General features: G+C 62.5%; 56 protein-coding genes and 2 pseudogenes. 34 read left to right on the forward strand and 24 right to left on the reverse strand.

Annotated elements, in window-relative coordinates; all coding sequences use genetic code 11:
- Together RBA41_RS29915 and RBA41_RS29920 are read left to right on the forward strand one after the other, a co-directional pair.
- Window positions 1-532 (forward strand): annotated as a pseudogene (locus RBA41_RS29915) (DNA adenine methylase); the annotation flags it as partial.
- A 127-nt stretch (window positions 533-659) separates the two neighbouring features.
- Window positions 660-824: pseudogene (locus RBA41_RS29920) on the forward strand (DNA adenine methylase); the annotation flags it as partial.
- Between the two features lie 237 nt (window positions 825-1061).
- Here RBA41_RS29920 and RBA41_RS29925 read toward each other — a convergent pair.
- Window positions 1062-1760: a helix-turn-helix transcriptional regulator gene (locus RBA41_RS29925; protein ID WP_306628015.1), complete on the reverse strand. Its 699-nt coding sequence runs from the start codon at window positions 1758-1760 to the stop codon at window positions 1062-1064.
- 124 nt (window positions 1761-1884) lie between these two features.
- On the opposite strand from RBA41_RS29925, the gene RBA41_RS33525 reads away from it, so the two are divergent.
- Window positions 1885-2487, forward strand: a complete 603-nt coding sequence (locus RBA41_RS33525; protein WP_374709620.1) for an acyl-homoserine-lactone synthase — start codon at window positions 1885-1887, stop codon at window positions 2485-2487.
- A 223-nt stretch (window positions 2488-2710) separates the two neighbouring features.
- Window positions 2711-3313 carry a sigma-70 family RNA polymerase sigma factor gene (locus RBA41_RS29930; RefSeq protein WP_306628016.1) on the forward strand — a complete coding sequence of 201 codons (603 nt, stop codon included), beginning with the start codon at window positions 2711-2713 and terminating at the stop codon, window positions 3311-3313.
- A 446-nt stretch (window positions 3314-3759) separates the two neighbouring features.
- Here RBA41_RS29930 and RBA41_RS29940 read toward each other — a convergent pair whose 3' ends face one another.
- Together RBA41_RS29940 and RBA41_RS29945 are read right to left on the reverse strand one after the other, a co-directional pair.
- On the reverse strand, window positions 3760-4665 hold the full coding sequence (locus tag RBA41_RS29940; RefSeq protein ID WP_306628017.1) for a CPBP family intramembrane glutamic endopeptidase: 906 nt from the start codon (window positions 4663-4665) through the stop codon (window positions 3760-3762).
- Between the two features lie 180 nt (window positions 4666-4845).
- Entirely contained in the window at window positions 4846-4968 is a 123-nt protein-coding gene (locus tag RBA41_RS29945; RefSeq protein ID WP_306628018.1) for a hypothetical protein, read from the reverse strand.
- Window positions 4969-5217: 249 nt separating this feature from the next.
- Here RBA41_RS29945 and ugpQ point away from each other — a divergent pair, with 249 nt between their 5' ends.
- The 6 genes from ugpQ to RBA41_RS29975 all read left to right on the forward strand — a co-directional run bounded on the left by ugpQ (window position 5218) and on the right by RBA41_RS29975 (window position 13053).
- On the forward strand, window positions 5218-5970 hold the full coding sequence (gene ugpQ, locus RBA41_RS29950; RefSeq protein ID WP_306628019.1) for a glycerophosphodiester phosphodiesterase: 753 nt from the start codon (window positions 5218-5220) through the stop codon (window positions 5968-5970).
- A 95-nt stretch (window positions 5971-6065) separates the two neighbouring features.
- Window positions 6066-8675 (forward strand): alanine--tRNA ligase, encoded by a 2610-nt coding sequence (gene alaS, locus RBA41_RS29955; RefSeq protein ID WP_306628020.1) that lies wholly within the window; start codon window positions 6066-6068, stop codon window positions 8673-8675.
- A 308-nt stretch (window positions 8676-8983) separates the two neighbouring features.
- Window positions 8984-9211, forward strand: a complete 228-nt coding sequence (locus RBA41_RS29960; protein WP_054268154.1) for a sulfurtransferase TusA family protein — start codon at window positions 8984-8986, stop codon at window positions 9209-9211.
- Between the two features lie 204 nt (window positions 9212-9415).
- Entirely contained in the window at window positions 9416-10165 is a 750-nt protein-coding gene (locus RBA41_RS29965) for an electron transfer flavoprotein subunit beta/FixA family protein (RefSeq protein ID WP_099874742.1), read from the forward strand.
- 40 nt (window positions 10166-10205) lie between these two features.
- Window positions 10206-11138, forward strand: a complete 933-nt coding sequence (locus RBA41_RS29970) for an electron transfer flavoprotein subunit alpha/FixB family protein (RefSeq protein WP_306628021.1) — start codon at window positions 10206-10208, stop codon at window positions 11136-11138.
- Between the two features lie 124 nt (window positions 11139-11262).
- Window positions 11263-13053, forward strand: coding sequence for an acyl-CoA dehydrogenase (locus RBA41_RS29975; RefSeq protein WP_306628022.1), 1791 nt, complete (start codon window positions 11263-11265; stop codon window positions 13051-13053).
- Window positions 13054-13139: 86 nt separating this feature from the next.
- Here the strand turns inward: RBA41_RS29975 and RBA41_RS29980 are convergent, their stop codons facing one another.
- A complete protein-coding gene (locus tag RBA41_RS29980; RefSeq protein WP_306628023.1) occupies window positions 13140-13727 on the reverse strand; it encodes a glycine zipper 2TM domain-containing protein in 588 nt (195 codons plus the stop codon).
- 171 nt (window positions 13728-13898) lie between these two features.
- On the opposite strand from RBA41_RS29980, the gene RBA41_RS29985 reads away from it, so the two are divergent.
- The gene (locus RBA41_RS29985; protein ID WP_306628024.1) at window positions 13899-15908 is read left to right on the forward strand and encodes a hypothetical protein; all 2010 of its coding nucleotides are present in this window, start codon (window positions 13899-13901) and stop codon (window positions 15906-15908) included.
- Here RBA41_RS29985 and RBA41_RS29990 read toward each other — a convergent pair.
- Window positions 15899-16315, reverse strand: coding sequence for a TM2 domain-containing protein (locus RBA41_RS29990; protein ID WP_306628025.1), 417 nt, complete (start codon window positions 16313-16315; stop codon window positions 15899-15901). The genes RBA41_RS29985 and RBA41_RS29990 overlap by 10 nt on opposite strands.
- A 245-nt stretch (window positions 16316-16560) precedes the next feature.
- Here RBA41_RS29990 and rpsP point away from each other — a divergent pair, with 245 nt between their 5' ends.
- The 10 genes from rpsP to RBA41_RS30040 all read left to right on the forward strand — a co-directional run bounded on the left by rpsP (window position 16561) and on the right by RBA41_RS30040 (window position 25311).
- Window positions 16561-16818: a 30S ribosomal protein S16 gene (rpsP, locus tag RBA41_RS29995; protein ID WP_099874747.1), complete on the forward strand. Its 258-nt coding sequence runs from the start codon at window positions 16561-16563 to the stop codon at window positions 16816-16818.
- Between the two features lie 36 nt (window positions 16819-16854).
- Window positions 16855-17385, forward strand: a complete 531-nt coding sequence (gene rimM / locus RBA41_RS30000; RefSeq protein ID WP_306628026.1) for a ribosome maturation factor RimM — start codon at window positions 16855-16857, stop codon at window positions 17383-17385.
- A 23-nt stretch (window positions 17386-17408) separates the two neighbouring features.
- Window positions 17409-18155, forward strand: a complete 747-nt coding sequence (trmD, locus tag RBA41_RS30005; RefSeq protein ID WP_306628027.1) for a tRNA (guanosine(37)-N1)-methyltransferase TrmD — start codon at window positions 17409-17411, stop codon at window positions 18153-18155.
- A 106-nt stretch (window positions 18156-18261) separates the two neighbouring features.
- Window positions 18262-18648, forward strand: coding sequence for a 50S ribosomal protein L19 (rplS, locus tag RBA41_RS30010; protein WP_054266855.1), 387 nt, complete (start codon window positions 18262-18264; stop codon window positions 18646-18648).
- Window positions 18649-18714: 66 nt separating this feature from the next.
- Window positions 18715-19380, forward strand: a complete 666-nt coding sequence (locus RBA41_RS30015; RefSeq protein WP_306628028.1) for a CoA pyrophosphatase — start codon at window positions 18715-18717, stop codon at window positions 19378-19380.
- Window positions 19381-19502: 122 nt separating this feature from the next.
- Entirely contained in the window at window positions 19503-20480 is a 978-nt protein-coding gene (locus RBA41_RS30020; RefSeq protein ID WP_306628029.1) for a CobD/CbiB family protein, read from the forward strand.
- Between the two features lie 234 nt (window positions 20481-20714).
- Window positions 20715-21059, forward strand: coding sequence for a DUF3579 domain-containing protein (locus RBA41_RS30025; RefSeq protein ID WP_306628030.1), 345 nt, complete (start codon window positions 20715-20717; stop codon window positions 21057-21059).
- 125 nt (window positions 21060-21184) lie between these two features.
- On the forward strand, window positions 21185-21634 hold the full coding sequence (locus RBA41_RS30030) for a CBS domain-containing protein (RefSeq protein ID WP_306628031.1): 450 nt from the start codon (window positions 21185-21187) through the stop codon (window positions 21632-21634).
- A gap of 92 nt (window positions 21635-21726) precedes the next feature.
- Complete coding sequence (locus tag RBA41_RS30035) at window positions 21727-24432, forward strand: M16 family metallopeptidase (RefSeq protein ID WP_306628032.1); 2706 nt, start codon at window positions 21727-21729, stop codon at window positions 24430-24432.
- A gap of 99 nt (window positions 24433-24531) precedes the next feature.
- Window positions 24532-25311 carry an SDR family oxidoreductase gene (locus RBA41_RS30040; protein ID WP_306628033.1) on the forward strand — a complete coding sequence of 260 codons (780 nt, stop codon included), beginning with the start codon at window positions 24532-24534 and terminating at the stop codon, window positions 25309-25311.
- Between the two features lie 59 nt (window positions 25312-25370).
- Here the strand turns inward: RBA41_RS30040 and RBA41_RS30045 are convergent, their stop codons facing one another.
- A complete protein-coding gene (locus RBA41_RS30045; protein WP_099874756.1) occupies window positions 25371-26111 on the reverse strand; it encodes a GntR family transcriptional regulator in 741 nt (246 codons plus the stop codon).
- A gap of 389 nt (window positions 26112-26500) precedes the next feature.
- Between RBA41_RS30045 and RBA41_RS30050 the strand changes: the two genes are divergently transcribed.
- Complete coding sequence (locus RBA41_RS30050) at window positions 26501-29275, forward strand: TonB-dependent receptor (protein ID WP_306628034.1); 2775 nt, start codon at window positions 26501-26503, stop codon at window positions 29273-29275.
- 126 nt (window positions 29276-29401) lie between these two features.
- On the opposite strand, the gene RBA41_RS30055 is transcribed toward RBA41_RS30050, so the two are convergent.
- From RBA41_RS30055 to RBA41_RS30125, 15 genes are all read right to left on the reverse strand, one after another.
- Window positions 29402-29692, reverse strand: coding sequence for a type II toxin-antitoxin system RelE/ParE family toxin (locus RBA41_RS30055; protein WP_306628035.1), 291 nt, complete (start codon window positions 29690-29692; stop codon window positions 29402-29404).
- A complete protein-coding gene (locus RBA41_RS30060) occupies window positions 29680-29964 on the reverse strand; it encodes a hypothetical protein (RefSeq protein WP_306628036.1) in 285 nt (94 codons plus the stop codon). Before RBA41_RS30060 ends, RBA41_RS30055 begins: the two co-directional genes overlap by 13 nt.
- Window positions 29965-30204: 240 nt before the next feature.
- A complete protein-coding gene (locus RBA41_RS30065; protein ID WP_306628037.1) occupies window positions 30205-31545 on the reverse strand; it encodes a tetratricopeptide repeat protein in 1341 nt (446 codons plus the stop codon).
- Window positions 31546-31717: 172 nt separating this feature from the next.
- Window positions 31718-32824, reverse strand: coding sequence for an ABC transporter ATP-binding protein (locus tag RBA41_RS30070; protein ID WP_306628038.1), 1107 nt, complete (start codon window positions 32822-32824; stop codon window positions 31718-31720).
- Between the two features lie 2 nt (window positions 32825-32826).
- Entirely contained in the window at window positions 32827-34143 is a 1317-nt protein-coding gene (locus RBA41_RS30075; protein WP_306628039.1) for an MFS transporter, read from the reverse strand.
- Between the two features lie 31 nt (window positions 34144-34174).
- Window positions 34175-34993, reverse strand: coding sequence for a carbohydrate ABC transporter permease (locus RBA41_RS30080; RefSeq protein WP_306628040.1), 819 nt, complete (start codon window positions 34991-34993; stop codon window positions 34175-34177).
- Complete coding sequence (locus RBA41_RS30085; protein ID WP_306628041.1) at window positions 34993-35859, reverse strand: carbohydrate ABC transporter permease; 867 nt, start codon at window positions 35857-35859, stop codon at window positions 34993-34995. The genes RBA41_RS30080 and RBA41_RS30085 overlap by 1 nt, the downstream gene beginning before the upstream one ends.
- Window positions 35859-37115, reverse strand: a complete 1257-nt coding sequence (locus RBA41_RS30090; protein WP_306628042.1) for an ABC transporter substrate-binding protein — start codon at window positions 37113-37115, stop codon at window positions 35859-35861. Before RBA41_RS30090 ends, RBA41_RS30085 begins: the two co-directional genes overlap by 1 nt.
- 16 nt (window positions 37116-37131) lie before the next feature.
- Window positions 37132-38142, reverse strand: coding sequence for an SIS domain-containing protein (locus RBA41_RS30095; protein ID WP_306628068.1), 1011 nt, complete (start codon window positions 38140-38142; stop codon window positions 37132-37134).
- Entirely contained in the window at window positions 38135-39247 is a 1113-nt protein-coding gene (nagA, locus tag RBA41_RS30100; RefSeq protein WP_306628043.1) for an N-acetylglucosamine-6-phosphate deacetylase, read from the reverse strand. Before nagA ends, RBA41_RS30095 begins: the two co-directional genes overlap by 8 nt.
- Window positions 39244-39978 (reverse strand): GntR family transcriptional regulator, encoded by a 735-nt coding sequence (locus tag RBA41_RS30105; protein WP_054266873.1) that lies wholly within the window; start codon window positions 39976-39978, stop codon window positions 39244-39246. The genes nagA and RBA41_RS30105 overlap by 4 nt, the downstream gene beginning before the upstream one ends.
- Before the next feature lie 2 nt (window positions 39979-39980).
- Complete coding sequence (locus RBA41_RS30110) at window positions 39981-40853, reverse strand: glucosamine kinase nucleotide-binding domain-containing protein (RefSeq protein ID WP_306628045.1); 873 nt, start codon at window positions 40851-40853, stop codon at window positions 39981-39983.
- A gap of 292 nt (window positions 40854-41145) precedes the next feature.
- Window positions 41146-42048 (reverse strand): head GIN domain-containing protein, encoded by a 903-nt coding sequence (locus RBA41_RS30115; protein WP_306628046.1) that lies wholly within the window; start codon window positions 42046-42048, stop codon window positions 41146-41148.
- Window positions 42049-42310: 262 nt separating this feature from the next.
- Complete coding sequence (locus tag RBA41_RS30120) at window positions 42311-42550, reverse strand: hypothetical protein (protein ID WP_306628047.1); 240 nt, start codon at window positions 42548-42550, stop codon at window positions 42311-42313.
- A 147-nt stretch (window positions 42551-42697) separates the two neighbouring features.
- The gene (locus RBA41_RS30125; protein ID WP_306628048.1) at window positions 42698-42946 is read right to left on the reverse strand and encodes a hypothetical protein; all 249 of its coding nucleotides are present in this window, start codon (window positions 42944-42946) and stop codon (window positions 42698-42700) included.
- A gap of 172 nt (window positions 42947-43118) precedes the next feature.
- Here RBA41_RS30125 and RBA41_RS30130 point away from each other — a divergent pair, with 172 nt between their 5' ends.
- From RBA41_RS30130 to RBA41_RS30180, 11 genes are all read left to right on the forward strand, one after another.
- Window positions 43119-44036 carry a LysR family transcriptional regulator gene (locus RBA41_RS30130; RefSeq protein WP_306628049.1) on the forward strand — a complete coding sequence of 306 codons (918 nt, stop codon included), beginning with the start codon at window positions 43119-43121 and terminating at the stop codon, window positions 44034-44036.
- A gap of 313 nt (window positions 44037-44349) precedes the next feature.
- A complete protein-coding gene (locus RBA41_RS30135; protein ID WP_306628050.1) occupies window positions 44350-44535 on the forward strand; it encodes a hypothetical protein in 186 nt (61 codons plus the stop codon).
- A gap of 155 nt (window positions 44536-44690) precedes the next feature.
- Entirely contained in the window at window positions 44691-45212 is a 522-nt protein-coding gene (locus RBA41_RS30140; protein ID WP_306628051.1) for a hypothetical protein, read from the forward strand.
- Window positions 45213-45230: 18 nt separating this feature from the next.
- Window positions 45231-46862 carry an ExeA family protein gene (locus RBA41_RS30145; RefSeq protein WP_306628052.1) on the forward strand — a complete coding sequence of 544 codons (1632 nt, stop codon included), beginning with the start codon at window positions 45231-45233 and terminating at the stop codon, window positions 46860-46862.
- A 1-nt stretch (window position 46863) separates the two neighbouring features.
- Window positions 46864-47580 (forward strand): general secretion pathway protein GspB, encoded by a 717-nt coding sequence (locus RBA41_RS30150; RefSeq protein WP_306628053.1) that lies wholly within the window; start codon window positions 46864-46866, stop codon window positions 47578-47580.
- Window positions 47581-47642: 62 nt separating this feature from the next.
- Window positions 47643-48158: a molybdopterin-guanine dinucleotide biosynthesis protein B gene (mobB, locus tag RBA41_RS30155; RefSeq protein WP_306628054.1), complete on the forward strand. Its 516-nt coding sequence runs from the start codon at window positions 47643-47645 to the stop codon at window positions 48156-48158.
- Between the two features lie 58 nt (window positions 48159-48216).
- Window positions 48217-48408, forward strand: coding sequence for a YjfB family protein (locus tag RBA41_RS30160; protein WP_306628055.1), 192 nt, complete (start codon window positions 48217-48219; stop codon window positions 48406-48408).
- Window positions 48409-48667: 259 nt separating this feature from the next.
- Entirely contained in the window at window positions 48668-48946 is a 279-nt protein-coding gene (locus tag RBA41_RS30165; protein ID WP_099874775.1) for a BufA1 family periplasmic bufferin-type metallophore, read from the forward strand.
- Window positions 48947-48989: 43 nt separating this feature from the next.
- Window positions 48990-50654, forward strand: a complete 1665-nt coding sequence (gene bufB / locus RBA41_RS30170) for an MNIO family bufferin maturase (protein WP_306628056.1) — start codon at window positions 48990-48992, stop codon at window positions 50652-50654.
- A gap of 127 nt (window positions 50655-50781) precedes the next feature.
- Window positions 50782-51303 (forward strand): hypothetical protein, encoded by a 522-nt coding sequence (locus tag RBA41_RS30175; RefSeq protein WP_306628057.1) that lies wholly within the window; start codon window positions 50782-50784, stop codon window positions 51301-51303.
- Between the two features lie 7 nt (window positions 51304-51310).
- Window positions 51311-52255, forward strand: a complete 945-nt coding sequence (locus tag RBA41_RS30180; protein ID WP_306628058.1) for an NTF2 fold immunity protein — start codon at window positions 51311-51313, stop codon at window positions 52253-52255.
- A gap of 63 nt (window positions 52256-52318) precedes the next feature.
- On the opposite strand, the gene RBA41_RS30185 is transcribed toward RBA41_RS30180, so the two are convergent.
- The 3 genes from RBA41_RS30185 to fumC form a co-directional block, all read right to left on the reverse strand.
- Window positions 52319-52603 (reverse strand): DUF883 family protein, encoded by a 285-nt coding sequence (locus RBA41_RS30185; RefSeq protein WP_099882157.1) that lies wholly within the window; start codon window positions 52601-52603, stop codon window positions 52319-52321.
- Window positions 52604-52762: 159 nt separating this feature from the next.
- Window positions 52763-52996: an RNA-binding S4 domain-containing protein gene (locus RBA41_RS30190; RefSeq protein WP_166874095.1), complete on the reverse strand. Its 234-nt coding sequence runs from the start codon at window positions 52994-52996 to the stop codon at window positions 52763-52765.
- Window positions 52997-53095: 99 nt separating this feature from the next.
- Window positions 53096-54487, reverse strand: a complete 1392-nt coding sequence (gene fumC, locus RBA41_RS30195) for a class II fumarate hydratase (RefSeq protein WP_306628059.1) — start codon at window positions 54485-54487, stop codon at window positions 53096-53098.
- A 118-nt stretch (window positions 54488-54605) separates the two neighbouring features.
- On the opposite strand from fumC, the gene RBA41_RS30200 reads away from it, so the two are divergent.
- Window positions 54606-55655, forward strand: a complete 1050-nt coding sequence (locus tag RBA41_RS30200; RefSeq protein ID WP_306628060.1) for a FimV/HubP-related protein — start codon at window positions 54606-54608, stop codon at window positions 55653-55655.
- Window positions 55656-55809 lie beyond the last annotated feature (154 nt).

Below are 55809 nucleotides of genomic sequence, written 5' to 3' on the forward strand. Positions count from 1 at the left end.
TACTTTATGCGGCCTCCGGCCGACGTGGAAGTCATCAACGATATCAACGGCGAACTGGTCCGTCTCTACCGGGTCATGCAAAATCATTTGGAAGAGTTCGTCCGTCATTTCAAGTACGCGTTGGCGAGTAGGGAAGTGTTCACGTGGCATCAGGCGACACCGCCCGACACGCTCACGGACATTCAGCGCGCAGTGCGGTTCTTTTATTTGCAGCAGCACGCCTTTGGCGGAAAGGTGGACGGGCAAAGCTGGGGCACCGCAACTACCACGCCTCCAGTCAACCTCTTGCGCATCGAAGAAAGAAAACCTTTCTGCCGCCCACTTGAGGCTTTCTGGCGCCTTCATCGAGAACATGGATTGGTGCAAGCTCATGGAGCGATATGACCGGCCGCACACGCTTTTCTATCTTGATCCGCCGTATTGGCAGACAGCCGGGTACGGGGTCGAGTTCGGAATCCAAGAGTACGAGAAGATGGCCAGCATGATGGCTAAGCTGCAAGGGAAAGCAATTCTCAGCGTAACTGTTCAGCCTCTATGACAGCTAGCGAAAAAGTCAAAATTTTTGCTGGGAAATTGAGAAAATGGGGGCATTTCTGCACATTTTTTAAGCAAAAATTGCTGGTTTTTGGTAGCCCTTCATAGAGGCTGAATAGTTACTTCTCAGCCTTAACGATCATCCCGACATCCGGCGTGTTTTTGCCGCGTTCGACATGGACACGGTGCCAATTTCGTACACGGTGGGCGGGGGCGGCAAGGCCGTGGATCGAAACGAGGTCGTTATTTACAGTTGGGACCGCAAACTCGATCCGGTAGGACTTTTCTGACCCGTAAGCTGTGAGGCTGGCGATGACGACGAAGGCGAATAGCCTGGTCGGGTCCGGCGCTAATACCGTCCGGCCTCCGCCGCCCCGCTAGGTCTGCGGATACCTAACGTCAACACTGGATGCGAGCGAGTCGTTGTTCCGTGACTCGGAATACCCACGCTCGCCCGGAAAGCCAGGGATGAGGGTGGTGATATTTGAAGCTTGGATATGCCGCGCTCCGGTGTATTCCCGACTCAACTATATGATGCCCCAGCGGATAGCTTTGACCACTGCGTCCACTTTATTCTCAGCACAAAGTTTTGATCGGACGGCCTCCATGTGCTTGTCGACCGTGGCTTTTGTTACACGAAGTCTATCTGCGATTTGCTGAGAGGTTAGACCGGTGCTCACCCATTGCAGTATCTCAGACTCGCGCCTGGTAAGCGCGGTAGGTGTTTCTATAATCTTGTCAGAATTTATGTGCGTGATCATTCCAGCATGGGCAATTGGAGCCAGCCATGCAAGTTGCGGTAGTTTTAGCGCCAATTCGGATTGTGAAAATTCCGTGCGGTCACGACTAAAGGAAAGCATTGAGCAGTTCCCATGACGATCCCATTGGCTTTGTGCGAATCCAACGCGCAGCCCATAAGAATCGGCATCCTCCCAAAACTCGGGTGCCAGTGCCTTTGTCTGAGACCAAAGAAATGGCCCCATAGAAGTCAAGCCGTGCTTGATAGTCGGGTCGCACGCGAGGTAGTTGTTTTCGGCGTAGCGCGCCATCCATTCTGGGGCGTAACTATCGAACGTAGCGATCCCATCCAACGCCACGGGAGGCTTCAATCCCCATGAGACGTTCTGCATGCCGAGGCGAAGCGCCTCTTCCTTCAAGACGTTGAATGCAGCCTCACTGCTGGAAGATGTAGAGATTTCATACATCACATCGTCACGTATTTGCATAATTTTTCTAACGTGTGTTCATTAACAACAACGTAAATGATGGTAGCCAGACTTCGCATTAATGCGAATTCTTAGGCAATTAAAAAAAAGGTTCAATGATGCTTCCTACATAAATGGAGGCGCTATGAATACCTTGTACGCTAGAGCATCACAACTAAGTCTAGTTGACCTAAATCAAATTTTCTCTTATAGATACGCAGTTTTTGTTGAACGATTGAAATGGACTCTGCCCGACGCCGGCGCCGGGCTTGAGGTTGACCAATTCGATAGCGACCGGACCTACCATGTATGTCTACGCGATGCTGGCACCACGGTTGGCTATGCGCGCCTGCTTCCTACCACGGAGCCATATTTGCTCAGCGAGGTGTTTCCTCAGCTTATGGATGGGGCCGTAATTCCTCGCTCACCTGCTGTATGGGAACTCTCCCGTTTGTGCTCTGTTGATCTTCGCAGTCCAGGCGAACATCGGCGCCAAGCCGATTTTTGGGCGGGCCGGGCAGTCTTGCGTGCTGCTGTGCAATGCGCACTCGAACACGATGTGAAGCGCTTCATCGCGGTCTCTGCGGTCGCTATGGAGCGAATCTTGTTCCGGCTCGGGGTAAACGCGTCCCGTGCTAGTCCCACGATGCAGTTGCATGGGCACTCCGTTTGTGCATTCTGGATTGAGCTTGACGATATAACAAAGAATGCTTTGGGGATTACTTTCCCCGGAGCAGTGGCGGCTTGATTTGCTGCATCATCTGATACTGATCAGTAGTCTACGTATTTGTGCGAGTGGCCTCTTTTTTCTGTATTAAGATATTTATAACACATCGCAAAGAAAAGAGGCCACCCCTACACAACTTGCCATTCATAACTACCTTGAAAACTACGGGATATATTTACCGGTGGATTTTTCGGGCAAACATTTAGGTGATCGATCTGTCCGAACTCATCAGAGAGGGGACTTCGTGACTACGGAACGTGAATGTGATCAACTGCTCGTGGATCGGGCTAAGACTGGTTGTCGGAAAAGTTTCGACATGCTTGTAGTTAAATATCAGCGTCGGCTGATGCGATTAATATCGCAACTCGTTTATGACAGAATCCAAGCTGAGGACTTGGTGCAGGAGTCATTCATAAAGGCTTACCGAGGTTTAGCAGATTTCAGGGGCGAGTGCGCCTTCTACACGTGGCTTTACACAATCGGGGTCAACACTGCGAAACAATATCTTATTACACAGGCCAAGCGGAATCGAACCTTCATTCAAACCCATGTAGAGCAGGGTCCAACGTTCGCCGATGCGGAGAATATAGCTGATATGCATACGCCAGAGTCGGCGCTTGAAAACAAGCAACTTGCTTTGGCAATCTATTCGGCTTTGAACTCGCTGACACTGGACGAGCGGACCTCGATCGTTCTTCGGGAACTTGAAGGTCTCAGTTACGAGGAAATCTCAAAAATCATGCAGTGCCCCGTCGGGACCGTACGAAGCCGGATTTTTCGAGCGAGGCAGGAAATTGTTAAACAGATAACCCCCTTGCTTGACTCATCTAGACCTAGCCGCTTTTAGCCGGGAGGTGCGGTGTTCCGAGGCGTTTCCAAATGCCGAAAAAAAGCCGGGTTTCCCCGGCTCTACTTTCGCAGCGCACGAATGCTCAGCCCAATATTTTGCCAGCGCAAAAATCTGCCCACGTCTGCATAAGCATGGTGCGTTTGACGAGCAAGTCCCCGCGCCGGTAAGCGGCTTCTACTTTGTCGGGGAGACTGTGGGCAAGCGCATGCTCGCATACCTCGCGGGGGAATGAGTTCGCCACAGACTCGGCACACCAATCGCGGAAGGTGGATCGAAAGCCGTGCACAGTCATATCGGGCCGGCTCATGCGCCGCAGCACAGCCGTCAAGCTCATATCCGACAGCGCTGTACCTTGCCTTCGCCCAGGAAACACAAGATCATCCACATGCGGCATGCGCTTGAGAATGTTGTGGCTTATGTGGCTGAAACTTTATATGGTGTGACTACGACGAATGTAGATGTGCCGACTCGCTACCTTCGTGTATCTCGGTTCGCCGCTGTTTTTCGTCCGCATGCTGTACAGGCGGCAGGGCAGGAAGGGACGCGTGTCTGATTGCATCCCTCGATATAAAGATAATCCATCCAAATGCAATCAATGCTACGCCGAGCATGGCGAGCTCGGGTATCCACTGATGCCATTCGTTTAATTCGTTCATGCTGCGGATGCGGTGAAAGTCGAAATAATGCTGGCTTATGAAGGCAAGCAGGTTGAACGTGGCATGCGCTATCATGCAGGTTTGCAGCGAACGTGTGGTGGCGTAAAGGTAAGACAGTACAAGGGAGAATAAGAACGTCCCGACGTAAATAGTCTTCGAGAAATGTATTGCCGTGAAGATAACCGAAGTTAAGACAGCGCTCAGGAAAAAAGACTTGTGTTCGTTGATGGAGCGAAATATCAGTCCACGAAAAAAAACTTCTTCAAATACGGCGGGAAAAACGACGCTGAAAGTAATGAACGTCAAGACATGGAGCGAAAAGAAGGGGTGGGAAATGTATGCTTCAGCATGATACTTGCCTAAGCCATACGCTGCTTCGACGTCGTAGTACGCCGCGATTTTCGTGAAAATGGCGCTTTCACCGTAGGTAAGCATTAGCAGTAAAATTCCGACAGTCACAGACAGCGCGATCTGGCGTTTCGTTATTGTGCCGCCCACAATCAAAGAAAATCTTTTGCGGCTGATTTGAAACTGATGAGCGCTCGCTGCGGCCATTGCCACGAACATGATTGATGCGCACAGATGGTCTGTATAATACGCGGCGTTTGGCCAATATGTTGTTACGGAAATAAATAATACGGCTCGCAAGACCATGCCGAAAACTAATATGAGCAATAAAATTTTCAGCGTCATTTGGTATGCCTGCTTATGATATGGTGTATTTGACTGATTCGCAGTTCAGGAATACTGAATGTGAAAATATCGCGTCAGCGGTATGCGACGCGATATTTTCAGAAATTCAGACGTTGAATGCTGGGCTCAATGAAACAGGTCGTATAGAGCGGTACCTATTGACGAGCCCAGCTCGCCTAGTCAGTTAGAAATATCGTTAGTGCGGTGGCCCCAATCCGACTGCGCGTTCTGGACGAGGTCAAACCTGCGGCGTTCGCAGCCGCCCGACACCATCGCGATTTCTTCAAGATTTAAGTCCTGCATGGGTACTTCTCCTTGTGGCAGCCGCTATTGGCTGGGGCAACTCTATAATGGGAAAATATTTTTGCGCTGAGTTTCCTCAAGTATTGTTTTAGAAGTACTGCGAATACACATCGGTTCATGTCGTTAAACGTGCGCTTTTCAGGGATCAAGCGCGTCGAGTAGATTTATGGCGTCGAACGCGCGCCTACGATCCGGACTCTGCGATGAGTGAGCCCATTTTGGACCTTGGAACATGATAAGCTCGCGCCTATGTGGAACTATCCTAACTTCCTGGCGCACCGCGGCGGCGGCAAGCTTGCGCCCGAAAACACCATCGCCGGCCTGCGCTGCGGCCTCGCGCACGGCTTTCACGCGGTCGAATTCGATGTCATGCTGGCGCGTGACGGCGTGCCGGTCGTCATGCACGACCCGTATCTCGGGCGCACCATCGCCGGTTCGGGCAATGTGTACGACTACGACGCCGCCGAACTGGTCACCATGGACGCCGGCAACTGGTTCAGCGCGCAGTACAAGGGCGAAACGGTGCCCCTGTTCACCCAGTTCGTCCAGTTCTGCAAGGACCACGGCATCTGGATGAATATCGAGATCAAGCCCGCCCCCGGATTCGAGGAGGAAACGGGCAAGGCGGTCGCCAGCCTCACGCGCGCCCTGTTCGGGCTGGCAATCGCGCAGGACGACCCGCGCCAGATACCGCTGCTGTCGTCCTTCAGCCCCGTCGCACTGGCCGCTGCCCTGAAGGCGGCGCCCGACCTGCCGCGCGCCTTGCTGCTCGACCGCATGGACGAGGGTTGGCAAACCCAGGCCCGCGAACTTGAGGCGGTGGCGATCCACACCAACCACAAACACCTGAACGAAGCGCTGGCGCACCAGATCAAGCAGGCCGGTTATGGCCTGTTTTGCTACACCGTCAACGATCCGCTGCGCGCGCGCGAAATCCTGGCCTGGGGCGTGGATGCCTTCTGCACCGACCGCATCGACCTGATCGGGCCGGATTTCGCTTAGGACGCGGCTGACGCTGCCTGGCCCCGCTGTTTACTCCAGTCGCATACGCTATAATCGTTTTTTTATAGCATGCTGCCCTCTCACGCCCATACGACATGAAATCATCCGAAATCCGCGACAAATTCCTGAAATTCTTTGAATCCAAAGGCCATACGATTGTCCGCTCCAGTCCGCTGGTTCCGGGTAACGATCCGACCATGTTGTTGACCAACAGCGGCATGGTGCAGTTCAAGGACGTGTTTATCGGCACCGACACGCGTCCGTACTCGCGCGCCACCTCCGTGCAGCGCTGCGTGCGCGCCGGCGGCAAGCACAACGACCTGGAAAATGTCGGCTACACCGCGCGTCACCACACCTTCTTCGAAATGCTGGGTAACTTCAGCTTCGGCGACTACTTCAAGCGCGACGCCATCAACTACGCCTGGGAGCTGCTGACCAAGATCTACGCGCTGCCGGCCGACAAACTGACCGTCACCGTCTACCACGAAGACGACGAAGCCTACGACATCTGGGCCAACGAGATCGGCGTGCCGAAAGAGCGCATCATCCGCATCGGCGACAACAAGGGCGCGCGCTACGCGTCGGATAACTTCTGGCAGATGGCCGACACCGGCCCGTGCGGCCCGTGCACCGAGATATTCTACGACCACGGCGCCGACATTCCGGGCGGCCCGCCAGGCTCGCCCGACGAAGACGGCGACCGCTTCATCGAAATCTGGAACCTGGTGTTCATGCAGTTCAACCGCGACGAAGCGGGCGTCATGCACAAGCTGCCCAAGCCGTGCGTCGACACCGGCATGGGCATGGAGCGCCTCGCCGCCGTGCTGCAGCACGTGCACTCGAACTACGAGATCGACCTGTTCCAGGCACTGATCAAGGCCGCCGCGCGCGAAACCGGCGCCACCGACCTCGAAAGCAAATCGCTGCGCGTGATCGCGGACCACATCCGCGCCGCCTCGTTCCTGATCGTCGACGGCATCATCCCCGGCCCTGAAGGCCACGGCTACGTCCTGCGCCGCATCATCCGCCGCGCGCTGCGCCACGGCCACAAGCTGGGCCAGACCAAGCCATTCTTCTTCAAGCTGGTGGACGACCTGAACGCCGAAATGGGTACCGCCTATCCGGAACTGGCCGACGCCAAGGACCGCGTCGCCGCGATGATCAAGGCCGAGGAAGAGCGTTTCGGCGAGACGCTGGAAAACGGCATGAAGATCCTCGAAGCGCGCCTGGCCAAGGACAGCAAGAACCTGGACGGCGCCACCGCCTTCACGCTGTACGACACCTACGGCTTCCCGCTCGACCTGACGGCCGATATCTGCCGCGAGCGCAACATCTCGCTCGACGAGGCAGGCTTTCACGCCGCCATGGCGGAAGCCAAGGCCCTGGCGCGCAAGAACGGCAAGTTCAAAATGGCTGCCGGGGTTGAATACACGGGCGAGAAGAACAAGTTCGTCGGCTACGATAGCCTGACCCACGGCAGCAAGATCGTCGCGCTGTATGCGGACGGGGTCTCGGTGCAGGAACTGAAAAACGGCCAGACCGGCGTCGTGGTGCTCGACACCACCCCGTTCTACGCCGAATCCGGCGGCCAGGTTGGCGACCAGGGTGTCATCAAATCGGCTGGCGCGCAGTTCAAGGTCGAAGATACCCTCAAGGTCCAGGCGGACGTGTTCGGCCATCACGGCGATGTGGTGTCCGGTTCCCTGAAGGTGGGCGACACGGTCGACGCGCTGGTCGATGAAACCACGCGCGCGCGCACCATCCGCAATCACTCCGCAACGCACCTGATGCACAAGGCGCTGCGCGAAGTGCTGGGCGGCCATGTGGCGCAAAAAGGTTCGGTGGTCGATCCGGACCGCACCCGTTTCGACTTCTCGCACAACGCACCGCTGACGGCCGACCAGATCGCCCAGGTCGAAGTGATCGTCAACCGCGAAATCCTGGAAAATCACGCCACCGCCGCACATAACATGACGTTCGATGACGCCGTCAAGCATGGCGCCATGGCGCTGTTCGGCGAGAAGTACGGCGACGAAGTGCGCGTGCTCGATATCGGTTCGTCCAAAGAGCTGTGCGGTGGCGTCCACGTGGGCCGCACCGGCGACATTGGCCTGTTCAAGATCATCGGCGAAGGCGGCGTCGCAGCGGGTGTCCGCCGCGTCGAAGCCGTCACCGGCGAAGGCGCGCTGGCGCTGGTGCAGTCGCTCAACCGCCGCGTGCAGGAAGCTGCCGGCGCGCTGAAAACCACGCCGGACGAACTGACCAACCGCATCGCGCAGGTGCAGGATCACGTCAAGTCGCTGGAAAAGGAATTGGCCGCACTGAAGTCGAAACTGGCGGCAGGGCAGGGCGATGAACTGGTAACGCAAGCCGTTGACGTGAACGGCATCAAGGTCGTTGCAGCGATCCTGGAAGGCGCCGATTCGGCGCGCCTGGGCGAGACCATGGACAAGCTCAAGGACAAGCTGAAAACGGCCGCCATCGTGCTCGCCAGCGTGGCTGACGGCAAGGTGAGCCTGATCGCCGGCGTCACCGCGGACGCCACGTCCAAGGTCAAGGCGGGCGAGCTGGTCAACTTCGTGGCCCAGCAAGTCGGCGGCAAGGGCGGCGGACGCCCGGACATGGCGCGTGCCGGCGGCACCGATCCGAGCGGCCTGAATGCGGCGCTGGCCGGTGTGGCAGCCTGGGTGGCTGAGCGCGCGTAAGCAAGCCGCACCTTGCGCCAATGCCTTTGGCGCCGTCTCCCCCGCGTTTTAGCGCGCGGGAGACGGCGCCAGGCTAACCATGCGTCACAGTATTGCGTCGACCGACTCGATATCCACTTCAGACATTTCTTACGCGCAGCTTACAACTTCCGTTGCAAGGCCGTTATTGTCGTTGTGACCATGCAACAAGCAATTTATATATTGGTGCGGTGCGTCAAATTTGCGGATTTGGAGTATATTTGTTGGGTGAGTAATCCAATCCACCCTAAGAGCAAGCGATGAGCGATACAACTTTCGACAGCGAGATCATGGAATACCAAAAGGAACTCGATGCACGGGGACTCAACTGCCCACTGCCGATCCTCAAGGCAAAGAAGGCGCTCGCAGAGATGGAAACCGGAGAAGTGCTGCGCATCGTCGCCACCGATACCGGCTCCGTGCGCGACTTCCAGGCTTTTGCCAAGCAGACCGGCAACGCCCTCGTTTCCCACACCCAAAACGGCCGCGAATTCATCTTTTTGATGCGCCGCAAATAAGATTCCGGACGGGGCAGGCACCGGCACGCCCCGCCGATCTGGTCCGACATTTTCCCGACATCATGACAAAGCCCGACGATTAGGGGTTTTCCTCTAGCTAAAAATCGCACGATCGTGCTTTAATTTAGCGTGAAAACGGTTTATCTCTTATAATCTAGGCCACTTTAGTCAAGTCACCTTATTTATTCTTCCAAAGGCACCCCTATGAAAGTCCTGGTTCCCGTCAAACGCGTGGTCGACTACAACGTCAAAGTGCGTGTGAAATCCGACGGCAGCGGCGTCGATATCGCCAATGTCAAAATGTCGATGAATCCTTTCGACGAGATCGCGCTGGAAGAAGCGATGCGTCTGAAGGAAGCCGGCAAGGTCACCGAAGTGGTGGCTGTGTCCTGCGGCGTGACCCAGTGCCAGGAAACCCTGCGCACCGGCATGGCCATTGGCGCCGACCGCGGCATCCTGGTCGAAACGAGCGCCGACCTCGAACCGCTGGCCGTGGCCAAGCTGCTCAAGGCGCTGGCCGACAAGGAGCAGCCGCAGCTGATCATCCTGGGCAAGCAAGCCATCGATGACGACTCGAACCAGACCGGCCAGATGCTCGCCGCCCTGCTGGGCTGGCCGCAAGCCACGTTCGCCTCGAAAGTCGTGCTGGAAGACGGCAAAGTGACCGTCACCCGTGAAGTCGACGGCGGCCTGGAAACCCTGGCGCTCACGCTGCCGGCCATCGTCACGACCGACCTGCGCCTGAACGAGCCGCGCTACGTGACCCTGCCGAACATCATGAAGGCCAAGAAAAAGCCGCTGGACGTGGTCAAGCCGGAAGAACTGGGCGTCGATGTCGCGCCGCGCCTGAAGACCTTGAAGGTCGTCGAGCCAGCCAAGCGTTCGGCCGGCATCAAGGTGCCGGATGCGGCGACCCTGGTCGCCAAGCTGCGCACCGAAGCCAAAGTTATCTGATCGCGGCCTGGCCGTCTCACCTAAAAATACAGGAAAAATCATGGTCGCATTAGTTATTGCTGAACACGACAACGCCTCCCTCAAGGGAAGCACCCACCACACCGTCACCGCTGCGATCGCCTGCGGCGGCGAAGTGCATATCCTCGTTGCTGGCAGCAACTGCGGCGCCGCCGCGGCGCAAGCAGCCGCCATCGCCGGCGTGACCAAGGTCCTCGTGGCCGACGCGCCTCACCACGCCGACGGCCTGGCCGAAAACGTGGCCGAGCAGATCCTGGGCCTGGCTGCGTCGTACTCGCACATCCTCGCTCCCGCAACCGCCTACGGCAAGAACATCCTGCCGCGCGTGGCCGCCAAGCTGGACGTGGCGCAGATCTCCGAGATCACCAAGGTCGATTCGCCGGATACCTTCGAGCGTCCCATCTACGCCGGTAACGCCATCGCCACCGTGCAGTCGTCGGACAAGATCAAGGTCATCACCGTGCGCACCACCGGTTTCGATTCGGCCGCGGCCGAAGGCGGCTCGGCTGCCACCGAAGCCATTGGCGCGGTTGCCGATTCGGGCAAGTCGAGCTTCGTCGGCCGCGAGCTGGCCAAGTCGGATCGTCCTGAACTGACCGCTGCAAAAATCATCGTCTCCGGTGGCCGCGGCATGGGCTCGGGCGACAACTTCAAGATCCTGGAACCGCTGGCCGACAAGCTCAATGCCGCCATGGGTGCCTCGCGCGCCGCGGTCGACGCGGGCTACGTGCCGAACGACTGGCAGGTTGGCCAGACCGGCAAGATCGTCGCACCGTCGCTGTACATCGCGGTCGGCATTTCCGGCGCCATCCAGCATTTGGCCGGCATGAAGGACTCGAAGACCATCGTCGCGATCAACAAGGATCCGGAAGCGCCGATCTTCTCGGTGGCCGACTACGGCATCGTTGGCGACCTGTTCGAGGTGGTGCCTGAGCTGGTCAAGCAACTCGGCTAAGCCGCGTCGGCTACCGCGTCGGTTACCGCGCGAAGTAACACTGCAGTAAACACCTGTAGGGTGGGCACGGGAACCCTGTGCCCACCCTACACGTCCATTGGAAGCGCAATTTTAGGAGATCAAGGTGACTTACAAAGCCCCGCTGAAAGACATGCTGTTCGTGATGAACGAACTGGCCGGACTGTCCACCGTCAACACGCTGCCCGGTTGCGAAGACGCCACCGCCGATACGGTCGAAGCAGTCCTCGAAGAAAACGCGAAATTCTGCGCCAACGTCGTCGCGCCATTGAACCATTCCAGCGACAAGGAGCCGAGCTTCTGGCACGACGGCCAGGTGACTACCTCCAAGGGCTTCAAGGATGCCTTCAAGGGCTTCGCGGAAGCCGGCTGGCAGGGCGTGCAGCACCCGACCGATTTCGGCGGCCAGGGCTTGCCCAAGCTGGTTGCCACGCCGTGCATCGAAATGCTCAACGCGTCGAGCATCTCCTTCGCGTTGGTGGCCTTGCTGTCGGACGGCGCGATCGAAGCGCTGCTGACGGCCGGATCAAGCGAGCAAAAGGCCACCTACCTCGAGCCGCTGGTGTCGGGCAAATGGACCGGCACCATGAACCTGACCGAGCCCCAGGCCGGGTCGGACCTGGCCGCCGTGCGCACGCGCGCCGTGCCGCAGGGCGACGGCACCTACAAGGTATTCGGCACCAAGATCTTCATCACCTACGGTGAGCACGACCTGACCGAGAACATCGTCCACCTGGTGCTGGCGCGCACGCCGGACGCACCCGCGGGCGTGAAGGGCATTTCGCTGTTCATCGTGCCCAAGTTCCTGGTCAACGCCGACGGCTCGCTGGGCGAGCGCAATGATGCGCACTGCGTCTCGATCGAGCACAAGCTGGGCATCAAGGCCAGCCCCACCGCGGTGCTGCAGTTCGGCGACCATGGCGGCGCGATCGGCACGCTGGTCGGCGAAGAGAACCGCGGCCTCGAATACATGTTCATCATGATGAACGCGGCCCGCTTCGGCGTGGGCTTGCAGGGCATCGGCCTGGCCGACCGCGCCTACCAGCAGGCGGTGGCCTTCGCCAAGGACCGCGTGCAGTCGCGCGACCTGGCCGGTTCCGCCGGTCCCGTATCGATCATCCATCACCCCGATGTGCGCCGCATGCTCATGTCGATGCGTTCGCAGGTCGAGGCGGCGCGCGCGCTGGCGTATGTGGGCGCGGGCATCAGCGACGTCGCCCATCACCACGAAGACGCCGCCGTGCGCGCGTCCAACCTGGCGGTGTACGAGTACCTGGTACCGATCATCAAAGGCTGGTCGACCGAGATGTCGCAGGACGTCACGCGCGACGGCGTGCAGGTTCATGGCGGCATGGGCTTTATCGAGGAAACCGGCGCGGCGCAGCACTACCGCGACGCCAAGATCCTGACCATCTACGAAGGCACGACCGCGATCCAGGCGAACGACCTGGTGGGCCGCAAGACGGTACGCGACGGCGGCGCCGTGGCCAAGTCGATCATCGGCCAGGTGCGCGAGACAGAGGCGCTGCTGGCGGCCATGGACGGTGCGGACTTCAAGGCGATCCATCGCGCGCTTGCCGACGGCAGCGTGGCGCTGGAAGCGGTGGTGGAGTATGTGGCCGCGAACATGAAGACCGACATCAAGGGCGTGTTCTCGGGCAGTGTGCTGTACCTGAAACTGGCCGGTATCGTGCTCGGTGGCTGGGTGATGGCACGCGCGGCGCTGGTGGCGCAGGCGAAGATCGATGGCGGTGAAGGCGATGCGGGCTTTTACAAAGCCAAGATCGCCACGGCGCGCTTCTTCGCGGACCATATCCTGACGCAGGCGTCGGGACTGCGCACGGCGATTGTGGAAGGTAGTGCCGGGGTGCTGGCGTTGACGGAAGATCAGTTCTAAGAACGCCACTACCCTCGTCGTTCCCGCCGAGTGCCGCCTTGGCGCGGGAACGACGGTTTTGAGAACAATGACTTCGGTGTCAGTTCTTACGACCTGCGAATCGAATTGCCCGCATTACGCACGCGATCCCCGCGCTGCATGCCCGGCTGATTGTTAAACTTGAACGAGCGGCGCTGGCCGTTGTCGTATTGGACATCCACCGTCCACACGGTATGCGCGTTCGCGCGTTCCTGGATCTTCTTGCCCGCATACGCACCACCGACCGCACCGGCCACCGTGGCCAGCGCGCGGCCCGAACCGCCGCCCACCTGATTGCCCAGCAAGCCGCCGACGGCGCCGCCACCGATCACGCCCAGGGCGTTCGCACTGCCGTTCTGGCGCGCGCTGCGTACCGCCGTCACCTTGCCGCAGTCGCGGCATGCCGCCGCGCGCGGCGCGTTGCGATTGTCATGACGCTCGCCCCCACGCGCCGCCGCCAGGGCGCGGTTATTCTCGGACTTGGCCGCGCGCAGGCATTTCATGCGCTGGCCATCGTTACGCTCGTCGTTGCAGATCTCGCGGTCCTGCGCATACCGCGCATCGGCGGCGCGCAGCTGCGCCGACGAGGCCTGTACCGTGCCCATCGCGCTGCTCAGCGCCAGTACCAGCGCGAGTGTCAAATTGCGTTTCATCATAGTGTTCTCCTGATCGATTAATCGTGCCCGGCAACGGGCCGCATACCGTATTGTAGAGCACTTGCGAGACAGCAATTATTCGCGGCAAGGTGCGCTTCGCCTGCCCTCAACTGTTTATAATCCATGCACGGTCTTTACATCCCACGTTTGCCCTATTCCACAGGATTTATCTTGAACATTCAACAATACGCAGTGCGCCTTCCGGTCGCGCTGGCCATCGCCACCCTGTTTACCGCCTGCGGCGGCGGGGGCGGCGATCCGACCCGGGTGCCGGGCCGGGTCGATACCCCGTCCACGCCCACACCGACGCCCACGCCAAACGATACCAGGCCGGATGGCTGCAAGGCGTACATCGCCGCCGATAAAACCGTCGCTGCCGACAAGGCTGGCGGTGCGAGCGTGCTCTCGTGCGGCGCACCGCTGGCCGATGTCAGCTGGAGCCAGGTCAGCGGCCCCGCGGTCACCCTGCAGGCGGCGCGCACGCCGACCATCACGTTCGAGCCGCGCGAAAAAGGCGTGATCGTCCTGCGCGCCGACGTCACCCTGGCCGACGGCTCGCGCCAGTCCCTGAGCACCGACGTCACCGTGACCGAGGCGCCGGTGGGCAGCTTCCTCACCCTGCGCGCCGACCACTCCGTGCGTCCCGGCACCGAAACCTCGGTACGCGCATGGCCGAACCTGTTCGGCGGCGACAAGGTCGTCGGCATCGTCTGGACCCAGGTCAGCGGCCCGGCCGTGACGATGAATACCGAAGACCCGCAACTGCTGATGTTCAAGGCGCCGGACGTCACCGCCGATGTGGCGCTGCGTTTCCGCGCCACCATGACCTTGAATAGCGGCGTGAAGGACAGCGACGACGTGCTGATCAGCCTCGACCGCCAGGCCGCCCCCGGCCAGGGCGCGCTGTTCGACATCACCGCGCGCGTGCACCCGTACCGCCAGGCCGGCGCCTATGCGGCCGTGCTGGCGCGCTGCGCCTACGATGTGGGGGTGCGCTACTCCGGTTCCTCGAACACGCTGTGCAGCGCCGAGGTGCTGCCGCCGCTGCAGACCGAAGCGGGCATCGGCGCGGTGCCGAGCGTGGCCCAGGTGATGGGCCGGGTACTGGTCTCGCACGACTTCCTGGGCGCCAATTTCGAGCAGTTCCTGCTGACCCAGGACGCCAACAGCGATTTCCGCCGCCTGCTGGCGAGCGTGTCGAGCATCGTCATCGGTTCGCACGTGCGGCCGAGTTTCTACAGTGCCGGCACCGGTGCGATTTATCTCGATGCCAACAACCTGTGGCTGACCGCCGAACAGCGCGACGTCGTCACCGAGGTGCCCGACTACCGCGCCGCGTTCGATGACAACCTGAACTTCATTCCGCTGGGCCGCTCGGTGAAGAACAATGCGTACGCGCGCCGCAGCTATCCATCCACGACGCGCGTGACGCGCACCACCGACGAACTGCTGTTCGACCTGGGCCGCCTGATGTACCACGAGCTGGCGCACGCCAACGACTTCCTGCCGTCGGTCGAGCGGGCCATGAATCCGCAGCGCTCGATCTGGGAAAATATCGTCGACCGCGTCGGCAACCGCACGCTGCCGTCGGATGCGCTGGCCGTGCAGTTCCCGCTGCAGTCGAGCGAAATGCTGGGCATGGGGCAGGTGCTATACCAGGGCAAAACCGCCACTTCCGTGCAGAAGGGTTATACCGCGACCGATATCGGGCGCTTCTTCGGTTCCGACCGCGCATCGGATGACTATGCCTACTCGATTTTCGAGGATGACAGCTCGCGCGAAGACCTGGCGATGCTGTTCGAGGAATTCATGATGAGCTACCGCCACGACGTGCGCTACGACGTGGGCTATATCAACCAGACCACCGGCAGCGACCTGATCGTCGGCTGGGGCCAGCGCGGCCGCATTGCCGAGCCGGCCATCAAGCCGCGCGTCAAGCTGGTGCTGCAGCGCATCGCGCCGTGGATCGACGCCAGCGCGGTGGACCGCCTGCCGGCGCCGCTCATGATGCGGGCCGGCGAGAGCTGGGATGCCAACCTGGTGCTCAACCCGCCGGGCGGCTTTTCCAGGCAGTCCGCATTGCGCAAGGAATCGGCTGACGAGCGTGCCGCGCGCCTGCGTGGCGATATCAGGCAGCGCGAGCGGCACGGCAAGATGACCCCGGATGCGCGTCAGCCGTAGGCGCCGCCGGTGTAAAGCAGGTCGTTGAGGCGGGCGAGGGTGGCAATGGTCATCGTCGCCGCCGTCAGCATTGTGCAAACCAACAACACTGCCAGCACCCAGTTCGACGCCGACTTGCGGCCTGAGCCGGCATTGAAGGCGGCGTCGAATTTTTCGTCGGGGGTCAGGCCGATCATCAGCGCTTCGACGAAGCCGATAATGCCCGACAGCACCAGCGGCAAGACCTTGAAAAACCAGTTGGCCTCGGGCGCCAGGCCATACACCAGCCCGGCAACGGGCAGGCTGGCCAGGTGCAGCAAGCCCAGCTTGTCGAGGCTGCCGCGCAGGTAAAAGCGGTGCGCGCCGACGGCCCCGAGGATCAGGGCGAGGAAGCTGGCGAAGGTCTTGTTTTTGTGCGATGTGGACATGAATATGGGCCTGAAGCGGGCCAGGGAAGCGGGAAAGCAGGCAGTATCGGTCAATTTTGACCGGAAAGCACGGCGTTTCCTGCGACAGACATCGACGATGCAGTTGGCGGTCCGGGCCAAAATCGGCGATAATCTTTGCTTCGCCCCGAAGTGCGCGCCCTGTTGTCATTAACGCTTGCTGCTGCGCGGCATTGCGCGCTATAATTGTCGGCTTTTTCCGCCCAGCACAACTTTTTGGAATTATTATGGTCGTTATTCGTTTAGCTCGTGGAGGCGCCAAGAAGCGCCCGTTCTTCAACATCGTTGCAACGGACTCGCGCAATCGCCGCGACGGCCGCTTCATCGAGCGCATCGGTTTTTACAACCCGATGGCAGCTGGTGGCGAAGTCGGCCTGCGTATCACCGCAGACCGTCTGGCTTACTGGCAAGGCGTTGGCGCACAATTGTCGCCAACCGTTGCACGTCTGGTGAACAGCCAGCCTGCAGCTCCAGCAGCAGCCTAAGCAGGTCCGGGTTTGAGCGGTTCAGCAGCATCCGGGGTGCAAATCCCTGACGATCTGACGCAAGTCGGGTACGTGTCCGGCGCCTTCGGCGTCACCGGTTCGATACGGGTCACCCCGTTTTCCACCGACGCGGATGGGTTGCTGAGCGTGAAAACCTGGTGGCTGGATAAACCCAGCCTGCAATCCGTCTCCGTACGGACTGCGAAAATGCACGGCGGCGACGTCGTGGCCCAGTTGGCAGGTACGCTCGGGCGGGATGCCGCGGAGGCGCTCAAGGGCGCCGCTGTTTCCATCCCGCGCAGCCAATTCCCGCAACTGCCGGCCGATGAATTTTATTGGTCCGATCTGATCGGACTGAATGTAGTGAACCTGCAAGGCGACGCCTTGGGGCTGGTGTCCGACATGATGCACAACGGCGCGCAATCGATTTTGCGCATCACGCCGGTGCCGGATGCCGCGAACGATGACAAGGCGCCCGAGCGCCTGATTCCGTTTGTGGACCAGTTCGTCAAAACAGTTGACCAGACAAGCAAGACCATCACGGTGGACTGGGGTCTGGATTATTAAGGCTCAAGCAAGGCGAGAACGCGATGCAATTTGATGTCGTGACCTTGTTTCCCGAGATGTTTGCCGCACTGACGCAGTCGGGTGTCACCCGCCGCGCCTTCGAGCAGAAACGCTGGGGCTTGTCGACCTGGAATCCACGCGATTTCACCACCGACAACCACCGTACCGTCGACGACCGCCCGTATGGCGGCGGGCCGGGCATGGTGATGCTGGCCAAGCCGCTCGAAGCTGCCATCGGCGCCGCCAGGCAGCGCCAGGTCATGCTCGACTTGCCGATTCCGCGCGTGGTCTTCATGTCGCCGCAGGGCAGGGCGCTGACCCACGAACGGGTGATGGATCTGAAGGATGAAGCGGGCTTGATCGTGCTGTGCGGACGCTACGAAGCGGTCGACCAGCGCTTGCTCGACCGCTGCGTCGACGAGGAAATCAGCCTCGGCGACTTCGTGCTGTCGGGCGGCGAACTGCCGGCGATGGCGCTGATGGATGCGGTGGTACGGCAGTTGCCGGGCGTACTGAACGACGACGCTTCGGCGGTCGAAGACAGTTTCGTCAACGGCTTGCTCGATTCGCCCCATTACACCCGTCCCGATACGTATGAAGGTGTGGTGGTGCCGCCGGTCCTGATGGGCGGCAACCATGCCGAGATTGTCAAGTGGCGGCGCGAGCGCATGCTCGAAGCCACCGCCAGGAAACGGCCCGATCTGCTGGTCAAGGCGCGCAGCGCTGGACTGCTGAGCAAGGCCGATGAAAAGTTTCTTGCAGGTTTGTAAATCTGCTATTGCAGTACCACTGTGCAGGCAATCTCGCCCGTATCAGTAACCCCATCCTCTACTGGGCGAATGCAGCGCCAGCAAGATGGTTATCGGAGTCCTAAAAATGAATTTGATTCAGCAACTTGAGCAAGAAGAAATTGCCCGTCTGGGCAAGACTATTCCTGATTTCGCACCTGGCGATACCGTTATCGTCAACGTCAACGTGGTCGAAGGCACCCGCAAGCGCGCCCAGGCATACGAAGGCGTCGTGATCTCCCGTCGTAACCGTGGCCTGAACTCGAACTTCATCGTTCGCAAGATCTCGTCCGGCGAAGGCGTCGAGCGTACGTTCCAGCTGTATTCCCCGCTGATCGCATCGATCGAAGTCAAGCGTCGTGGTGATGTTCGCCGCGCCAAGCTGTACTACCTGCGTGAGCGTTCGGGTAAATCGGCACGTATCAAAGAAAAACTGCCAAACCGTCGCGCTGCAACTCCAGCCGCTGCCAAGTAATCGGCATCTGCGTTGCAAAAAAGGCATCCTACCGGATGCCTTTTTTCGTTTTGAAGGACAATACCCTTGCCCAAGATTATTTTCGATCCAGAAAAATTGCCTGTCCAAGCCCTCGGTGGCGAAGCGGCGCTCGATGCCGAGCGTCTCACGCCCGACTGGCTGCGCCAGCGTTTTGCCAGTCCCGCCGACTGGCAGCCGGAGCCGCCGGGCGAATCCTGGGCCGAACGCACGGTGATGACGCCGGCCTCGGTGCTGTTGCCGCTGGTGCAGCGCGAGGGTGGCCTGAGCATGCTGCTGACGGTGCGCACCGCGCACCTGTCGGCGCACGCGGGGCAGATCAGTTTTCCGGGCGGGCGCGCCGAAAGCTACGACGCTTCGGCCATCGACACGGCGCTGCGCGAGAGCGAGGAAGAAATCGGCCTGCAGCGCCGCCACGTGGACGTGATCGGCACGCTGCCGGATTACATTACCGGCACCGGCTTTCGGGTCACGCCGGTGGTGGGCCTGATCGCGCCGCCGTTCGAGCTGGTCGCCGACGCCAATGAAGTGGCCGAAATTTTTGAAGTGCCGCTGCAGTTCCTGATGGACGGCATGAACCACCAGCGCCTCTCGCTGGAACTGCCCGAGGGAGCGGGGCAGCGCAGCTTCTACGCCATGCCGTATGATCGCTTCTTTATCTGGGGTGCCACCGCCGGCATGCTGCGCAATCTGTTTCACTTCCTGCGCGCCTGAACAGGGCCGGCCCGGCCGACCGCGTCGCCAATATGTTTGATTGAATCGGTGCTCTGCGCTATCGTAGCGGGCATTGATGAATTGCTCTGCTGCTTCATTTCAAAAAGTACAAAGGACGTTCGATGACATTTCTCTCCATTCTCTGCGCGCTGCTGATCGAACAGCTCAAGCCGCTGCGGGCAGACAATCTGATTTATGCGGAGATCAAGAGTTTTGCGATGCGCATGGAGGGGTGGTTCAACGCGGGCGATGCCAGCAACGGGCGCATGGGCTGGGTGCTGGTCATGCTGCTGCTGGTGGGCCCGACGGCCCTGATTTCCTGGCTGCTGTACCACTACCAGCTGGTGTTCATCGCGTTTGCGTGGAATGTGCTGATTGTCTACCTGACCCTCGGTTTCCGCCATTACAGCCACTATTTCAGTTCGATCCAGGCAGCGCTGAGCGCGGGCGACGAAGCCGGCGCGCGCGCGCTGCTGTCGGAGTGGGCGCGCATCGACACGGTCGGCATGGAAGCGTCGGAAGTGGCCCGCATCGCCGTGGAAAAGTCGCTGGTGACCACGCACCGCAATGTGTTCGGGGTGTTTTTCTGGTTCTTGATCGTGGGGCCGGCCGGCGCGGTGATGTACCGCGTGTCGGAATACCTGGCGCGGGCGTGGAACGAGCCGGATCACATGCGTAACGAAGCTTTCGGCCAGTTCGCCGCGCGCGCGTTTTACTGGATCGACTGGCTGCCGGTGCGGCTGACGGCGGTGGCGTTCGCGGTGGTGGGCAATTTTGAAGATGCCATTTATGCATGGCGCAACTTCGCCCATCGCTGGAACGACGAAGCGCGCGGGATTATTTTGTCGGCCGGCGGCGGTGCGATGGGGGTGCGTTTGGGCACGCCCAACGAGAACGCATCGAAGGTGTTGCCGCCGGACGCGGCCACCGTGGACAGCACCTACAGCGAAGTGGAAGTGATGCCGGGCGAAGAGCCGAACGCCCGGGCGCTGCAAAGCACGGTCGGACTGGTGTGGCGGGCGTTGCTTTTATGGATGCTGCTGCTGTTGCTGTTGTCGGGGGCGGTTGGTTTGGCTAATATTGGGCAGGTGGCGGCGTAAGCGGCTGTTCCGCTCGGCACTATTCTCATCGTTTCTGCCAATGGCAGGAACGACGGGAATTGCGGCCGGAACGATGGTGGTGGCAGACCGCTCCCCTTTAACCACATCGCATCATTCTGCAAGCTCAACTCTTCTATAAGATATAATACTCACGTTCCACGGCAACACCTGATTCACCGGTCCGGCGCTTGCGCCATCGTCTCCACGCATCTTCTTGTTCCTACGACCCGCCCTATGGCCGAGTTATCCGAAAGCAAGAAAAAACTCGCCGACGAGTTTTTCATTCTTGGCATCACCAGCGATGGCAGGCAGTTCCGTCCCAGCGACTGGGCTGAGCGGCTGTGCGGCGTCATGTCCTGCTTCCGCCCCGAAGGCTCGGGCGGGCGCAACGCGCACCTGCAGTTTTCGCCCTACGTGCGCCCGACCATGCTCGACGGCGTCAAGGCCGTGGTGGTCAACAACGACCTTCAACAACTCGAACCGCTGGCCTACCACTTCGTCCTCAATTTCGCCAAGGACAACGACTTGCAGGTCCTCAACGCCTGCTTCCTGCCTTTGCCGGGCGACCCTAAAATTTAAATACGCGTCACCACTGCTTTGAGCAGGATCAAACCGACATCAGAAAGCCCGCGTAAGTTTAAGCCTGTCGCGCGCAACCCTGCGCGCGCGCACATCACAAGCGCTGAGCCGCTCGGGAGGAAACAATGCGCATAGGCGAAATCTGTACTGTCCAAACCATTTACTGCAAGGGCGACGAAACCGTCCAGGCCGCCGCCTTGCTGATGCGTAAGCATCACGTTGGCGACCTGGTCGTCATCGAACAAGCGGAAAACGAACGCGTTCCGGTAGGCATCATCACCGACCGCGATATCGTGGTCTCCGTCATCGCACTCGGGCTCGACCCGGCCAGCCTGCTGGTCGGCGACATCATGAGCGCCGACCTGTTGACCGCGTCGGAAGACGACGACGTCTACGAAACGATCGACCGCATGCGTTTTCGCGGCATCCGGCGTGTGCCCGTGGTCAATAACGCGGGCGGCCTGACCGGCATCGTCAGCGTCGACGACCTGCTCGAATTCCTGGCCGAGGAAATGGGCGAACTTTCACGCATCAGCTCGCACCAGCAATCGCACGAAAAACGCGCGCGCCAGTAGCTTGCCAGCGCGATGGCTGCCCTCTGGTATGATGGCTCGCGCCGGGGTCCGCGTGGGCACGGCAAACCGTGTCCACCCTACCAGAAGACCTCATGAACCAAATTCGCTGGATCTGCGCTGCCGCCTACCTTGTCACGGGCGCCGCGCTCGCCCTGCCGATGCCGAAAGGCGTCGTGCAGGGACCTTCCGTCGAAGGCATCACCGAATACCGCCTGCCGAACGGCCTGAAGGTGCTGCTGTTTCCCGACTCGTCCAAGCCCACCGTCACCGTCAACGTCACCTACCTGGTCGGCTCGCGCCACGAAAACTATGGCGAGACCGGCATGGCCCACCTGCTCGAACACCTGATGTTCAAGGGCGCGCCGAACAACCGCAACATCGCCCAGCAGTTCTCGCAGCGCGGCATGCAGTTCAACGGCACCACGGGGCTCGACCGCACCAACTATTACGAAGTCTTCCAGGCCGGCGACGACAACCTGAAATGGGCGCTGCAGATGGAAGCGGACCGCATGGTCCATTCCTACATCGCCAAGAAGGATCTCGACTCCGAAATGACGGTGGTGCGCAACGAGTACGAAAGCGGCGAGAATTCGCCCGGTGAAGTGCTGATGAAGCGCATGCAGAGCCTCGGCTACGACTGGCACAGCTACGGCCGTTCCACCATCGGCAACCGCAGCGATATCGAAAACGTCAGGATCGAGAACCTGCAAGCGTTCTACCGCACCTGGTACCAGCCCGATAACGCGGTGCTGCTGGTGGCCGGCAAATTCGATCCGGCCCGCACGCTCGGCTGGATCGCGCAAAGTTTCGGCGCCATCCCCAGGCCCAGGCGCGCCTTGCCGCAGTTCTGGACGGTGGAGCCGACCCAGGACGGCGAGCGCAGTTTCACCGTGCGGCGCCAGGGCGACGTGCAGATGATCGCGGTCGGCTACAAGGTGCCGCCCGCGCTGCATGACGACAGCGACACCCTCAGCTTCGCCTCCGAAGTGCTGGGCGCGGCCACCACCGGGCGCCTGCACAAGCTGCTGGTCGAAAGCGGCAAGGCCAGCGACGTCTTCGCCTACGCCGAAACCGGCTATGCGCCCGGCATGCTGTACTTCGGCGCCGTGGTGCGCAAGGGCGACCCGATCGAACCGGTGCGCGAGGCGCTCACGGCCGCCGTCGAGGACTTCGCCAAGACACCGCCGACCGACGCCGAAATCGAGCGCGTGCGCCGCAACTACACCAACAGCATCGAGAAAAGCCTGAACGACCCGCAGCAGGTCGGCGTGGCCTTGTCCGAAGTGATCGCGCTGGGCGACTGGCGCCTGTTTTTTGTCGGGCGCGAACGCATCGCCACCATCACCGCCACCGACGTGGCCGAGGCGGCGGGGCGCTATCTGCGCCGCGACAACCGCGTCACCGGCCACTTCCTGCCGGACGACGCCCCGCGCCGCGCCGAGATCCCGCCCGCGCCAAGCCTGGCCAGCGTCATGAAGGACTTCAAGCCCAAGGCCGCCACCCAGAAGTCGGAAGACTTCGATCCGAGCCAGGCCAACATCATGAAGCGCACCACGCTGGCCACCGCGGGCGGCATCAAGCTTGCGCTGCTGCCCAAGAAGAATCGCGGCGAAGCCGTTTTCGTGGACCTGAACCTGCGTTGGGGCGACCAGAAAAGCCTGTTCGGCAAAGGCATGCTGCCGGCGATGACGGGCGCCATGCTCACGCGCGGCACCACCAAATATACGCGCGAGCAGCTCTCGGACGCCTTCGACAAACTCAAGATCAGCGGTGGCCTGATGGAGTTCGAGACCACCCGTTCCAACCTGGCCGAGGCGCTGCGCCTGGTCGCGCACGTGCTCAAGGAACCAAGCTTTCCCGAAGCCGAATTCGAGCAGCTGCGCCAGCAATTTCTGGTCAGCCTGGAGTCTTCCCGCAGCGAGCCGCAAGCGGTGGCCGCGCGCGTGCTGAGCGAACACTTCGACCATTATCCGAAGGGCGACATCCGCGCCAGCCGCACGCTCGACGAACAGATCGCCGACGTCAAGGCGGTGCGCCTGGAAGATGTGAAGGCTTACTACCGTGACTTCTACGGCGCTTCGCATGGCGAACTGGCCATTGTCGGCGACTTCGACGCCGCGCCCGTGGCCCCGCTCGTCGACGAGTTGTTCGGCAAGTGGCAGAGCCGCGCCAGCTATGCGCCAGTGCTGCGCACGCACGCGGCCATTGCGCCGATGAACAAGACCGTCAACCTGGCCGACAAGGAAAATGGCGTCGTCATGGCGCGCCTGAACCTCGATCTGCAGGTCGACGATCCGGACTATCCGGCGCTGATGCTGGCTAATTACATCTTCGGCGACGGCGGCCTGGAATCGCGCCTGATGAACCGCATCCGCCAGAAGGATGGCTTGTCCTACGGCGGCGGCTCGCAGCTGGGGGCAGGGGACCTTGACCGCGCCGGCAGCCTGACCATGAGCGCCATCGCCGCGCCGCAGAACCTGGCCAGGCTCGATGCCGCCATGCGCGAGGAACTGGTGCGCGCCGTCATCAAGGGCTTTACTCCGGGCGAACTGGCGGCGGCCAAATCGGGCCTGCTGCAGCAGCGCGCGCAAAACCGCGCCGACGACAGCATTCTCGCCGGCGCCTGGACTTCATTGCTGTATCAGGGAAAAACGTTTGAATGGAGCGAGCGCTTCGAGCAAAAACTGGCCGCTGTGTCGTTGGAACAACTAAATGCGGCGTTCCGCAAGGCGATCGATCCGGCCAAGCTCAGTGTCGTCATAGCGGGAGATCAAGAGAAAGCCAAGCTCAAGCGGTAAAAGTAGCAATACTTGCTGGCGGGATAGCAATGTTTACGGTATTCTGTTGCCTCGAGGAAGTATTTGCTTCCTTTGTAGAACACACGGAGATGTTGGAACATGGCCAGGGAGAAGCAGAAGGAGTCCTCGTTCGAGGGTAAGGTGGTCCTCGTGACCGGTGCGGCAGGCGGCATCGGCCGAGCGGCCGCGGTGGCGTTCGGACGCGCTGGCGCGTGCGTGGTGGTGGCCGATACCTCGGTCGACGGCGGCCATGCGACGGCGGCGATGATCGTCGAAAACGGCGGCAAGGCGCTGTTCGTGCAGTGTAACGTCACGCGCGCGGCGGAAGTCGAAGCGCTGATCGACAAGACGGTGGCGTATTACGGGCGGCTCGATTGCGCGTTCAATAATGCGGGCATCGAGGAAGAGCACCAGCCGCTGGCCGATGCCGACGAAGCGCTGTTCGACCGCATCATGAACGTCAACGTCAAGGGCACATGGCTGTGCATGAAGTACGAGATTCGCCAGATGCTCAAGCAGGGCAGCGGGTCGATCGTCAACACGGCATCGGTGGCCGGCCTGGTCGGCGCGCCGACCCAGCCGATTTACGCCGCCAGCAAGCACGCTGTGGTGGGCATGACCAAGACCGCGGCGGCCGAGTATGCGCGCGAGGGGATTCGTATTAATAGTGTGTGTCCGGGCGTGGTCAATACGCCGATGATGGGCCGCGCACTGGAACGCGAACCGCTGCGCGAGAAAAAGCTGCGCAATGTGCATCCGATGGGCCGGTTCGCCGAGCCGGTGGAGATTGCCAATGCGGCGATGTGGCTGTGTTCGGACCAGAGCTCGTTCGTGACCGGGCATCAGCTGGCCGTGGATGGCGGGTTGACCGCGATTTGATCAGCTACCGTCGTTTCCGCCATCGGCGCAAGCGACGGTGACATGCGCGGAAACGACGACTACGCCGTACTCAACTCCGCCACAAAATCATACATATCCCCCCTGAAGTACGAGCGGCAAAACTCCACCGCGCGTCCATCCCTCAGGAACGCCAGCCGTTCCACGCACAAGCCCGCATCGCCTTCCTTCGACTGCAGCAGCTTGGCCTGCTCGGCATTGAGCAGCAGCGCCGATAACCGCTGCAGTGCGCGCGTAGGCCGGTTGCCGGCCGCTTCCAGCGCCTCGTACATCGACACCCCCACCACATCGAGCGATGGCAGGCAGGACGCCACGATGGTCGCGTACTCCAGGCACATCGGCAACTCGTCGGCATAGCGGATCCGGTTGAAGCGGTACACCGGCGCACCCGGCGAGAGCCGCAGGCGCAGGGCTTCCTCCGGCGTCACCGTCCCCTCCGAGCGTTTAAGCCACACGCTGCGCGGCGTGCGCCCGCGTGCCCGCATATCTTCCGAAAACGAGGTCAGCTTGGCGAAGTTCTTCTCGATCCGCGTGTTGATGAAGTTGCCCGAGCCGGGCCGCTTGACCAGCAAGCCCTCGCTCACCAGCCCGTCGATTGCCTTGCGCACCGTGATGCGCGAGATCGACAGGTCGAGCGCCAGTTGCCGTTCCGCCGGCAGGGCTTCGTCCGGGCCGAAGATGCGCTGGTCGATCGCTTCGCGCAGGGCGCGCTGCAATTGCTGGTACAGCGGCTGCGAGCTGGTCTGGGCCAGCGTCTGCATGATGTGGACAAGGGAAGTCATACCAATCTGCTTTCTTTCGTGAGGGTGGGACCACTTTTCCCGTCGCCTGGCGCAAATTCGCCACATCATGCAGTTGTCTCATTTGCATATAACGATAATACCAAAAAAAGACCGCAGGAATAGCCCTCCCTCTTGCAACTACGTCAAATTCGCCCCCAATGACCAGACCACTTGGCCAAAGTCCCAGTCCACCCGTGTGTTATCGAAACAACATATGAAAAAATTCGCTTAACTGGTAGTGTTCTGGTATTAAAGAGGAGTATATTGGCGTTAGATTGGTTTTAGACGTGGTTGTACCCGTAGCACATAAAAAGTCGTTGTTAAAAATGAACTGGCTTACTCACGGAGCCAACATCAAGGGGGAAGTAATGAAGCGCAATCAGTCAGTAGTGAATAAGAACGCAGAGCGTCCTGTATCGACCAGCCTGACGCCGGTAGCGTCGGCCGCAGCTATTCTGGTGTTGAGCATCGCCATGTCGGCCCAGGCCCAGGCCCAGGCGCCCGCCACGGCACCAGGCGTGGACCCGGAGGTCAAGGGTGAAGTGGTGGTCGTCACCGGTATCCGTGCGGCGATGCAGCAGTCGCTGAACCAGAAGCGCAATTCCGACAGCCTGGTCGAAGTCATTACTGCTGAAGACGTGGGCAAGATGCCCGACAAGAACGTGGCCGATTCCCTGCAGCGCCTGCCCGGCGTGAGCGTGGCCGCCGCCGGCGGCTCGGAAGGCAGCTTCGGCGAAAACGACCGCGTCGCCCTGCGCGGCACCCCGTTCGGCCTGACCCTCACCACCCTGAACAGCCACACCGTCTCGAGCGGCGACTGGTTTGCCGATAACATCATCGGCGGCGGCCGCAGCGTCAGCTTCTCCCTGTTTCCGTCCGAACTGATCGGCCGCGTGACGGTGCACAAAGGTTCGCAGGCCAACCTGCTCGAAGGCGGCGCCGTCGGCGTGGTCGACATCGAAACGCGCAAGCCGCTGGACTTCAAGAAGGGCCTGAGCGCGCAGATGAGTCTGGGCGCCGTGAATTCGCAAAACTCGGGCAAGAACGATGGCCAGTTCAACGGCCTGGTTAACTGGAAGAACGAGGCCGGCAACCTGGCCGTGATGGTCCAGGGCTTCCATGAAAAACGCACCCTGAGCCGCGTCGGCCAGGAAAACGGCATCTGGTACGATCCGGTCGATGCCGGCTCGTCCGTGGACAAGGGCGTGCCCGGTGCGTCGACCGCCATCAAGACCGATCCGGTCAAGGGCGCCAAGGCCAACTACCTGGGCGGTACAGCCTGGTTCGAGCAGGAGCGCACGCGCAAGGGCGGCCTGATCGACATCCAGTTCAAGCCGACCAGCGACATCACGCTCGACCTGACCGCATTCCATTCGCACCTCGACGCCCCCAACATCAACCACAACTTCATGCAGTCGCTGGGCCGCTTCCTGGCGCCGAACTGGGCGGCCAAGGATTTCCCTGCTGGTCACACCAGCGGCACCGTCAGTAACGGCGTGCTGACCCAGTTGACCGGTACCGTGCCGGCCAACTGCGGCGCGGTGTGCGGCACGATGTCGAGCGCGGTGCAGGAAGAATTCAGCCGCCCGATCGCCGAGAGCCAATCCAAGTTCGTCAACCTGGACGGCAAATGGCGCGTCAACGACAAGCTGACCCTGGCCGGCAAGGTCGGCTCGACCAAAGGCCTGGGCAATACCCAAAGCGGCGCGCTAGGCGTCTGGATGCCGTACACCGGCGGCAGCTACACCATGAACGGGCTCGACAAGGCGGTCACCTACGTGATCCCGGGCGCAGACAAGTTCTCGATCGGCGGCGGTCCTGATGGCAGCGGCAACGTGCCTTACACCTACGGCTCGCACGTGACCGCGATCGACAAGGAAGTCTACGGCCAGATCGACGGCACCTTCAAACTGGACCTGGCCAGCGTGCAGTCGGTCCAGTTCGGCGTGCGCGCTGCGGAGCACAAGCGCGACCTGACCGCCATCGGCATCAACGCCTTGCCAAGCCTGTCCCTGGTCAGCAACCTGCCGACGGGCGGCCTGACCTCGTTCCCGACCGAGTTCAACGACCTCGGCGCCAACGGCGCCGGCTGGTGGACCTTCTCGCGCGAAGCGGTCAACAGCTGGCTGAGCACCCATGCCAAGTACGAAGGCCACTTGAAGCAGAACGAATTCAAGATCAAGGAGCCGACCCGTTCGGCCTACGTGATGGCGAACTTCGGCGCCGACGGCATTTCGGGCAATGTCGGCGTGCGCGTGGTGCACACCAAGGAATCGGTCGAGCGCAACGAGATTGCACCGTCCGGCAACTTCGAGCCGCGTTTGTACAACAACACCTATCTCGACTTCCTGCCAAGCGCGAACTTCCGCATGGACCTGTCGAAGAACCTGGTGGCGCGCTTCTCGACCAGCCGCACGATGGCGCGTCCGGAGCTGGGCCAGATGGCCGGCACCGACCTGCGCGACGTGCAGGGCACCGGCAGCGCCGGCAATCCGAACCTGCGTCCGATCCGCGCCAACAATTTCGACCTGGGCGTGGAATGGTATTTCGCCGAGAAGTCGCTGCTGGCGGCCGGCGCGTTCTACTCGGCGCTGGACGGTTACGTAACCTACGGTTCGGGCACCGCGACCTTCTACAACCAGCTGCAGAAGAAGAACACCGTGTACCAGATCGACACCCCGCTCAACACCACGGCGGAAGTGAAGGGCATGGAGTTCTCGTATCAGCAGGCGCTGCCGGCGGGTTTCGGCGTGAATGCCAACTATACCTACACCCTGGGCAAGGAAACCGGCAAGGCGCCGGGTTCGATGTGCGGCGCGCTGACCTATGCCGACTGCACCCTGATCGGTACCTCGAAAAACGCCTACAACGTCGGCGCTTTCTATGAGCAGAACAAGGTCTCGGCGCGCCTGACCTACAGCTGGCGCTCGGGCTTCCTGAACGGCACCAGCCGCAATTCGGCCTCGTACCAGGCGTCGGTCGGTTCGCTGTCGGCATCGCTGGCGTACCAGATCAACGAGAACTTCAGCGTTACCCTCGACGGCAAGGACCTGAACAATCCGATGGTGCGTTCGGTAATCCACACCGCCGGTGCGATGGATGTGCCAGGTTCGCTGTACAAGAACGGCCGCCAGATCTATCTGGCGCTGCACGGCAAGTACTGAGGCTGAGATGGAGGGACTTCGGTCCCGCCGGAAAAGACGGGACGCTTGCGCGTCCCGTTGTTTTTGGTGCGCCCGGCACGACCGCACTGAGCGCATGCGGCAATGAAACGATGACGCCGGGGTGATTTATAGCCGGAATCCCGCTTCGCGCTGATGTCTGATCGATAAAACCAGAATGGCGTCCTGGTGTGCATCGTAGGCGTACAGCGCGATGTAGCCACTTTTCCCTTTTGAAATTACCAGCTCATGCAAGCCCACTTCGGCCGGCCTGCCAAGGAACGGATGCCGAGCAAGAATGTTGATGGCTTCATCGATCAAATCGAGCGTCTCGGAAGCGTTCAGATTGCTCGTGACGAGGAAGTTACTGATACGTTCAAGGTCGGCAATTGCCCGGGTCGAGTAACTTATTTTCGCCACGGCTTGGCCTCGGGCCTGGCTGCCTCACTATTGCTAAGGCGCTCGCGCAGATAGGTGCGCACATCGTCAGCGTCGTACCCCAGTCCGCTTTCCCGCATCTCGGCCAGGGCTGTCTGCGCCTGCGCAACAAACTCCGCTCGCTGCTCAGCCGCATCCGCGGCCTGGCTGATTGCCCCAACCATGAACGCATGCGTGCTGATGCCCAATTCCTCGGCTGCCGCGACCGCTCGTTCCTTGAGTTCGGGTGACAGTTTTAGTGATGTGGTTGGCATGATGAAGCAGCTCCAAAAAGAGGGTGTTACTAGGGTAGCACCGTTCTGTGAACGGGGGAAGCAACGTGCTTCAGAAACCTCCATAGCCGGAACAGGTACCAAGCTCAGAGTTCGGCAACATGCGATTAGTTCAACATCCATTCATCCTGTTTGAATTCGGTCAATCCCTGGACGCGTTAACGAAAAAAGGCGGGCCCGGCTTGCGCCGGAACCCGCCCGATCAGACGGCAATGCCGTGAATTACTTCGCTGCCGGAGCCGGAGCCGGAGCCGCTGCCACTGGCGCTGCCGTATCGGCCGGACGCTTGAGCCACATGGTCCAGTAACGCGCCAGGTCGCCGATGCCATCGTTACCCTTGATGGTTTCAAACGTCTTGATCGCATCGTCCTTGCGGCCGGCCTTGACGTACGCCATGCCCAGCTTGAGCTTGGCTTCTTCCGGACGCTTCAGGCCGCCCTTGGCGATGCCTTTTTCGATGCGCTCGATGCCCTTGTCGAATTCGTCCATGGTCACGTAGGCGTAACCCAGGTTCACCATGCCGGTGCCGTCTTTCATCTTGGCAGCGCTGGCTTCGCCGGTGGCGATATTCTTCGCATCGTCGGCCGCGGCCTTGCTGACGCGGTCGCGCAGCGACTTGTGCTTGGCGGCGTCGGCGCCGGTGCCCAGCACGTTGGCGGCGAAACCGGCATCAACCGCCTTCTTCGCTTCGACCGGGAAGCCGGAGCGCACCGCTTCTTCGGCCATGTTGACGTAGGTCTCGGCTTCCAGCTGTTTCAGCACGGTCGATTCCAGGCGGTATGCGTCGAGCAGCAGGCGCGAGTTGAAGCTGGTCTTGCCGTACATGCGGTGCAGCAAGTCCGCCCACAGGTCCTGGCTCGGGTAGGCGGCAATCAGCTTCTCCAGCGCGACCGTGTAGGCCGGCCAGTCTTTTTGCTTGCCGGCGATGGCGACCAGCAGGCGCAGGTCGCCCTCCGCCGGAGGGGTGCCAGCCTTTTCCAGTTCGGCCAGGTGGGTCTGGGCTTCGGTCTTGGCCGTGGCCAGATCGTTATTCAGGTAGTAGGCACGCGACATCGAGGCACGCACGCGCGACGGCGAACCGCCCTCGGCGATGTAGCGCTTCATCCATTCGATCGCCTTCGTATAGTTCTTGGCGTTGTTTTGCAGATTGCCCATCGCCAGGATGAATTCCGGCTTGTCGACCGCCGGCGTGCTTGGCGAGTTGATGATCGCTTCGAGCGAGCTCATTGTCATCGCTTCGTTGCCGCTGGCCGAACCGAGCGAGAATTTCATGCGCTCGATGACGTAGTTTTCGTACGGGGTGCGGTTGGCGTAGGCTTCCGCGGCAGTCAGTCTTTCCTGGACTTCCGTGAATTTCTTACCGTCGATCAAGACCTTGACGGCGGCCGGGTCCAGCAGCTTGTACAGCTCCGGACGCACGGTTTCAGGTTTGGTCGGAGCGGCACTGGTCGCAGGCGTGGCAGGAGCGGATTGCGCGGTGGCGCTGGTCATCAGGGCGGGTGCGGCGTTCAGGCCGATGGCGGCCAAGATCAGACTGATACGGGCAAGACGAAACTGGGACATGGAAAATCCTTCAATCAAAGACATAAAGACAGCCTGACGCTATAACGCATCAGCCCGCCGAACCGTGGACACGTAGCCTACATGGGCGTCGTCCGGTTGGTGCGAATTTCGGACGAAGCGCATATTGTTACATAAACTTCATTTTTGCACGCTGATTTCCGTGCGGACCGGTTCAGGCGCGCAAAAACGCCCGTCCGCGCTCGTCGAACAGATGGCAGTGCGCGGGCGGCAAATGCACCGCGATACGCTCGCCCGCGCGCAGCATGGCGCCGCCCTGCGGCTGGCGCAGCGCGATCAGGGCCGGGTCGCCCGCCATGCTGGCGTAGACGATGGTCTGGTCGCCCAGGTATTCGACGTGGCCGACCACGGCGCCGATCGCATTGGCCTGCGCACTGCCCGCCGGCAGCACCGTCATGTGCTCGGCGCGGATGCCGAGCGTGACCTTGTCGTCGATCATGGCGTCGCCGCCATCGGCGTCGGCATCGACCAGCGTGCCATCGGCCAGGCGCACGCGCACGCCGATGGCGCCGATATGCGCCACCCCGGCGGCGATGAAGTTCATTTTCGGGGCGCCCAGAAAGCCCGCCACGAACAGGTTGCCCGGATTGTTATACAGCTCGTACGGCGTGCCCACCTGCTCGATGCGCCCGCCGTTGATGACGACGATGCGCTCGCCCAAGGTCATCGCCTCGACCTGGTCGTGGGTCACGTAGATCATGGTGGTCTTGAGTTCCTTGTGCAGGCGGCTCAGTTCCACCCGCATCTGCACGCGCAGGCTGGCATCCAGGTTCGAGAGCGGTTCGTCGAACAGGAACACCTCGGGTTTGCGCACGATGGCGCGCCCGATCGCCACGCGCTGGCGCTGGCCGCCCGACAGCTCCTTGGGCCGGCGCTGCAGCAGATGGGTGATCTGCAAAATCCCGGCGGCGCGCCCGACCTGCGCCTTGAGCTCTTCGCCCTTGTGGCCGGCCAGCTTGAGCGCGAACGCCATGTTCTCGAACACCGTCATGTGCGGATACAGCGCATACGACTGGAATACCATGGCCAGTCCGCGCCTGGCCGGCGCGATATCGTTGGCCAGCAGGCCGCCGATATGCAGCTCGCCGCCGCTGATCTCTTCCAGCCCGGCGATCATGCGCAGCAGGGTCGATTTGCCGCAGCCGGACGGCCCCACGAAGACCACGAATTCGCCGTCGGCGATATCGAGGTCGATGCCGTGGATGATGGTCTGCTTGTCGTCGTAGCGCTTGACGACGCCCTTGAGGGTAACGGCGGCCATGCTCAGAGCGCCGTCGACGGCTTGGCGGCCGCCAGTTCGGCCTGCTGGCGTTCGCTGGCGCTCATCGGAATGATCTGCGACAGGATCGCCACCGGCACCGCGGCCGCCAGCACCCACAGGAAGAAGTTCTGGTACCCGAGCGCGATCTGGATGTCGCCGCTGACCCATTTGAACAGCGAGAAGCCCAGCTGCATGATCCCGGTCGCGAACGCATAGTGCGCGGTCTGGTATTTGCCCGGCGCGACCACCTGCATCATGTACAGGATCAGGCCGACGAAGCCGAAGCCGTAGCCGAACATCTCCACGCTGAGCGCCGCGCCGATCAGGGTCAGGTCGGTCGGCCGGGCGGTCGCCAGGAAGTAGAACACCAGGTTGGGCAGGTTCACCGCGAGGATCAGCGCCAGGATGGCGCGCTTGAGGCCCAGCCACGAGGTGAAGTAGCCGCCCGCGATACTGCCGATGACGAAGGCGACGGTGCCCGCGGTGCCGTACACGGCGCCCACTTCGGTGGTGCTCAGTCCCAGCCCGCCCAGATCGCGCGCCTCGCGCAGGAACAGCGGGCCGATGGTCTGCACCTGCGCTTCGCCCGCGCGGAACAGGATGATGAACAGGACCGATACCCAGATGCCCGGCTTTTTGAAAAAGTCGATGATCACTTCCCTGAGCGTGCGCGCGATCGCCTGCGCCGTGATGTCGGCGCTGGCCGGGTTCTTCGCCAGCGGCAGCGCCCAGCCGTTGTACAGGCCAAGCGTGATCATCATCGCCGCCAGGATGCAGAACACGATGGTCCAGGCCGAAGCCACGCCCATGGTTTTTTCGAAGTACCCGGCCAGCAGCAGCAGGCCGCCGGCCGAAATGAAGCGGCCGGCATTGAAGAAGGTACCGGTCCAGCCGGCGTAGGCCGCCTGTTCCTTCTGCGTCAGGCTGGAGATGTACAAGCCGTCGCAGGCCACGTCGTGGGTGGCCGAGGAGATGGCGACCAGCGTGAGCATGACGACGCAGGCGGCAAACCAGAACGGCATGTGCAGCGCCACCGCCACCAGCCCAAGGCAGACGCCCCCGATCAGCTGGAAGCTGACCACGATGATCTTCTTGCTGCTCGCCAGTTCGAGGAAGGGACTCCACAGCGGCTTGAAGATCCACGCCGACATGATGGCCGCGGTCCAGTGGGCGATGTCGTCGTTGGCCACGCCCATGCTCTTGAACATCTGGCCGGCCACCAGTGCGACCGCGAAGAAGGGCAGGCCCTGCGCGAAGTACAGGCTGGGCACCCAGGTCAGCGGGCTGCGTTCTTTTTTAGTTGTTTTAGTGAGATCCATCGACATCCTTGGGTGGGGTTTCTTGACAGCGTTACTTGACTGCGCCGTCCATGCCGCGCATGAAGAAGCGCTGCGTGAACAGGAAGGCGGCCAGCGTGGGCAGGATCGTCAGCACGGTGCCGGCGGCGATCACGCGGGTACTGCTGCCGAAGGTGCCGCGCAAATACAGCACACCCACCGACAGCGGAAATTCATCGGGCTTGCTCATCACGATCGAGGGCCAGATGTACTCGTTCCAGGCTTCGACCGCGGTCAGGATGCCGACCGTGGCCAGCCACGGCGCGATCAGCGGCAGCATGATCTTGCTGAAGATGATCCACTCCGAGGCGCCATCGACGCGGGCGGCATCGATCAGGTCTTGCGGCACTTCTTCAAAAGCCTGCTTGAGCAGCAAAATGGCCACTGCCGTGACCACGTTGGGCAAAATCACGCCGGTGTAGGTATCGACCAGCGACAGCTTGGTGACGGTGATGAAGTTCACCAGGAAGTTCACCTCCGACGGCAGCACCAGCGTCGCGAGGATCACGCCGAACACCAGTTTGCGGCCGCGGAAGTGCATGCGCGCCAGCGGATAGGCCGCCATCGAACACAGTGCCAGCTTCCAGAGCACGGTGCACACGGCGATCAGCACCGAGTTCTTGAAAAAGGCGAAAATCGGAATCGCGCGGAATACCTCCGCGAAGTTTTCCAGCGACGGCGCGCGGGGCCAGAACGTCGGCGGAAAGGCGAACACATTGCCTTCGGTCGATATCGCCGTGACCAGCGTCCACCAGAACGGGAACACGCACACCACGGCCAGCACGCACAGGATCAGGTAATGGCCGAACGTGGCCAGCGAACGCGCGCGCATCAGCGGTGCTTCGGTTTGAGGTAGCGCAGGCACACCAGCGCGATACCGATACAGATGCTCGACACCACCAGGCTGGCGGCGAGCGCGCGCGGCAGCTTGAGGTGCTTGAGGCCCTGGTCGTAGGCGTAGTACAGGGCGGTAAAGGTCGAATTCATCGGCCCGCCCTGGGTCAGCACGTCCACTTCCTGATAAGCCTTCAGTGCGGCCAGCACCGACAGGATCGTGCACACCGCAATGGTGGGCCTGAGCATCGGCACGGTGATCTTCCAGAACTGCTGCCAGCGGTTGGCGCCATCGAGCATGGCCGCTTCCTGCATGTCGGCGGGGATGGCCTGCAGCGCCGCCAGGTACATCACCATGTACCAGCCGAGGCCGCGCCACAGGGTGACGAACATGACGGCGAACAGCGCCAGGGTGTCGTCGATCAGCCAGCCGATGGGCGCGTTCGCCAGGCGCAGCTGCATGAAGACATAATTGAGGGTGCCCTGTTCGTGGAACATGAAGCCCCACATGATGCCGACCACCGACACCGTGGTCACCACCGGCACGTAGAAGGCGGCGCGGAACCAGCGGATGCCGGGCAGCTGGTTATTGACCAGCACCGCCAGCGCGATCGCACCGATCTGCACGAACGGCACCATCACCAGAAACAGCAGCGAGTTTTTCAGGCCCGTGACGAACATCTCGTTATCGAAGATGTAGCGGAAGTTGTCAAACCCGACGAACGACGTTGGCCGGATCAGGCTGTAATCGGTGAACGCGAGGAAGGAGCCGTAGGCCACCGGCCAGAACGAAAACACGGCCAGCAGCAGCAGTGCCGGTGCCAGGAACATCCATGCCTGCAGGGTGTGGCGCCGAGTATTCATCAGTGCAGCCTCTGTTTGGACAGCTTCTTGTTCCAGATCGCCACGGCCTGGTCGAGCGCCTGCTGCACGTCCTGCTTGCCGGTGACGCCCGCTTCGACGGCCTTGACCAGCGAGCGCCGGAGTTCGTCGTAATCGTCGATACCGGCCACATATAAAGTGTGCGAATGCGCCATCGAGCGCGCGCCCGCTTCCACGGCCTTTTCGGCCGCGCCGGCGTTGGCCGGCAGTGCGAGAAAATACGGGTCGGCGGCCGCCCTGACGGTGGTGGGGAACACGCTGGCCTGTTTGGCAAAGGCCAGCTGGTTGGCATCGCCCGTCAGGTACAGCGCGAACTTGCCGACCGCTGGAAGCAGCTTCGCGTCCACGCCTTTGGGTATCGCGAAATGAATCAGCCAGCCGCCATCGGCAATGCCGGTGGGGCCGAGCGGCGCCGGCGCCACGCTGGTGATGGCGTAGATCTCTTTCGCGTCGTTCTGGATGCGTTTGAGTGCCGTCGGTGGCGCCAGCAGCATGCCCAGGCGCCCGCCCTTGTAGGCGTCGACCACGGCGGGGAAGTTATCTTCGGCGAACAGGCTTTCTTTCAACAGGCCGCCGGCCTTGTAGGTCGCGGCGAGTTTCCGCACCAGCGCCACGTGCTGCGCCGAATTGAACACCGCCTTGCCATCCTTGATGACGGCCAGGCCCTGCCACATGAACAGGCCGTCGATTTTCGACAGCGCCGGAGCAATGCCGGCCTTGCCGGTGCGCGCTGCGATCTGGCGCGCGAAGGCAAGCTGCTCGTCGAAGCTTTGCGGACCGCGCGTCAGTCCCGCGTCCTTGAAGATAGTCTGGTTATAGGCGATCACGGCGACGTTGCTGTACATCGGGAAGCCGTAGGTCTTGCCCTTGAAGCGCAGGTCTTCCAGGGTGCTGGGGATGTAGCTGGCTTTGGATGCGCCGAGCAGGGCGTCGACGGGCGTGAGCAGTTCGTCGCGCGCGTATTCGTCGGCCCAGGGCACGTTCAGGTTGACCAGCGCCGGCGGCGTGCCGGCCACGATGCGCGTAACCAGCTTGGTCTGGATGACATCCCACGGGAAATCGATCCATTCGATCTTCACGCCCGGATTGGCGGCCTCGTAATTGCGCGCCACCGATTCGAAAAACGGCGTGAACTTGGGCTTCATGCTGAAGGTCCAGAACTCGATTTTCGTCTCGGCGGCGGCCGCCGAAGCCGCCAGCCCCAGTGCCATCAATGCCGTCAGTAGTATCGTTTTCATTGATGGCGCAGTCGCGTCAGTTGGTCTTGGTGACTTTGCTGAGGTGGCGTGGACGGTCCGGGTCCATGCCGCGCGCTTTCGACAGGTGCGCCGCCATCACATAGAACGCCTGCACGGCGACGATCGGGTCGAGGTCCGGGGTGGCGGCGGTCGGCAAGGTCAGGTCGCGCTCGGGCACGTCGGCGGGCGCGGCCAGCAGCACGCGCGCGCCGCGGGTGCGCATTTCGGCTGCCAGCGCAATCAGGCCGGCCTGGGTCGGTCCGCGCGTTGCGAAAATGAGCAGCGGATAACCGTCTTCGATCAAGGCCATCGGGCCGTGCTTGATTTCGGCGCCGCTGAACGCTTCCGCCTGCAGGGCCGAGGTTTCCTTGAACTTGAGCGCCGATTCGAGCGCGATCGGAAAACTGATGCCGCGTCCGACCACCATGATGTTGCGGGCCGGCGTGAGCACTTCCAGCGCCGGCGACCAGTCCACCTCGGTGGCGCGGCGCAATGCCTCGGGCAGGGCGGCCAGCCCTTCGGTCAGTTCAGGGTCGTTCTGCCACTGCGCGACAAGGCGCGCACCGGCTACGAGACTCGTGATGAAGCTCTTGGTGGCGGCCACGCTTTGCTCTTTGCCTGCGCGCAGCGGCATTGCCCATTCGGCGGCGGCGGCCAGGGGCGAATCGATATCGTTGACCAGCGCAATGGTGGTGGCGCCGCCGTCGCGGAAGTAGCGGATCGGTTCGACCACGTCCGGACTCTGGCCCGATTGCGAAATGGCGATGGTGAGCGTGTCGCGCGTGACCAGCGGCGACTTGTACAAGGTCACCAGCGACATCGGCAGGGACGCGACGATGCGGCCCATGCGCGCCATGATCAGGTAGGCGCAGTAATTGGCGGCGTGGTCGGAACTGCCACGCGCCACCGTCAGCGCGGTGTTGAAGGTGGTGGTCCTCAGCTTGCGGCCCAGTTCCGCGTAGCGTTCGACGTCGTTTTCCAGTTGCAGGGCGACGCAGTCGGCGGCGGACATGGCTTCTTTAAGCATCAGTGAGGTCACACTTTTCTCCTTCGATATAGACAGCTTTGATTTTCAGGTCGCGGTCCAGGACCACCATGTCGGCAAAGGTGCCCGGTGCCAGGCGTCCGCGTTCGGTTTCGCCGAGGTAGTCGGCGGCGTAGGTCGACACCCGGTGCGATGCGTCTTCCAGCGACAGGCCCAGGCTCACCAGGTTGCGCAGTGCCTGGTCCATGGTCAGGGTGCTGCCGGCCAGGGTGCCGTCCGGCAGGCGCACGCCGCCCATGCATTTCTGCACGCTGTGGCGGCCAAGCTTGTAGTCGCCGTCGGGCATGCCGGTGGCGGCGGTGGAATCGGTGACGCAGTACAGGTGCGGGATCGAGCGCAGCGCCACCTTGATGGCGCCCGGGTGCACGTGCAGCAGGTCGGGAATCAGTTCGGCGTACTGCGCATGCGCCAGCGCCGCGCCGACCATGCCCGGCTCGCGGTGATGCAGGCCGCTCATGGCGTTGAACAGGTGCGTGAAGCCGGCCGCGCCGTGCTCCAGTGCGGCCACGCCGTCTTCGTACGATCCGAGCGTGTGCCCGATCTGCACGCGGATGCCGGCATTACTGAGTTCGCGCACCAGGTTCAGGTGGCCGGCGATTTCCGGGGCCACGGTAATGAGGCGCATCGGCGCATAGCTGCCCAGCTGCTGCACTTCGGCCAGGGTGGCGGCGCGCGCGTAGTTCGGCTGCGCTCCCAGCTTGCCGGAGTTGATGTACGGGCCTTCCAGGTGCACGCCGAGGATGCGCGCCGCGCCTTGGCGGCGCGCGGCGCAGGCGGCGCCGATGGCTTTGAGCGCGGCCGTGATTTCGTGCGGCGGCGCGGTCATGGTGGTGGCCAGCAGGCAGGTGGTGCCGTGCTTCGCATGCATGGCGGCGATCACGTGGGGCGCGTCGCCGGCCTCCATGATGTCCTTGCCGCCACCGCCGTGCACGTGCAGGTCGATGAAGCCGGGGATGACGTAGTCGTCGCCGTTGACGGATGGATCGACCGCGCCGCCGCTGATGCTGGTGACGCGTTCGCCGAAGCTGATCGCGCCGTTGATCCAGCCGCTGGTGGTCAGGATATTGCCATTGATTGCATCGCTCATCGGCGCGACTCCGCTACGAATTCATAGTAATCACTGCGGCAGAACGAGTGGGTCAGTTCCACCGCCGCGCCGCTGTCCAGGTAACTCACACGGGTAATGTGCAGCATTGCCGCACCCGGTGCCAGGCCGGCCAGGCGCGCCTGCTCCGCGTTGGCGTTGACGGCGCGGATATGCTGCAGCGCGCGCATCGGAATGGCGCCGCGTGCCTCGAGATAGCCGTACAGCGAATCGGTCACCCCGTGCGGGTCGGGCATGTGGATGGCCGGAATGGTGGTCGTTTCGATCGCCATCACCACGTCGTCGGCGGTGCGCAGGCGGCGCAGGCGCGCCACCGGCATGTTCGGCGACAGGCCCAGCGAGAGCAGTTCCAGCGGGGCGGCCACGCCGATCTCGCGTTCGAGCCAGCGCGAGCCGGCGGTGAAACCGCGCTGGCTCAGTTCTTCCGAAAAGCTGGTCAGGCGCGAGAGCGGCTGCTCCAGTTTGGGCGTGATGTAGGTACCGGAGCCGCGCCGGCGCGTGAGCATGCCGCGGTCGCACAGCATGTCGATGGCCTTGCGCGCGGTGACGCGCGAGATGTCGAGCATGTCCGAGAGCATGCGCTCGGACGGCAGCGCTTCGTTGGCGCGCCAGTCGCCGCTGGTAATGCCGGCCGATAGTTTGTTCGCCAGCTGCATGTACAGCGGGGTGACGCTGTCGGCGTCGGGCTTGAAATCGCTAAGCTGCGCAAGCATGGTTAGTGTCCTCTCACGTGGAGTTCGATCATGCGCAGCGCGCCGCTGGCGGAGTCGCCCAGGGGAGCGACGCTGCGTGCCAGCAGGTCTGGCGGCAGGTAAGCGCGCAGCGGCGCGCCAAGGCCGCCGCACAGGGCCAGCGGCAGTTGTCCGGATGGGTCGAGCGCGTGCGCCATCAATGCCACTTCGCGCCCGGCGTCGGCCAGGATGGCGCGCGCGGTGTCGCAGCTGTCGGCATGGGCCACCACCAGCGGGGCAAGCGAGGCAAAGACGGTCTGGGTGGCGCCGCCGATCCAGACCTGGATCGCGTTGCGTTGGCCGCCACAGGCGTCGATCACCGCTTGCGCGAAGGCGCTGTGCGGCGCGCGGCCGTCGATGACTTTTTCGATGTGGGCGATGGCGCGCAGGCCCATCCAGCCGCCGCCGGCTTCGTCGCCGGTCGGGAATCCCCAGCCGCCCACTTCGCGCAGGCTGCCGTCGGCCAGCAAAGCCTGGCCCACGCTGCCGGTGCCGATGGCGACGATGGTGCCCGGTTTGCCGCCGTGCGCGCCCATCAGCGTGGTGAAGCCGTCGTTCTCGAGGCGCAAGGCGCCGAAACCGGGATCGGCGGCGATGAATTGTTCGGCCCACTGCGGATTGTGCACGCCGGCCAGGCCCAGGCCGATGGCGATGCCGGCATTGGCGGGTGGCGCGATGCCGGCCGCACCGAAGGCCGAGGCAACCGCCTCGGCGACCGAGTTCCACGCCTGCGCGATGCCGAGCGAGAGGCCGGACGGCCCGCCCTGGCCTTGTGCCAGCTGGCTGCCGTCGGCGCGCGCCAGGCGCACCCTGGTACCGGTTCCACCGCCATCGACGCCGATGAGATATTCGATCATGTGTGTTGTTGTCCGGGTTCTGAAGTGGGGAAGGTGTGGGCACTATATGATCGCCTAACCACCTTGTCAACAGGTATTTAAGTGGTATTGTAAAATAGCGAATTGGCATTGGGTGCGGAGTGTAAAAAAATGCGCCAAGTCGCTGTTTTATAAGGATTTTTAAAATTAATCGAATGGTATTAATGCGCTTGTGGATTAGTGCCAATTTGGTATGGCCGCGCAGGCGCGCGGACGTAAACGCAAGGTGGGCACCATCGGTGCCCACTGCGCTGAAAAACCGTGCCGGCGGCGTCTAGTTGCGCGACGTGCTCGCGCCTTTGCGGTCGTAGTGCATCAGTTGCGCGGCGGCGCTGGCGTTCGGCTTGACCCGCACTTCGGCGCTGCCCGATCCGCGCACGCTCACGCTGGCCTGTTGCGCCACCAGGTTTTCGCCGTCGACGCTGCCCGAGCCGCTCAGGTCGGCGGTGAGTGCGCCGACCGTGCCTTCGATGTCGATCTCGCCCGAACCGGCCACCACCAGGCGCGCCTTATCGGCGCGCAACTGCTTGACCGTCAGCTCGCCTGAGCCGTGGACTTCACCCGAGAATTGCCCGGTACCGCCCGGAACGCAGGCTTCGCCCGAGCCGCGCAGCACGGCGCTGCTGCGTTCGACGGCCAGGCCGCAGGCTTCGATGTCGCCCGAGCCGTGCGCGTCGACCTGCAAGGTGCGCGCGGCACCGGCCAGTTTGACGTCGCCCGAGCCTTTCATGGTCAGGTTCAGCTTGCCGGTTTTGAGCTGGTACACATCCACGTCGCCCGAGCCGCTCAGGTTCATTGCGAACTGCTCGCCTTCGACCTGGCTGAGCGACACGTCGGCGCTGCCCGCATTGGCCAGGCTGCGCAGGCCGGGCGCCACGATGGTGATGGTGGCGCGCTCGTCGTCGTTGAAGCTGATGTTGATGCCGCTGCGCGAACGCGGGCGCACGATCAGGGTGTCGCCCTTGACGATGGTTTCGATACGCTCCAGTTCCTTGCGTTGGCCCGACAGTTCGAGCGCTTGCGTGCCCTGGCCGGTGATCACCACTTTATAAGGGCCGGACAGTTCGATCGCGTGGAAGGGGGCGACCTTGCGCACGTCGGAGATGGTCTCGGCATGGCTGGCCGCGGCGGCGCAGAGCAGGGTGGCGAAGGTGGCTTGCTTGAGTAAGGTTGTCATGGCGTGTCTGCCGCTGGCGGCGTTGAGTTCGGAACATGAACGATACGGCCAGGGGCGCGGGCGCGCGAGCGAAAATCGACAGATGGTCGAATCGGCGGCTTGAACGGTCAGGATGGGGGAATGGCAGGAGGGGGCAGGGCGGGGGCGAGGCGGGGAGGTCGGAAAACCCGAGGGGGCGTCAGGTTTTCCGGTTTGACAGGTACTGCGCAGGTACTGCGGGCGAACGGTCGGGGCGGACCGCGCGCTTAGTGCTCGTACTGTATTAGTTCTTGTACTGTTCCAGCTGGATGGCGAAAGCGGTCTTGTAGTTCTTGACGAATTCGACGGCTTCGGCGCTCACATCGCTGCGGCTGCGCGACTGGTTGATGGTCACGGCTGGCACGCTCAGGCTCGATGCGGCAGCTGCGGAAACCGCGGTGCTGGCGGCAGGTGCGTCGGCGGCAAAGGCGGAACCGGTCAGGACCAGGGCTGCTACGGCGGTAAACAATGTCGATGCTTTCATAATATTTCTCCAGTATTAAGTCAACGTCGCGATTGTCTGCGGCGGTAAGAGCGGCGCTCTTTGAATAAGGTCAGTGTATTGCGTCTGATTGATCCGAAAAAGGTCGATTGACGCAATGCACAATTGCGGAATTCGCAATAATCAAGCTCAGTTTTTGGACATGTCCAACTGATTCGATAGCGTCGGGCGCGCATTCTTGGCCGCTTCCAGCGCTTCGGCGCGCACTTCGGCGCGGGTGCGGCTCGATGGGGCGGACAGTTCCGGCACGTTCAGGCGGGTGGCGCTGATGCTGCTTGCAGCAGCGCTCACACTCGCATTGGCCACCGTTGCGTCGGCAGCAACAGCGGAACCAGCAAAAAACACGGCAACAGCAGCAACGAAAGACAATGATTTCATGGTGTTTCTCCAGTAATTGAGTGAACGTCGCTCGCTTGCGGCGCTGACGAGTTGCCTGTTTGCGTTTGCTCGTCCATGTGAAGCAGTCTATACGTTGCGCTATCCGCAAAAAAGGCGAATAATCGCAATGCAACGTTGCGCTATCGGGGATAATCCACAATCGGGAGGCGGGATGGACAGGCTTCAATCAATGCGCGTGTTCGCCAAGGTGGTCGAGCAGGGCAGCTTTGCCCGCGCGGCGCAGGCGCTGGATATGTCGAATACCGTTGTCACGCGCAATGTCGCCGACCTCGAAGCCCATCTCGGCACGCGCTTGCTCAACCGCACCACGCGCAAACTCTCGCTCACCGAGACCGGCAAGCAATACCTGGAGCGCGTGCGCCAGATCCTGGCCGATATCGATGACGCCGACGCGGTCGCATCGTCCTCGGCGCGCAAGGCCAGCGGCACGCTGCGCATTTACTGCCATCCCGGCTTCGGCCAGTATCAGCTGGCCCGGCTGCTGCCCCTGTACGCGGCCACCGTGCCGGAGGTGGTGCTCGACGTCAGCCTGGCCGATCATGCGGTCGATATCGTCGAGGAGGGATTCGATGTCGGCATTTTCATGGGCTTGCAGAAATTCGATTCGAGCCTGATCGCGCGCCGCCTGGCCACCTCGAACGTGGTGCTGTGCGCCTCGCCCGAGTACATCGCGCGGCGCGGCGAGCCGCTCACGCCGGTCGACGTCTCCTCGCACGATTGCCTCAACTTCGCCTTCGAGCAGCTGCGCCACAGCTGGCCCGTGACATGGGAAAACAAGCAGGTCGACGTGCCGATCACCGCGCGCGTGGTGTCGAACAATATTTCGGTGCTGCGCCAGGCGGCCATTGCCGGCATGGGAATCATGGTGCGTTCCTCGCTCACACTGGAAGACGACCTGAGCAGCGGGCGCCTGGTGCAGCTGCTCAAGGGCCACCACCTGGGCCAGATGTCGCTCTCGCTGGTCTATCCGAGCCGGCGCCTGCTGTCGTACAAGGTGCGCAGTTTCGTCGATTTCATGACGGCCCAGTTTCCGCGTCCGGAAAGCGATCCCTGGCTCGCGCATGTATAGGAAGCTTGCGCCGTTTCTTTCTTGCCACACTCGCTGACATTTTGTTCATTGACGTCAATTCCCTGTGCTATATTTCTAGTCGGAATTTAGTGATTCCAGAGTGGCATCTGTAATATGCTTTCTGGCAAATTTTACAAAAACAAGATGTTTTACGGGCACTCGCTGTCCATCTCGAAAGCCCGCTCCGTGCGGGCTTTTTTTCGTCGGCTAACTTTGCTCCAGGTAGCGAAATCGCGCCGGGCAGTGTCATAATGCGACGATGTGAGAACAACCGAGGTTTATTCGCTCCGCTCACGGAACAAAAGGAGGAATAATGATCCGCTATATGGGCACGCGACAGAACGACGACGGTGCCATCGTATATGTGTTTATTATCAACGGTTTGCAGAAGGAAATTCGCGAGCACGCGCTCAAGCAGTATCCCGGCTGTTACGAGATGCTGCCCGCTGCTGCCAAGCAAAAAATCGCTGCGAACCGCAACTGGCTGTCCAAGCTATAGAATCGTTATCAGGAGATTGCAATGAGTAAAGCGCAAGACAGTAAAAAAGAATCGAAAAAAGAGCCGGCCAAGTCGGTAAAAGAGAAAAAGGAACAAAAGAAGGTCAAGAAGGAAGAGCGCGCGCGTCAGTAAGCACGCGGGCCTCGGGAGGTCGGATGCGCCTGGAGATCGGTTCGGAACAGGTTTCCCCGGCAGCGGAGCGCTTGCGGGCACTGCTGGCGCGAAGCTGCGCCCTGGCGTTGCTGGCCGCTCCCGCCGCCCAGGCCGCGCCGTCCACCTTCGGCCCCGTCATCGGCAGCGCCATCCTGTGCCGCAGCCAGCTCGACAATGCCTACTTCCACGATTATCTGGTGAGCGCCTTCGGCCCGTCGTACAAGCACGAGGGCGGCGCCTACTGGTTCAAGGCCGACGGCACCTTGTGGGGCGCGCCGGTGACCGACATCATGATCAGCGACGATACCAGCGAAGTGGTGTTCGTTGCCGCCGTGGCCGACACCACGCCCGACAAGCTCGAAGAGTCGATCCGCAACGCCGTGGGTGTGCGTCATGTGTCGATGGACAACTCGCGCTATCCCGTGCGCGCGTCCAATCCCGGCAGCAAGATCGTCTACTTCAAGACCAAGTCCAAGATTTACTGCGCCAAATACAAGCCGCTACCCGTCGGCAGCCAGCGGTGATGCACTTCCAGGGAATCCATGTATAAGCAATTCTTCAGCCTGAAGCAATCACCGTTTTCGATCGCCCCCGACCCGCGCTACCTGTACATGAGCGAACGCCACCGCGAAGCGCTGGCGCACCTGCTCTATGGGGTAGGCAGCGGCGGCGGCTTCGTGCTGCTGACCGGCGAGATCGGCGCCGGCAAGACCACCGTGTGCCGCTGCTTCATCGAGCAGATTCCGGCCGATTGCCGCCTGGCTTACATCTTCAATCCCAAGCTGACGGTGGAAGAATTGCTGCTGTCGATCTGCGACGAGTTCCGCATCGACCTGCCGCCGGCGCCGGCCGGGGCCGTGAGCGTGAAGAGCTATGTCGACGCCATCAACCGCTACCTGCTGGCCAGCCACGCGCAGGGCAAGAACAATGTGCTGATCATCGACGAGGCCCAGAACCTGTCGGCCGACGTACTCGAGCAGCTGCGCCTGCTGACCAACCTGGAAACGAGCGAGCGCAAGCTGCTGCAGATCATCCTGATCGGCCAGCCCGAGCTGCGCGCGATGCTGGCCCGGCCCGAACTGGAACAGCTGGCCCAGCGCGTGATCGCGCGCTATCACCTCGGTTCCCTCACCGAAGCGGAAACCGCCAGCTATATCGCGCACCGCCTGGCGGTGGCCGGCGGCGGTTCGTCGCGGCCATTTCCGCGTTCGGTGATGCCGCAGGTGTTCCAGTTATCCCAGGGCGTGCCGCGCCGCATCAACCTGCTGTGCGACCGCGCGCTGCTGGGCGCGTACGTCGAAAACAGCCGCGAAGTGACGCGCACTATCCTGCGCCGCGCCGGCAACGAAGTGTTTTCCGGTGGCGCCAAGGCGCCCGCGCCGAAAAAGCGCTGGCCGGCCATCGCGGCCGGGGTGGCGGCCGCAGCCGTGATCAGCGCCGCCGCCGCCTGGCAGATGCGCCCGTCCGCGCCGGGGGGCCAGGCTGCCGCCCCCGCGGCGGTGGCGGCCACCGTGCTGGCGGCGGCGCCGCAGTCGAGGGCGGTGCCGGCGGCGAGCGCGCCGCGGGCCGCCGTCACGCCGCTGGCGCATGCGAGCGAGCAGGAGGCGCTGCGGCCCCTGTCGGCCCTGTGGGGCGTGGCCCTGCCGGCCGGCGCCACCTGCGACGATGTGCTCAAGCTGAACCTGCGCTGCCATCAGAGCAAGGGCGGACTGTATGAATTGCGCCTGCTGGACCGCCCGGCCATCCTCACCCTGCGCGACGGTGCGCAGGTGAGCTATGCGCTGCTGACCGGCATGGACGACACCCACGCGCGCCTGAGCGTCGATGGCAAGGAGCAGAGGATCGACATCGGCGCGCTCGCCACGCGCTCCGACGGCAGCTTCGTGACCCTGTGGGCGATGCCGCGCTACTACCGCGACCAGGTCAGCGCCGGGGAGCAGGGCGCCGATGTCGACTGGATCGCTTCGCGCCTGGCCAAGATCAACGGCCTGGTGCCGCCCGCGGCGGACCGGCCGCTGAGCGCCCAGACGGTGGAATTGCTGCGCACCTTCCAGACCCGGCAACATCTCAAGGCGGACGGCGTGGCCGGTCCGCGCACCTACATGCGCCTGAACCAGCTGACCGGCGTGGCCGAGCCGCGCCTCCTGGCCGCCAGCGCAACGGGGAAACCATAAGATGTCGTATATTCTCGAAGCCCTCAAGAAAGCCCAGGCCGAACGCCAGCTCGGCAGCGCGCCAACCATTCACGCCATGCCGGTCCATGCAGGCGAGCCGGAACGTGACGGCGCCGGCGCCAGGCCGCTCGTGATCGGGCTGGCGCTGCTCGCGCTCGGCGCCGCCGGGGCCGCCGTGGTTGCATGGCGGCAGCCGGCCACGCCGGCGCCTGTGGTGCAGGCTGCCGCGTCGGTTGCCGCGCCGGTTACCGCGCCGGTGGCTGCCATTCCGGCTCCGGCGCCTGCTCCCGCTCCGGCGCCCGCACCAGCTCCCGAACCGGTTCCCATGCATGCGGCGGAAGCGCCGCCGCGCAAGAGCGAGCCGGTCAATGTGGCCGTGGCCGAAGCTGTCGCCAAACCCGAGCGGGTCAAGAAGGCTGAACCAGTCAAGCCTGCGCCGGTGAAAGCGGACGTGGCCAAGGCCGATACAGCGCCTCCCGCGCCGGAAGAGAAGCTGCGCACCCTGCGCGAGTTGCCCGAAGCGCTGCAGCACGAGATTCCGCCGATCGCGGTCGGCGGCTACATCTACTCCAAGAATCCGGCCGACCGTCTGTTGCTCATCGATAAGGTGCTGCGCCGCGAAGGGGACGAAGTGGCGCCCGGCCTGGTGCTTGAAAAATTGCTGCCCAAGGCGGCCGTCATGAAATACAAGGGCGAGCGCTACCGCCATCCGTATTGATGCCTTTGTACTTTGTATAATGGCGAACTCACTTGACTCACTCTACGGCGGAAAGGCCGCGCATGCACAATCTACTGGGTGTGATCGGCTGGTCCGGCAGCGGCAAGACGACCTTGCTTGAAGTTCTGGTCAGCCAGCTGGCGGCCGAGGGCCTGCGCATCAATGTCGTCAAGCACAGCCATCACGACGTGATGCTCGAACCGCCCCACAAGGATAGCGCGCGCCTGCGCCTGGCCGGCGCGGCGCAGGTGATGATCGCCTCGCCGTTTCGCGTGGCGGTCATCCGCGAACTGCGCGGCGAACCCGAACCGACCCTGGCCGACCAGCTGGCGCTGCTGGGCCCGGCCGACCTGACCCTGGTCGAAGGCTACAAATGGGAAGCCATTCCCAAGCTGGAAGTGCAGCGGCCGTCGCTGGGCCATCCGGCGCTGTATCCGAACGATCCGCATATTGTCGCCGTGGCGTCGGATGAGCCCCGGCCGGATGATCTGCCCGATAAGCTCGCCTGGCTCGACCTGAATGCGCCGGCCACGGTGCTGGCCTGGCTCAAGCAAAGAATTAATTCGCCGCAAGCCTAAAGTATGGGCGCAGGCTGCCGTTACCATTCGTGATAGCCATCAACACGGGAGAACTCTCATGGATGTTTCAGGAATCGCCTCACTGGCAACCAGCATGGCCCAGACAGGTATCAAGCAGGAAGTCGGCTATGCCGTCTTGAAAAAAGCGCAACAGATGGAAGGCCAGGTCGCTGCCCAGCTGATCGACGCGCTGCCGCAAAGCCCGCGCTTGCCGTCGAACCTCGGCAACACGATCAATACGACTGCCTGAGCCGCGCCCGCCAGGGCGCTGCCGGTTGAACAGACATTCGCTGTCCGCGCGGCAGGAGCCTGGCTCCGCCGCGCCGCGGCACGCCGCCCGGCGTCCTCCTGTCGAAGGAGGGGCCGGGTTTTTTACGTTAAAATCGCCTGCGGCATGGGGAAAGTTGTAAGGAACTGAAAAGCGCGTGCGGTAATCGCACGGCCGGCTTTACAATCGCCTCCAAGCTGGCAATTCCGGTTTCACTTCAACATTCTCAAGGAGATTCACGATGAACAAACGTCAAGCCCTGATCGCAGCCGCCCTCGCCGGCATGTACGCGGTATCCTCCGGCGCGGCCGCGCACGAACCCGGATCGATGGCCAAGGTCGACAAGGCCGAGAAAGAGAAGTGCTACGGCATCGCCAAGGCCGGCCAGAACGATTGCGCCAGCGCCAACGGCTCGCATTCGTGCTCGGGCCAGTCGACCGTCGACAAGGCGCCGGAAGAGTGGAAATACGTGGCCAAGGGCACTTGCGAAAAAGCCGGCGGCAAGCTGACCGGCAAGTAAGGGCAGGCAAGGGCAAGTTAGGGCAAGTTAGGGCAAGTAAGCTGTGACGGGCGGGGCCTTTCCGGTCGATCTTCCAGCCGGTCCCGCCTCGCCGGGCGCCGGTGTCGGCTTGCGCGCCCCGCATTACCGCCAGTTTCTCGAGCAGCGGCCCGCGGTCGGCTGGCTTGAGGTTCATACCGAAAATTTTCTCGACCGCGCGGGCTGGGACTGGCATGTGCTGCAGGACCTGCGCCGCGATTATCCCATCAGCCTGCATGGCGTCGGCCTTGGACTGGGCTCGGCGCGCGGCTTTTCATCATCCCATCTGGAACGCGTGTGCGCCCTGGTCGAGCGGGTCGAGCCCATGCTCGTCTCCGAACACCTGTGCTGGGGCGCCATCGCCGACCGCCAGCTCAACGACCTCTTGCCCATGCCGCTCAGCCGGGCTGCGCTCGACCTGCTGTGCCAGCGGGTGGAGCAAGTGCAAGACCGGCTGCATCGCCGCATTTTGCTGGAAAATGTCTCCACTTACGTGCGGTTTTGCGACGATGCGATGAGCGAGGCTGAATTCATGGCCGAGCTGGCCAGCCGCACCGGCTGCGCGCTGCTGCTCGATGTGAACAATCTCTATGTCAACCAGTGCAACCACGGCGAGGACGCCCTGGCGGCGATCGCGGCCATCGCCCCCGGCAGCGTGGGCGAAATCCACCTGGCCGGCCATCTGGTGACGCCGCAAGCCGTGATCGACCATCATGGCGACGTCGTGGCCGAGCCGGTATGGGCGCTGTACCAGGCGGCGCTGGCGCGCTTCGGGCGCCTGCCGACCCTGATCGAATGGGATACCGACGTGCCCGCGCTCGACGTGCTGCTGGGCGAGGCGCGCCGTGCGCAGCACATCGCCAGCGCCTACCCGCTGCTGGACGCCGCCAACCCCTGGCGTGGCCGCCATGCCCAGCCGCTGGCATCGGACCATCTGGCCGCAACCCAGCAGCGCTTCGCGGCGGCCCTGTTCGACCATGCCGGGGAGGGCGCCGCGCTGGCGCAATTCAAGGGGGAGGCCAACACGCACCGCTTCGGCCTGTACCGCGGCAACCTGACCGTCACCTGGAACAAAACCTTGTCGGCGGCCTGTCCGGTGCTGCGCCAGCTGGTCGGAGAGGAATTTTTCGGCGGACTGACGCGCTCTTACGGCATGGCCCACCCCTCGCTCGACGCCGACCTGAACCGCTTCGGCGCCGGCTTCGCCCGCTTCCTCGATGGTTTTCCCCACATTGCCGACTATCCTTACCTGCCCGACATGGCGCGCCTGGAATGGGCCTTGCACCGCGCCCATTACGCCCTTGACGCCGACCCCATCGGCGCCGACGCGCTGGCCGTCCTCACGCCCGAGGCCTTCGAGAACGCGCGCTACGCCCTCCATCCCGCCTGCAGCCTGATCGCGTCGCGCTGGGCGGTGGTGCCGCTGTGGCAGGCGCATCAGCCGGACAGCGGCGTCGACTTTCCTTCAGCCATGGATTGCCCCAGCGCAGCCCTGGTGGCGCGCCCGCGCTGGAAGACCGAACTGGTGGCGCTGAGTCCGGCGCATGCCGGCGCCCTTGCCGCACTGGCCGGCGGCTATACGATGGGTGAGGCGCTCGACGCCGCGTTCGCCCTCGACGAGCAATTCGATATCGGGGCGCACCTGGCGCAGTGGCTCGCGCTGGGCGTCCTGCTGGCACCGCCCGGCTGAGCGAACCGCCACCGGGCGCGGCCCGCTTGCCGCTGTGCGGAAAAAGGAAATTTTCCCGTGCCAGCGCGCACGCCGGAAGCGTTGCGTTTTACTCAAGCTATAATCATCCTTTATATCGATTTTATTCATGTCCATGAGCGCTGATCAAGCAATCGACGAATACCTGAGCAATGGCAATACCGTTACCACCGCGGTAGGAACCGTGCTGCTATCCCCGCAAGCGCGGCGGGCGATCTACAAGCGCCTGGTCAATGAGCCGGCGGCACCCTACCACATCCTGCTGACCCAGATGCTGGCGGAGGAAGTGAAGTTCCGCACCTGGATATCGGAAGAGATCGTGCAGGACGACATGAATTACTACGAAGGCATCTACCAGTGCGCCTTCCTGCTCTACCGTGTCGGCGATGTGCGCGATACCCTGCCACTATGGCAGGCCAAGTACATCAACATGGATGTGGGAAGTTCGATGGGCGCCGAGTATTTTGTCGGTGCCGGACTGGAGCAGACCCTGGCATTCCTGGCAAGCTCGCCGGCGCCGCAAGCGGCTGAGATTGCGGAATATCTGCACGGCTGGTTCGACCAGCCGGGCGCCATTACCTGGCAAGAAGCATGGGAGCGGGAACGCGCGTCGAATATCGCCTGCGCCTGAGCCGGCCATGCTCGATATTCCCGCGCGTCCGGCTTTCCTCGACTTCAAGGAGCAGTCGTTCAGCGGCGCCGACATTGCCTTCCTGCTCTCCAAACCCTCGATCCGCGGCCTGACCTTCGCCGGCTGCGATATCGGCGACGAGGCCGTGCGCGCCCTGTGCGCGCTGCCCAGGCTGGAACGCCTGTGGCTCGACGCCAGCGCGGTGACCGATGCCGGGCTGTCGGAGATCGCGCGCGTTCCAGCCCTGAACTGGCTGGTGCTCGACCATACCGGCATCACCGGCGCGGGCCTGGCGGCATTTGCCGGACATGCCGCATTGCGCACCTTGTCGCTGCGCCATACCCCGGTAAATGATGCCTGCGTGCAGCACATTGCCCGCATCCCGCACCTGTCGCACGTGGCGCTGCAGGGCAGTGCGGTCACGCCCGAGGGCATTCTTGCGCTGGCGGCCCACCCGACCGTGCGTCCCGGCATCGAGACCGCGTTCGGGCCCGCATTGGCCGACGCCTTCCTGCGCGAACAACGCCGCCTCGCCAGCCGCACCCCGCCCGGCTTCGTGCCCGCCGCCGGCGAAGAGCAGGCAATGCTGGACGTGCTGCACGGCTTTTGGGATGCGATCAGCGCCTGGGAAACCCAGCTCGCGCTCGATAACAAGGAAACGCCGGGCATGGATGACTGGCGCCAGCCGGCCTGCGCCGCCATCTTCGCGCAGTTCTGCACGCCCAAGGACCGCAAGTTCGGGCGCCCCAATGCGCTCAGCTTCAGCACGCCGCCCGAATACCAGCGGCAAACCTTGCTCGACGTGGAATGGCTGTCGGCGCGCAAGGCCTGCGTGTATGCCAGGGACGATTGGGGTGGGCAAAGCCGCTTCCTGCTGCTGAAAAAGGGCAAGGCCTGGCTGCTCGATCACAAGCAGCACTTGTTCGACGGGTGGACGACGGGGTATTTGTAGCCGCGCAGGACACGCATCGGCGGGCGGGACCAGCGGCGCCCGGGAATGACGCCGCTGTGTTGGTTAATGAAACGCGCGCATGATGCGCGCTTCGCCGGACAGATCGGCGTTTTCCACGTTGGCGGCGCGGGTCGCTTCGATCATGCGCCCGAGCTGCTCATCCTCGAACCTGGCAAGTTCTTCGGTGGCCGCGTTCAGTGCCAGCGCCAGCTTGGCCCTGGCACTGCGGTATAACACGCTGGTGTACTGATCCGTGTTCTTCAGCAATTCCTCCGCATTTTCGATCACGAGACGCAGGTCGCCGATCAGTCGTTCTTGGGTTTGCTGGTTTTCTTCAGGGTTATCCATGGTGGCCACCTTGAATCGGTTAATCACGTCTTAGAATATAAACAAAGCAAGAGTTTTCGTGTTTGTCGCGCCGCAAGAAGCCCCGCGGCGCGGCTTGTCTCTGCTCAGCATATTTCTAATATTGCCCGATTACAAGGAGATTGTTCTGCGCTGGCGCAATCAGGCGCCGTCCGTTCCGCTGCTGCGCACGCTGATGCGCACATCGCCGATGCCGACCACCTGGCCATCGCGGATCTTGGCCGTCTTGCGCAATTCCTTCTTGCCGTCGACCGATACCACGCCCGTGGCGACCAGGTTCTTGCCCGCGCCGCCGCTGTCGCACAGGCCGCTCAGTTTCAGTAACTGGTTCAGTTCGACGAACTCGCCTGTCAGGTCAAAAGTGACTTTCTGCATTTACCGCTCGTCCTAAAAAAGTAATGTAAGAACCGCAGTGTGGCGGCATCGGCGCGGCGCGTCAACGTCAAGGGCAAGGTCGGACGCGCCGCGCCGCGATCACAGTCCGGGCCGGGTCATGTCGAGCGGCACGATCCAATCCTGGAACTGTTGTTCCGTAACAAAGCCGAGCGCCAGCGCCGCCTGTTTCAGGGTGCTGCCTTCGTGCTGCGCCTTCTTGGCGATCTGGGCCGCGCGGTCGTAGCCGATGTGCGGCGCCAGCGCCGTCACCAGCATCAGCGAGCGCTCCATCAGCTCGCCGATCCGTTCGCGGTTCGGCGCGATCCCGTGCGCGCAGTGCTCGTTGAAGGAGCGCATGCCGTCGGCCAGCAGGCGCGCACTTTGCAGGAAGTTATGGACGATCATCGGCTTGAACACGTTCAGCTCGAAGTTGCCCGAGGCACCGCCCATGGTAATGGCGACATCATTGCCGAATACCTGGCAGCACAGCATGGTCAGCGCCTCGCACTGGGTCGGATTGACCTTGCCCGGCATGATCGAGCTGCCCGGTTCGTTTTCGGGAATGCTGATTTCGCCCAGGCCCGAGCGCGGGCCGGACGCCATCCAGCGCACGTCGTTGGCGATTTTCATGAGTGCCGTGGCCAGGGTTTTCAGGGCGCCGTGGGTGCCCACCAGCGCATCGTGACCGGCCAGGGCGGCGAACTTGTTGGGCGCGGTTTTAAAGCTGATGCTGGTGCGCGAGCCGATTTCGGCCGCGATGCGCCCCGCGAAATCCGGGTGGGCGTTCAGGCCCGTGCCGACCGCCGTGCCGCCGGCGGCCAGTTGCAGCAGGCCGGGCAGGGTGGACTTGATCGCATGTTCCGAGTATTCCAGCTGGGCCACGTAGCCCGAGAATTCCTGTCCCAGGGTCAGCGGCGTGGCATCCTGCAGGTGGGTGCGGCCGATCTTGACGATGTCGGCGAAGTCGCGCGCCTTCATTTCCAGCGTGCCGCGCAGGCGCGCCAGGGCCGGCAGGAGCGACTGCACCACGGCCTGGGCCGCCGCCACGTGCATTGCGGTCGGAAAGATATCGTTCGACGACTGGCCCATGTTCACATGGTCGTTCGGGTGCAGCAGGCGGCCTTCGCCGCGCGCGCCGCCCACCAGTTCGGATGCGCGGTTGGCCAGCACCTCGTTCATGTTCATATTGCTTTGCGTGCCGGAACCGGTCTGCCACACCACCAGCGGGAATTCGTCCGGATGGCGCCCGTCGAGCACTTCGTCGGCCACCTTGACGATGGCGTCGGCCTTGTCCGCAGGCAGCAGGCCGAGCGAGCGGTTGACGGCGGCGGCGGCGCGCTTGACCTGGGCCAGCGCGGCCACCAGCTCGGGCGCCATGCGCTCGGTCGAGATGGCGAAGTGTTCCAGCGAGCGCTGCGTCTGCGCGCCCCACAAGCGCTCTGCCGGTACCGCGATCGGGCCAAAACTGTCCTTTTCGATTCTTGTTTCCATTTAGCTACCTGTTTATTTGGGACTGGGGGTTAAAGAGTTTATCGCAGCGTACGTTAATTACGGCAGGGCTACAGATTTCACTGGGTCCGCCGTCATTAGCTGAGCAACATTACCATATATGCACCATTCTGGAATCGTCCGGCTGGTCCGGTCCGGCATTACCGCTATCCTCGCCCTGCTGCTGGCCGGCGCGCTTACCTGCGCCCACGCGGCCGAGCTGGGCGAGGTCCAGGTGCGCTCGTATATCGGGCAGCCGCTGGTGGCCGATATCGAACTGACCTCGCTGGCCGAGCCCGGCTCCAGCGTACAGGTACGGCTGGCCGATCCGAATGTGTGGCGCGGCGCCAATGTGCGCATGCATCCGGTGCTGTCGAACCTGACCCTGTCGGTGATGCGGCGCGATGGCCGCCAGTTCCTGCACATCACCTCGGTCAATCCGGTCGAGGGCGATTATGTGCACCTGTTTCTCACGCTTGGCGAAGGCGGCAAGCGCGAAGTGCGCGCCGCCACCTTGTGGCTGAGCCAGGATCCGCAGCCGGCGCCGCCGCCGCCGCCGCCCGCTCCGGTTCCCGTTCCCGCTCCGGTTCCCGTTCCAGCGCCGGCATCGGTATCCGCGCCCGCGCGAACGGTGCGCGCCGCTCCGGCTGTCATCGCCCCGGCGGCGCCGCGCCCGGTGCGCGTGTTGCAGCTGCCATCGGCGCCGGCATCCTGTCCCCAGCAGTTCAGCGACGAACAGATCAAGCTCTGCGCCGCGCTCGACCACAAGAATGGCGTACTGACCGCCCAGATTGTTGAACTGGAAGAAAAGGTCAAGCTGCTGCAATTGGCCATCGAAAACAAGAGCGCGGCGGCGAGCAGTCACACCGAAGCGGCCAGCACGCCGCCGCCCGTCCTCGCGCGCGCCGCCCTGGCCAAAAAGAATGCCGTCGCCGCCAAGAAAGGGGAGGGCTCGCCCTGGATGCTGATCGGCGCTGCCGTGGCCGGCGCGCTGCTCGTGATCGGGCTGGCCGTCTGGTTCCTGCTGCGCCGCCGCAAGCGCAAGGCGGCCCTTCCCGCCGACGCTGCCGAGGCCCCGGCCGTGCCGAAAACGGGCATGCTCGCCAGACTGGCGGCACGCTTCAAACGCAAGCCCAAGGCAGCTGCGCCGGCGGCGCCCGACGCCGGCTGATTTCGTTGTATATAGCAAAATGTTGTAAAAAAGACCCGCACACGGACGAAGTCGTCTACACAAGTTGGAAAACTGCGCTATACTGATTTCCGTGGTCCTGCGGGACTGCACAAACGGGCCCAGGATCTGGCGCAGCCACCAACGATAGCGTGGC

Origin of the sequence: Massilia scottii, assembly GCF_030846495.1 — a bacterium.
GTDB classification, from domain to species: domain Bacteria; phylum Pseudomonadota; class Gammaproteobacteria; order Burkholderiales; family Burkholderiaceae_D; genus Telluria_A; species Telluria_A violaceinigra.

Bases quoted from the DNA above. Each gene is read 5' to 3' on its own strand.
- RBA41_RS30075 (WP_306628039.1), bottom strand. From the start codon at position 34,143: ATGGATCTCACTAAAACAACTAAAAAAGAACGCAGCCCGCTGACCTGG.
- nagA (WP_306628043.1), bottom strand. From the start codon at position 39,247: ATGAGCGATGCAATCAATGGCAATATCCTGACCACCAGCGGCTGGATC.
- ugpQ (WP_306628019.1), top strand. From the start codon at position 5,218: ATGTGGAACTATCCTAACTTCCTGGCGCACCGCGGCGGCGGCAAGCTT.
- RBA41_RS30025 (WP_306628030.1), top strand. From the start codon at position 20,715: ATGGCCGAGTTATCCGAAAGCAAGAAAAAACTCGCCGACGAGTTTTTC.
- alaS (WP_306628020.1), top strand. From the start codon at position 6,066: ATGAAATCATCCGAAATCCGCGACAAATTCCTGAAATTCTTTGAATCC.
- RBA41_RS29970 (WP_306628021.1), top strand. From the start codon at position 10,206: ATGGTCGCATTAGTTATTGCTGAACACGACAACGCCTCCCTCAAGGGA.
- RBA41_RS30145 (WP_306628052.1), top strand. From the start codon at position 45,231: ATGTATAAGCAATTCTTCAGCCTGAAGCAATCACCGTTTTCGATCGCC.
- RBA41_RS30125 (WP_306628048.1), bottom strand. From the start codon at position 42,946: ATGAAATCATTGTCTTTCGTTGCTGCTGTTGCCGTGTTTTTTGCTGGT.
- RBA41_RS29980 (WP_306628023.1), bottom strand. From the start codon at position 13,727: ATGATGAAACGCAATTTGACACTCGCGCTGGTACTGGCGCTGAGCAGC.
- RBA41_RS30040 (WP_306628033.1), top strand. From the start codon at position 24,532: ATGGCCAGGGAGAAGCAGAAGGAGTCCTCGTTCGAGGGTAAGGTGGTC.
- RBA41_RS30200 (WP_306628060.1), top strand. From the start codon at position 54,606: ATGCACCATTCTGGAATCGTCCGGCTGGTCCGGTCCGGCATTACCGCT.
- RBA41_RS30160 (WP_306628055.1), top strand. From the start codon at position 48,217: ATGGATGTTTCAGGAATCGCCTCACTGGCAACCAGCATGGCCCAGACA.
- RBA41_RS30020 (WP_306628029.1), top strand. From the start codon at position 19,503: ATGACATTTCTCTCCATTCTCTGCGCGCTGCTGATCGAACAGCTCAAG.
- RBA41_RS29945 (WP_306628018.1), bottom strand. From the start codon at position 4,968: ATGCAGGACTTAAATCTTGAAGAAATCGCGATGGTGTCGGGCGGCTGC.
- rplS (WP_054266855.1), top strand. From the start codon at position 18,262: ATGAATTTGATTCAGCAACTTGAGCAAGAAGAAATTGCCCGTCTGGGC.
- trmD (WP_306628027.1), top strand. From the start codon at position 17,409: ATGCAATTTGATGTCGTGACCTTGTTTCCCGAGATGTTTGCCGCACTG.
- rpsP (WP_099874747.1), top strand. From the start codon at position 16,561: ATGGTCGTTATTCGTTTAGCTCGTGGAGGCGCCAAGAAGCGCCCGTTC.
- RBA41_RS30105 (WP_054266873.1), bottom strand. From the start codon at position 39,978: ATGCTTGCGCAGCTTAGCGATTTCAAGCCCGACGCCGACAGCGTCACC.
- RBA41_RS30120 (WP_306628047.1), bottom strand. From the start codon at position 42,550: ATGAAAGCATCGACATTGTTTACCGCCGTAGCAGCCCTGGTCCTGACC.
- RBA41_RS29925 (WP_306628015.1), bottom strand. From the start codon at position 1,760: ATGCAAATACGTGACGATGTGATGTATGAAATCTCTACATCTTCCAGC.
- RBA41_RS29990 (WP_306628025.1), bottom strand. From the start codon at position 16,315: ATGTCCACATCGCACAAAAACAAGACCTTCGCCAGCTTCCTCGCCCTG.
- RBA41_RS30175 (WP_306628057.1), top strand. From the start codon at position 50,782: ATGTCCATGAGCGCTGATCAAGCAATCGACGAATACCTGAGCAATGGC.
- RBA41_RS30030 (WP_306628031.1), top strand. From the start codon at position 21,185: ATGCGCATAGGCGAAATCTGTACTGTCCAAACCATTTACTGCAAGGGC.
- RBA41_RS30165 (WP_099874775.1), top strand. From the start codon at position 48,668: ATGAACAAACGTCAAGCCCTGATCGCAGCCGCCCTCGCCGGCATGTAC.
- RBA41_RS29940 (WP_306628017.1), bottom strand. From the start codon at position 4,665: ATGACGCTGAAAATTTTATTGCTCATATTAGTTTTCGGCATGGTCTTG.
- RBA41_RS29960 (WP_054268154.1), top strand. From the start codon at position 8,984: ATGGAATACCAAAAGGAACTCGATGCACGGGGACTCAACTGCCCACTG.
- RBA41_RS30080 (WP_306628040.1), bottom strand. From the start codon at position 34,993: ATGCGCGCGCGTTCGCTGGCCACGTTCGGCCATTACCTGATCCTGTGC.
- RBA41_RS30115 (WP_306628046.1), bottom strand. From the start codon at position 42,048: ATGACAACCTTACTCAAGCAAGCCACCTTCGCCACCCTGCTCTGCGCC.
- RBA41_RS30180 (WP_306628058.1), top strand. From the start codon at position 51,311: ATGCTCGATATTCCCGCGCGTCCGGCTTTCCTCGACTTCAAGGAGCAG.
- RBA41_RS29965 (WP_099874742.1), top strand. From the start codon at position 9,416: ATGAAAGTCCTGGTTCCCGTCAAACGCGTGGTCGACTACAACGTCAAA.
- RBA41_RS30045 (WP_099874756.1), bottom strand. From the start codon at position 26,111: ATGACTTCCCTTGTCCACATCATGCAGACGCTGGCCCAGACCAGCTCG.
- RBA41_RS30035 (WP_306628032.1), top strand. From the start codon at position 21,727: ATGAACCAAATTCGCTGGATCTGCGCTGCCGCCTACCTTGTCACGGGC.
- RBA41_RS30110 (WP_306628045.1), bottom strand. From the start codon at position 40,853: ATGATCGAATATCTCATCGGCGTCGATGGCGGTGGAACCGGTACCAGG.
- fumC (WP_306628059.1), bottom strand. From the start codon at position 54,487: ATGGAAACAAGAATCGAAAAGGACAGTTTTGGCCCGATCGCGGTACCG.
- RBA41_RS33525 (WP_374709620.1), top strand. From the start codon at position 1,885: ATGAATACCTTGTACGCTAGAGCATCACAACTAAGTCTAGTTGACCTA.
- RBA41_RS30185 (WP_099882157.1), bottom strand. From the start codon at position 52,603: ATGGATAACCCTGAAGAAAACCAGCAAACCCAAGAACGACTGATCGGC.
- RBA41_RS30085 (WP_306628041.1), bottom strand. From the start codon at position 35,859: ATGAATACTCGGCGCCACACCCTGCAGGCATGGATGTTCCTGGCACCG.
- RBA41_RS30070 (WP_306628038.1), bottom strand. From the start codon at position 32,824: ATGGCCGCCGTTACCCTCAAGGGCGTCGTCAAGCGCTACGACGACAAG.
- RBA41_RS30060 (WP_306628036.1), bottom strand. From the start codon at position 29,964: ATGCCAACCACATCACTAAAACTGTCACCCGAACTCAAGGAACGAGCG.
- RBA41_RS30095 (WP_306628068.1), bottom strand. From the start codon at position 38,142: ATGCTTAAAGAAGCCATGTCCGCCGCCGACTGCGTCGCCCTGCAACTG.
- RBA41_RS30140 (WP_306628051.1), top strand. From the start codon at position 44,691: ATGCGCCTGGAGATCGGTTCGGAACAGGTTTCCCCGGCAGCGGAGCGC.
- mobB (WP_306628054.1), top strand. From the start codon at position 47,643: ATGCACAATCTACTGGGTGTGATCGGCTGGTCCGGCAGCGGCAAGACG.
- RBA41_RS30090 (WP_306628042.1), bottom strand. From the start codon at position 37,115: ATGAAAACGATACTACTGACGGCATTGATGGCACTGGGGCTGGCGGCT.
- RBA41_RS30150 (WP_306628053.1), top strand. From the start codon at position 46,864: ATGTCGTATATTCTCGAAGCCCTCAAGAAAGCCCAGGCCGAACGCCAG.
- RBA41_RS30190 (WP_166874095.1), bottom strand. From the start codon at position 52,996: ATGCAGAAAGTCACTTTTGACCTGACAGGCGAGTTCGTCGAACTGAAC.
- RBA41_RS30130 (WP_306628049.1), top strand. From the start codon at position 43,119: ATGGACAGGCTTCAATCAATGCGCGTGTTCGCCAAGGTGGTCGAGCAG.
- RBA41_RS30135 (WP_306628050.1), top strand. From the start codon at position 44,350: ATGATCCGCTATATGGGCACGCGACAGAACGACGACGGTGCCATCGTA.
- RBA41_RS30065 (WP_306628037.1), bottom strand. From the start codon at position 31,545: ATGTCCCAGTTTCGTCTTGCCCGTATCAGTCTGATCTTGGCCGCCATC.